The organism is uncultured Thiothrix sp., assembly GCF_937876535.1.
In the GTDB taxonomy this organism is placed as follows: domain Bacteria; phylum Pseudomonadota; class Gammaproteobacteria; order Thiotrichales; family Thiotrichaceae; genus Thiolinea.
On record NZ_CALFHZ010000014.1, the window covers coordinates 1 to 57,671 of the forward strand.

The following is a 57,671-nucleotide window of genomic DNA, read 5'->3' on the forward strand; positions in this document are numbered from 1 at the left end:
TGGAACAACACCAGAAAACCTACTGGTTTCCAGAAGGTGAAACCATGCCCGAAGTCAGTACCATCAACTTTTTAGGCTATAGCAGTGAATTAAACGGCTGGTTGTTCCCTAAACATGCGGTCTTCAATGGGCGTTTATATCGGGTGAATGAAGATGATTTTTTTGATTTGCAGGATGGTCGCAAAGTGAAAACCACTTTCCGCCAAGATTCGGTGATCATTGGCGACCCCAGTGAAGCCCACCGACCTGAACTATGGCTAGACGACTATAAAACCGCCTACGGTGCGAAAGGCTTGGCTATTTTGGCTTATTGGGCAGGCTCATTCTTAGTTCAGCAAATCCGTAAAGATCAAGACTCCTACCCATTTTTAGAGCTATGTGGACAACCGGGAGCTGGTAAAACCAGTATTTTGACCTTTTTATGGAAACTTACAGGGCGTGACGGCTATGAGGGTATAGACCTTGCTAAAGCTAGCCATCCGACACGTTATCGGTCTTTAGCACAGTTGGCAAACATGCCTTTAGTGGCGATTGAAGGCGACCCTAGCAAATCCGAATCAGGTCATCAGCGCCGTACTTTTGACCTAAACGAAATAAAGCCTTTGTACAATGGGCGTGGGATGCGTGGAAGATCACCAAAAAATAATGGCATTGAAACCGAGGAACCTCCGTTCAGAGGGGCGCTTATTCTCGCGCAAAATACTCCAATTGACTCAGAACCCGCAGTGATGGAGCGTATTGTGCAAATTTACTGGGATAAATCTCATTTTAGCACTCAAGGCTATCATGCAGCCCGACGCTTACAGCGCTTGGATATGGCACAAATTAATGGATTTATGACCGCATGTATTACTCAGGAAAAACTCTTATTAGCTAGCTATCAAACTCACTACCAAACTTGTTTAGAGCGCTTGGAAAATGAAGGTGGCTTACTTAACCAACGCTTACGCCACAATCACGCGCAAATCATGGCTGTAGCACACACCTTGCAGGAAACAGGGATTTTAGGCGGCCTACTCACTTCCGATTTAGCAGCCCTAGATGCTTATCTAATTCAATGCTGTGCTGAGCGTCACCAATGTCTTGATGGTGATACACCCTTAGTTGCTGAGTTTTGGGATATGTACCACTACTTAGAGGATGAATTGGGCTGCCGTGTGAATCATTCCAATAACGAGGCACGAATAGCGGTCAGTCTCTTGGATTTTGCACAGCAACTTGCTGAGTACAAACTAAGACCACTTGATTTGACCCAGTTAAGGCGTGAACTCAAACAAAGTAAACGCTACAAGCTACTGGAAGCGAATTACCCAACTTTATCCAAAATCAAAGCTAAAACGGTGAAATGCTTTGTGTTCATCAAGCAAAGCGCGGGCGCAACAGGGCAGTCTATGGCCGCCTAGTTGTCTTAATTCGTTGGCACACTCATAAACCGGACATTGCTCCGGTTTTTTTATGCCTTCCACCCCAAAAGATAGCTAACGGTAAAGATAATTTCTTCTAAAGCATGGGAACAGGGTAATAAAGGTAATATTTTGATTTTTCATATATAAATCAATTATTTAATCAGTATAAGAATTAAGCAAAAAGTTCTATTTCTTAGGTTTGGCTTGTCAAGAGAATTTTGAGAGTCTGAAAAACGCTTGTAAGTCATTGATTCTTGCAAAAAGAAAATACAAGCCTATAGCGTGGGAACTAGGTAATAAAGGTAATATGGTCTTTTTTCCTATATAAATCATATACATATAGGGTAATAAAAAAGGTAATATTAGGGTAATAATATTACCCTCTTAAATTACCCCTAATTACCGTCTTATTACCCTGTTATTACCCTAAAAAGGTAATATTTTTAGCTATGCTATCTTATTGATTTTTAAAGCAATACACTGCACAAAAAAAGTCATATTACCTTTATTACCTAGTTCCCGCAGTTGAGAAAGTTTATTTTTTTTGAAGCCCTCTTTTTACCGTTAACAATCTTTGCAATCGCTCAAAATCAGCTAATCAATCAGAAAAATAGTTAATAAATCCTAGTTACTAATGAACTACTATTGAGGAATCGAACAGAACGGCCAGTACAACAGCTCTACAAACGGATGGAATACAGGAACCAAGGCAAAGCTAGGGAATTGTGCAAAATTGATAGGTAACTTGGAAAATGTTTGTATTATTGTTTGTATCCATATCAAGGCAATGGAAACAATCGCTATAAAATCAACAGGTTATGTATTTTTTCCGAATCCCTCGCTCTCCGCCATTACATAGGTCAACTAAGACCGAAGACACAGAAAGCCCGCATTCTAGCGGGCTTTTTTGTTTCTGCTAGGTTCGATGAATACCACTCAGAACGATAGCAGCCAAGAGAGTTTGGGGGTATATTGGGGGGTATAAATAGCTTTCTGTAATTTTGTACCCCCATGTCACTTTCCGATACTGCTATTAAGAATGCCAAACTTAAAGATAAACCCTATAAGCTTGCTGATAGCAGTGGTTTGTTTTTACTGGTACATTCCAACGGCTCAAAATACTGGCGCTTCAAATATCGCTTTGAGGGTCAGTAGCAGCAACTCATTTTAGGCAAACCTTCTAGGGTTTATTTCTGGCAGAAATACCTAATAACCCTTTATTGAACATTATTCAGACAATTTTTTTACTAAATACGTCTTTACAGTGCTCTAGGGAACAACCTACCGCCATCGCTTATTATAGACAGTAGGGGTTCCAAAATTTAGAGTTAAAAAGTATACAATCAATACAGACACTATTATTACCAGCTTCACTTGTAGAGTGTTTGATTTTTAATCCATCGGTACAATAATACGGCTATCTGAGGTGCGTAATTGAAAACTCCGCGTGCGGGTAATAGTCTTATCATTTTCTGTTAGCGTCGCAACCACCCGATAATCGCCTGCGGGTAAAGTCACATGGGTTGAGTGATACTTAGCTGAAGTCACTTTAGTATCAGTATCTGTACGATAAACAGTCCAAGAAACATCTTTCATAGCAGGTTGATCATCAAAAGTCGCTACTAAGTTTAAACGCAGCTCTTGGGCTTGTGCTGGGTTAAACACAAGTACAGAAATCCATGCTGCTGCTATGTAGCGTAAAAGTTTGCCTCGAATGAACATACGGCCTCCTTGCAATATGAATTTAAACGAATGCTAATAGTTAGATCGATAAATAGACATTCAGCTTATATTCATTTTAGCGCAAACTAAAATTTTTTTTTCATTTATTAGAAAAATATTTGACCAAAATGTGACTAATTATGTTTATTTTTTATTTACAGAATAGCTAATAGCAGGCTTTGGGTGGAGCTTGTAACAAACTTTCACCTAATAAACCCTCAAAATACTGTTGAATGCGGGATTGATGCTCACCAATAATTTGAATGCCTACGCCTTGGGGCAAGCTCCGTACCGCCCCACTAGGCGTAATCCAAACTACGCGCCCAGGTACGGAGGCTTTTTGCTTTTCACTGAGTAACTCGACCTGTACTTGTACCCTATCCCCAAAATTTAGAGTTTCTCGAGTTGGCACAAATAACCCCCCTCCTTTGAGCATAGGTAAATAGTGATTATGCAGAGCGGTACGATCATTTAAACTAAAAGAAATTTTAATTGGTTCCATTGTTATGTTTAATAATTTAATCGAGGTTCGGCAGCTATAGCCACAAACTTAGCATATTTTCCACAAATAAGCGCCCATTCAGTGGATGAGCGGCCAAGGCCTTTAACTCAAGTAAACGCTCATAAAGCAACCAAATGCCTTGTGATTTTACCAAGTCTCTTAACACACTCGCTACATCACCTGTATCTGTACCCCCTACTTCATGTGTAATTAGGCCTTTCACCCACAATAATTGCCAGTCTAATAATTCTTGACGATCATGCTTTTCCCATTGGCTAGCGACTTCAGTGATGCTTAAATGCCCTGTTAAAACTGATTTAAGTTGATTTAAAAATAAGATTTTCTGTTGTAAACGCTCACTAGCATCTTCTGCAAGAGCTACTAAGGGGCGACCACCGGTTAAGGTTAGTAGTTCCACGGCCTGTGTAAGGTTCTGCTTCTCGAACCACGCTAAAGACTCTGCTTGTGTCGGCAGAGGTAAACGCAATTGCTGGCAACGACTACGAATCGTTGGCATTAACGCTGCTATTTTATCTGTGAACAGTAAAATATAGGAATTATCCGCAGGCTCCTCCAAAGACTTTAATAAGCTATTGGCAGCGTTCGTGTTCATCGCCTCTGCATTTAAAATCAGAGCAACCCGATTTGGACTATAACTACGGCTCAGTTCTAAAAAACGCTCTAAACCACGGACCTGCTCTACCGTGATCGCTTGCTTATCTTCTGCTAGTGCTAACAGCATAAAATCGGGGTGTGAATGTGAGGCAAATACCTTACAGCTTCGACAACTGCCACAAGCGTAGCCTTGTTCACTGGTGTCTAGGCATAACAAACTTTGAGCCAAAGCATAGACCATTTGCTCATGCCCACAGCCTGTCGAGCCTGTAAATAGCAGAGCATGGGGTAAATGTTGCTGTTGTCGTGCTAGATGGATTTGTTGCCACATAACTTGATGCCAAGGATAGCTAGCGGCGCTAAGTGGCATCATTTAATGGAAGCCTTCACTAAAATAGCGTCTAAAACATGCTTCAACTGCTGTTGTACTTCAAGTACAGGTTTAGCTGCTTCAATAATTCTATATTGATCAGGATAAAACTTAGCACGCTCTAAATAGCCTGTACGGATACGGTCGAAGAACTCACTTTTCTCTTGCTCAAAGCGATCAGTGTTAAGCGCTAACTGCTCAGATCGCGCCCTTACACGCTGCATGCCAGTTTGTACATCAATATCGAACAATAAGGTATAGTCAGGGCGCAAATCACCTTGTGCCCAAGTTTCTAAAACAGCAATCCGTGCATGGTCTAAACCGCGTCCATAGCCTTGGTAGGCATAAGTTGCATCGGTAAAACGGTCGCAAATGACCCAATGTCCTACGGCTAAAGCGGGCAGGATCTTCTTCTGCAAGTGCTCATTACGGGCTGCAAACATTAAAAGTAACTCAGTGTCAGCGTGCATAGCGGGTAGAGCGCTATCCAGTAAAACGTGGCGAATGGCCTCACTTACCTCAGTTCCGCCCGGCTCACGAGTTTCTAAAACGGTAATCCCACGCTGCTTTAAAAACTCGCTGATATAAGTGCGGCTGGTGGTTTTACCAGCTCCTTCGCCCCCTTCTAGAGTAATAAACAGACCTCGTTGGCTCATTGGCTAGCAGTTCCTTGTTGGCGTTTTTTGTCATTCGCTAAATATTGGTTCACTGCTTTACGGTGCGCTTCATAAGTTTCAGAAAAGAAATGCCGCCCATCACCCGTACCAGTCGCCACAAAATATAAATAATTAGTCTTAGCCGGATGCATCACGGCATCAATAGCCGCTTTACTAGGGGTCGCTATTGGTGTGGGGGGTAAACCAGTACGGGTGTAAGTATTCCAAGGGGTATCGGTTTCTAGATCTTTTTTACGAATATTGCCATCATACGCATCGCCCATCCCATAGATAACCGCTGGATCAGTTTGTAGCAACATATTTCTTTCTAAACGCGTCAAGAACACACGCGCAATCATAGGACGCTCATCAGGCATGCCTGTTTCTTTTTCAACTAAGGATGCCAAAATGAGCGCTTGGTAAGGGGTTTTAATCAAAGGATGTGGTTCACGTTGCTCCCAGGCTTTCATTAAGTAGTCATACATGACTTGATAACTACGCTTAAGCACGTCTACATCCGTCGACCCACGTGGAAAATTGTAAGTATCTGGATAAAACCAACCCTCAGCGGATTCACCACTAGCGCCCCCAAGCTTGGGCATTAAATTCTTATAGTCTTCAGCACTCAGTGTTTGTTTGATATTAGGATGAGTTTGTACTGCTTTAACTAACTCTTTGAATGTATGCCCTTCAATAATGCCTAATTGATATTGCAAAGTTTTACCTGAAGCTAAACGTGCCAGAAGATCTCCAGTAGTCATGTTGGGCTCTAAGGCATATTCCCCTGCTTTTAACTTGGATGCTTGTTCAGTAAACCGTGCTTGCGCTAAAAATAAGTACTCCGCAGGAATTACACTGGTTTTAGGCAAAATCTCCGCAGCAAGCAATTGCTGGGCGACTTGACGAATATTCGTACCCGCTTTGACCTCAAAGCTTGTAGGCTGATTACTAGGAAGCTGGATAGGCTGTTGAATAAATGCTTGGTACTGCTGATAAGCAAGGCCAGCTACTATTCCCACCAGAACGACTAAGAATAGAACGAGCTTTAAAAGAAACCGCATGAACAACTCTCGAAAGGATTGGGCAGAATTAACATAGAACAAAGCCTATGAATTGCCAAGAAAAAGCTTATGAATATTAGTTATTTTAATGCAGAGAAGTAAGCTAAACTCAGCTTACTTCTTAATTCAAAGCGTTTAAATCTTCTTAAAGATCAAGGTGCCGTTAGTACCACCAAAGCCAAAAGAGTTGCTCATAGCTATATTAACAACTGTTTCACGCGCAACATTAGGCACGTAATCGAGATCACATTCTGGATCTTGTTGCTGTAAGTTGATGGTTGGAGGGAGTACTTGCTCATAAAGAGCCATAGCACTAAATACAGCCTCAATGCCACCGGCCGCCCCCAATAGATGACCAGTCATGGATTTAGTAGAGCTGACTGCTGTTTTATACGCATGATCGCCTAACGCTAGTTTAACCGCGAAGGTCTCAGCCTTATCACCCGCCGGTGTAGAAGTTCCATGTGCGTTGATATAGTCGATTTGATCAGGATTTAAACCAGCATCACGCATGGCATTGCGCATACAACGTGCAGCACCCTCACCACCTTCGGAAGGCGAAGTCATGTGATAAGCATCACTGCTCATACCATAACCGACTAATTCACAATAAATTCTCGCACCACGGGCTTTGGCATGTTCATATTCTTCTAAGACTAAGACACCCGCACCATCACCTAGTACGAAACCATCACGATCAACATCCCAAGGACGACTTGCAGCTTCAGGATCATCATTACGAGTGGATAAAGCACGTGCAGCAGCAAAGCCGCCAATACCTAAAGGCGTAGAACCCATTTCAGCACCGCCAGCCACCATGACATCTGCATCACCGTATACAATCATCCGGGCTGCGTCACCAATACTATGGGTCGCGGTTGCGCAAGCAGAAACAATCGACATATTGGGTCCTTTTAAGCCATACATGATCGAGAGATTGCCAGCTACCATATTAATAATACTAGCGGGAACAAAGAACGGAGAGATTTTCCGCGCGCCCCCATTTAGAAAAGCGTTATAGTTGCGCTCAATCGTTTGCAAACCACCAATTCCAGAGCCCATCAAGACACCAATGCGCTCAGCATTCGCTTCTGTGACTTCTAGCCCTGAGTCACGAATTGCATCGACGCCAGCACCAATGCCATAGTGGATAAAGGTATCCATCTTCTTTTGGTCTTTAGGTTTAATATAATCATCAACATTAAAACCTTTGACATTCCCTGCAATTCGCACACTAAACTCGCTAGCATCGAATAGTTCAGGACTGATGGTATTGATACCGCTTTTACCCGCCTTAATATTGCCCCATGCACTTTCTAGGGTAGAACCTACAGGAGAGACAATACCTAGACCAGTTACTACTACACGCCTTTTAGACAAACTTATATACCTTCATGAAATAGAGATACTTCTGACCGGAAACCGTAACCCTCACTAGGCAGGGTTACGTGTTTTAGGTAGCTAATCCTTACACTGAGTGGATTAAGCTGAAGTCAGGTTGGCATTAATATAATCAATGGCTGCTTGCACAGTAGTGATTTTTTCAGCTTCTTCATCAGGGATTTCTGTACCGAACTCTTCTTCCAGTGCCATCACCAGCTCAACGGTATCCAATGAATCCGCACCTAGATCTTCAATAAAAGAAGATGCATTGGTCACTTCAGACTCGTCTACTCCCAACTGCTCGACCACGATAGCTTTGACGCGAGCTTCAATACTCATGTTTTTAGTTCCTCTAGATTAAAATGCTTGGCATCGAAGGCTTATTGTATTGAAAACATTCGATGCTTGCCAGTTATGCAAAGGCAGAAATGCCTATGCCATATACATTCCACCATTCACATGAATGGTCTCACCCGTTACATACGCCCCCATCGGAGACGCTAAATACAATACAGCCCCTGCAATTTCCTCAGGTTGCCCCAAGCGTGCTAAGGGAATATTTTGGAAAATCGCTGCACGTTGATCTTCTGATAACTCACGGGTCATATCGGTGTCAATAAAGCCGGGCGCGACTACGTTCACAGTGATATTTCTTGAGCCTACTTCACGCGCTAGGGATTTAGAAAAACCAACCAAGCCTGCTTTAGCCGCCGCATAATTCGTTTGCCCTGGATTACCACTTGCGCCAACCACTGAAGAAATAGAAATAATCCGTCCCTTTTTAGCCTTCATCATCTGCCGAATGCAAGCTTTACTCATGCGGAAAATAGAAGTGAGATTGGTATTAATAATCGTATCCCACTCTTCATCCTTCATGCGCATCAACAAATTATCGCGGGTAATACCTGCATTATTGACCAGAATACTAATGCCGCCATACTCTTTGCTTAAAGCCGTCAGGAGAGTATCTATCGAGTCGCTATTACTTACATCCAAAACCTTACCTGCGCCCTGAATACCCACTGCAGCTAGATAGTCCGTAATAGCTTGTGCGCCTTTATCACTAGTAGCCGTACCAATGACCGTCGCACCCTGCTGACCTAAAGTTTCTGCAATCGCACGCCCAATCCCACGACTAGCGCCTGTGACTAGAACTACTTCGCCCTTTAAACTAAATAAATCTGACACTTATGCCCCCTGACAAAACTTTAAAGCAGCTTCAAGACTTGGATTATCATTAATACAAATCGCATCCATACGCCGTTCAATACGTCGATTTAAACCAGTTAGTACTTTACCTGGTCCAAACTCAAGCATCACTTTAGCGCCCTGTTGAACCTGCAAATTACGAATCGTAGTTACCCAACGTACTGGAAGATACAGTTGCTCTGCTAAAGCACTACGAATTCCAGCAGCGTCTTCACGCGCTAAGCCATCGACATTTTGGAGAACTGTTAATTGACCTGCACCGAAATTAGTTTGACTTAAAGACTGCTCTAATTGAGCGGCAGCTGGCTTCATTAAACTACAATGCGAAGGCACACTGACAGCTAATTTAACCGTTTTCTTAGCACCCAATTGATTAGCTATTTCAATTGCACGCTCAATCGCTGCAGCATTACCTGCAATCACCACTTGTTCTGGTGAATTAAAATTGACTGCCTCCACAATTTCACCTTGAGCGGCTTGCTCACAAGCAGTCATTACTTGCTCATCGGTTAAACCTAGAATGGCCGCCATGGCACCCGTACCTTCTGGAACAGCGGCTTGCATTAATTGGGCGCGCTTAGAAACTAGGGCTACCGCTTCAGTAAAATCTAAAACCTCAGCGGCTACTAAAGCAGAGTACTCACCTAAGCTGTGACCAGCTACAGCTACTGGTAAGCATCCACCTTGAGTTTGCCAAACACGCCAGACAGCAACACCTGCAGCAAGCATTAAGGGCTGAGTGGTTTCAGTACTATTTAAAGCGCTCTCATCACCCTCTTGAGCTAATTGCCATAAATCACGCCCTAAAACAGTAGATGCTTGTTCAAAGGTTTGCTTAACAATGGGAAAAGAGGCCGCTAATTCAGCAAGCATGCCTAATGACTGAGACCCTTGCCCAGGGAATAGCCCTGCTATTGCCATGACTGACTCCAGAATTAAAAACAGAAATTGTTGTCCAATGCATAAATTGGCGCCTATGCTAATAGAATTTGCTAAGCAAATCACGCAGCTTGACAAAAAGAACTTGTCATCTGGCAGAATGGCAGGATAATACGCGCTTCATTGAAATTTTTGCAGATTAACCCTGTAGCAAAGGAATTATGGCGAGAGAAGATTATATTGAAATGGAAGGAACGGTAATTGACACTTTACCGAATACTACTTTCCGTGTGAAGTTAGATAATGAACATATTGTAATGGCTCATATCTCTGGTCGGATGCGTAAAAACTATATCCGTATTTTGACGGGTGACCGTGTCACCGTACAGTTAACGCCTTATGATTTAACCAAAGGCCGGATTAGTTATCGTAGCAGATAAGGCTAGGAGTTAAGACTCCCAGCCCTATACGGTTTAGATAGCGGCTGCTTCAGCACCTTCGTAGTTCAAAGCTAAGGTATCATTCTCAACCGATACCTCAACCCGTCCACCGTTTGCCAATTCGCCGAACAATAAAGCATCCGCTAGTGGGCGCTTGATATGCTCTTGAATCACCCGTTCCATGGGGCGCGCACCCATGAGTGGGTCATAGCCTTTCTTTGCTAACCAATCGCGAGCCGCTTCATCGACGATGAGGCTGACACCTTTTTGTTGTAACTGCACTTCAAGCTTAATCACAAACTTATCAACCACTGAGCGAATTACTGTATCAGTCAAGGCATTGAACTGGATAATCCCATCTAAACGATTGCGGAATTCGGGTGTAAAGATGCGTTTTACCGCTTCCATCGAATCACTTGTATGATTTTGTTTAGTGAAGCCTAAGGATTTACGGCTAATATCTTCCGCGCCTGCATTACTGGTCATGACCAAAATCACATTCCGAAAATCAATTTTACGCCCATTGGTATCTGTCAAAGTGCCATGATCCATTACTTGCAATAACAAGTTGAACACGTCCGGATGGGCTTTCTCGATTTCATCCAGTAACAAGACTGCATGAGGGTGTTTATTCACAGCATCTGTGAGCAAACCACCTTCGTCATAGCCGACATAGCCTGGAGGGGCACCAATCAAACGCGAAACAGTATGCCGCTCCATGTATTCAGACATATCGAAACGCAGCATCTCGACACCCATACGTAGGGCTAATTGCTTAGTAACTTCGGTTTTACCCACCCCAGTGGGACCTGCAAATAGGAAGGAACCAATAGGCTTAGTATCATCACGTAAACCCGAGCGCGCCATTTTGATTGCTGAGGTGAGCTGCTCGATTGCAGCATCTTGACCAAAGATGACCATTTTGAGATCACGCTCTAAATTCTTCAGCATATCCATATCTGAATTAGAGACTGTTTTCGGTGGAATACGCGCGATTTTCGCAACGATTTCTTCAATATCACCCACTGAAATAGTTTTCTTGCGAGTAGCTGAAGGTTTCAAGCGACGATTTGCCCCAGCCTCATCGATCACGTCAATCGCTTTATCGGGTAAGTGTCGGTCATTGATATAGCGTGCCGCTAATTCAGCGGCTGCTTTCAGCGCTGACATGGTGTACTTCACCTGATGATGATCTTCAAAGCGTGAACGCAAACCTTTGAGAATTTCATAGGTTTCCTCCACACTAGGCTCATTCACATCAATCTTTTGGAAACGACGTGCCAGAGCACGGTCTTTCTCAAAAACACTATGGTATTCTTGGAAAGTTGTTGAACCAATACACTTCAGTTCGCCTGATGACAGCACGGGCTTAATTAGATTTGAGGCATCCATCGTCCCGCCTGAGGTTGCACCTGCACCAATAATCGTGTGGATCTCATCAATGAACAGCACTGCATTCGGCTCGTCTTTAATTTGCTGAATCACTGCTTTTAAGCGTTTTTCAAAATCACCGCGATATTTAGTGCCAGCTAATAGCGATCCCATATCTAAGGAATAGATCACGGCATCTGCTAAAATCTCAGGAACTTCACCATCAACAATCCGTTTAGCCAAGCCTTCAGCGATGGCTGTTTTACCAACCCCTGCTTCACCCACTAACAGCGGATTATTTTTGCGTCGACGACACAAGACTTGAACAGTCCTTTCAATTTCATTGTCACGGCCGATTAAAGGGTCAATACGCCCCTCTAACGCTAACTGATTGAGGTTGCTGGCAAATTGATCTAAAGGCTTTTGTTTGCCATCGCTTAATTCGGTATCTTGTTGCTCGCCATTATTCCCTGAGGAATCCATATTGCTGCCCTCATCATTATCATGCCGACCACTGATATGCTCATCTTTGCGAATCCCGTGAGATAGGAAATTCACAATATCCAGTCGCGCCACATCACGTTGCGACAAGAAAAATACTGCGTGCGATTCAGGCTCACCAAAAATGGCGACTAAAATAGCGTCACCTGTGACTTCACCCTTGCGTGAAGATTGTGCACTATAGACCGCCCGATGAATGACTCGCTGAAAACCTAAAGTCGGTTGTACATCGCGTTGATCACTTGCAGGGAGTACCGGCGTATTATCATCAATAAAGGTTTCCAGCTCTCGTTTTAAACTGGAAATATCGACCCCACAAGCACGCAGTGCAATCGAGGCACTTGGGTTATCCAACATGGCTAATAATAAGTGCTCAACCGTGACAAATTCGTGGTGGCGCTCCCGAGCATTGCGGAATAGCGTGTTGATTGATTCTTCCACTTCAGCGCTTAACATAATTTTCGTCCCTTATGCCTCTTCCATCGTACAGAGTAGCGGATGCTGATTTTCACGTGCATAACGATTCACCTGTGCGACCTTAGTCTCGGCGATATCACGTGTATACACTCCACACACTCCCTTGCCCCGGGTATGAACATGTAACATCACGCGAGTTGCGGTTTCATGATCTAATCGGAAAAAAATCTGCAACACGTCTATTACAAAATCCATCGGTGTGAAGTCATCGTTTAAAAGTATAACTTTAAAACGTGCCGGTTCCTTCACCTTCGGACGGCTGTCCTGTACCGCTACACCAGAATCATGATCACCAGAGTCTTGTTTATCTTTGCCTGCCATTAAAAATACAACTCCAACTTAAGTTAGTGCATGGCTAACTTAACTAGTTAACTGAATCCATCAGCCCTTGTCATTATTCCTGACTTGGACTTGGGTATTTATTCATTATTGGGATGAAACTGAGAAAGTAAAGTGGAGAGGGGTAAATAGCGCATTAACTAATAAGGCTTACAGCTGCTAGGAAACGAACAGTGCTTAAGGCAAGCACTGTTCTAGAGAAAAACTTACATATGTTCGATGATATTATCACCAAATTCTGAGCAACTAATCTCTTCCGCAGTATCAATTAAACGCGCAAAGTCAAAGGTAACCCGCCCTGAAGCAATCGCACCCTCAACCCCTTTTACCACTAAATCTGCAGCTTCAACCCACCCCATATGGCGGAGCATCATTTCTGCAGACAGAATAATGGAGCTTGGGTTCACTTTATCTTGGCCAGCAAAAGTAGGTGCCGTGCCATGAGTCGCTTCAAACATGGCGATGGTATCCGACATATTTGCACCAGGCGCAATACCAATACCACCCACTTGGGCTGCTAAAGCATCAGAAATATAGTCACCATTTAAGTTTAGGGTCGCAACTACCGAATAATCTTCTGGGCGGAGTAGAATCTGCTGTAAGAAGTTATCTGCAATCACATCTTTAATGATGATTTCTTTGCCGGTTTTGGGATTTTTAAAGGAACACCAAGGGCCACCTTTAATCTCTACTGCACCAAACTCTTGTTTAGCCAGCTCATAGCCCCAAGTTTTAAAGCCACCCTCGGTAAATTTCATGATATTACCTTTATGCACAATCGTCATAGAGGGCAAATCATTATCGATAGTGTATTGAATTGCTTTACGGACTAAACGCTTAGTCCCTTCAGAAGAAACGGGCTTCACCCCAATCCCTGAAGTTTCTGGGAAGCGAATTTTCGTTACACCCATTTCTTTAATTAAGAAATTGATAACTTTTTTTGCTTCAGCCGAATCGGCACTCCATTCAATGCCCGCATAAATGTCTTCAGCGTTTTCACGGAAGATCACCATATTAGTTTTTTGTGGCTCACGTACCGGGCTAGGCGTACCTTCATAATAGCGAACCGGGCGTAAGCAAATATACAGATCTAAATCTTGGCGCAATTTCACATTCAGGGAGCGAATACCGCCACCGACTGGAGTCGTCAAAGGCCCTTTAATAGACACCACAAAATCTTTAACCGCACGGACAGTTTCCTCAGGCAACCAAACGTCTTCACCATAGACGGTATTGGCTTTTTCGCCTGCGTAAATTTCCATCCATTGAATTTGACGCTTGCCACCATAAGCGCGCTCAACCGCCGTATCGATGACCTTGATCATGACAGGGGTAATATCCATCCCAATACCATCCCCTTCAACGAAAGGAATGATCGGCTTGTCGGGAACATTGAGCGAAAAGTCGGGATTAGTAGTAATTTTCTGACCGCTAGTTGGCACCTTAACGTGTTTATACATTGGCTTAAAGTTCTCCTGAATTTATTTGATTTCTCAAGCGCGCGGACATTATAGAACAATCTCTGCGTGAAGGTGCAGCATTTCTCTGTGCCTAAGCGACTCAAAGCAGCTAGAATAAGCCTATTCAAAAGATTAGGAACCTAAAGCGATGGTCTGGAAGCCACGGGTAGTTGTCGCGAGTGTTATTGAGCAAGCAGGGCGATTTTTACTGGTTGAAGAGGTCATTAATGGCGTACAAGTCATTAACCAACCAGCTGGGCATCTTGAGCATGGCGAAAGCTTAATTGAGGCTGTCAAGCGCGAAACGCTAGAAGAAACGGGCTACCGTTTTGAACCAACCGCACTACTAGGCATTTTAATGCTGAACTCTGATGATCCGGAACGGGTCTATTTACGTTTCACCTTTACGGGGGATTTATTGGAGAAAGTGCCTGGCTATCAGATTGACCCTGATATTATTGCAACTCATTGGCTCAACCCTACAGAAATTCAGTCACATCCACGTTTAAGTCCACGTAGTGATTTAGTCTTCCAAGCAATCAATCTCTATAACAGTGGTCAACGTTTGCCTTTAGAAAGTTTAGTCTTCACTCGATGAAACCGCGCGTTATTGTTGGCTTATCAGGGGGCGTTGACTCCTCAGTTGCAGCTTTATTGCTTTTAGAACAAGGCTATCAAGTAGAAGGCTTGTTTATGAAAAACTGGGAAGAAGACGATACCGCTGAATACTGCTCAGCCACAGTAGACTTAGCCGATGCACAATCCGTTGCCGATCAACTGGGTATTCGCCTGCATACCGTCAATTTCGCTAGTGAGTATTGGGATTATGTATTTACTTATTTTTTAAATGAATACCAAGCGGGGCGTACCCCCAATCCCGATATTATGTGCAATAAAGAAATCAAGTTTAAAGCCTTCCTCGATTTTGCTTTAAGTATGGGCGCAGATTTCATCGCCACTGGGCATTATGCGCGCATTCACCATTTAGAGGATGGCTCAAGGCAAATGCTCAAAGGAGTGGACGATAATAAGGATCAAACTTATTTTTTGTATACTCTGCAACAAGAACAGCTCAAGCACAGTTTATTTCCGATTGGACATCTGCCTAAAACTCAAGTAAGGAAACTTGCTGAACAACAAGGTTTCAGTACTGCCCGTAAGAAAGATAGCACTGGTATTTGCTTTATTGGCGAGCGGAAATTTCGTGATTTTCTCCAACGCTTCCTTCCGGCTCAGCCGGGCGCGATTGTTAGTATTGAAGGGACTGTTTTAGGTGAGCATCATGGCTTGATGTATTACACCTTGGGACAACGTCAAGGTTTAGGCATTGGTGGGCGTAAAGATACCCCTGAAGCGCCTTGGTTTGTGATTGCGAAAAACTTAGAGAAGAACGAATTAGTTGTTGCCCAAGGTAATCAAAATGACTTTTTGCTGAAATCCTTTTTAGTAGCCTCCCAACTACATTGGGTAGCCTGCTCTGCACCAGCTCAAAGCTTTGAGTGTACGGCTAGAATCCGGCATCGGCAGCCTGTACAAGAATGTTTCGTTGAACTTAGCTCACAGGGCGTTGCTAAAGTCTGTTTTAAGCAAACACAGCGTGCAATCACTCCAGGGCAATCAATCGTCTTTTATCATAATGATACTTGTCTAGGGGGTGGAATAATTGACGATATGCAAACGCATTGTGCCTAGGTCTACTTGATCTTTTCCAGATTTAATTATATCTATCCTTTTTCATAGCAAACTCCAGATAAGAACTGTGCAAGCCAATAATAGAAATCGAACTTTCGCTCTCGCTGCTTTGTTTCAAAATGTTGAGGGTGTCAATCAAATCGCCACGTCAGGCCAAGTGAATAATGAGTTGCTGACCCAAGCGGTTAATAGCTTATTGATGGAAAGCTCCGATGAAATCCAAGATTTGTATGGTGGAGTCGTCGGTTTAAAGACAGGTTTAGAAGTTTTATTGTATCAATTAGGTGCAGGACGGCTCACTCCTGAAGGTAAGCCCAAAAATCTTGAAGCCACACGCTATGCAGTCAACTTACTTTATCTTGAAAAGAAATTAAGCAATGACCAGACTACCTTTCGTACTGTATTACAAGGCATTGAATCCGCTCAACAGCAATTAGAATTTTTCTCCCTTACCCACCCTAATATGATCGCACGTTTAGCAGAGCTGTATACGCAAACGATTAGTAAGATAGGGCCACGCATTATCATTAAAGGCGAACAACAACATCTGTCTAACCCAGACAATGCTGCCAAAATTCGTGTTTTGTTGTTTGCAGGGATTCGAGCTGCTTTGTTGTGGCGGCAAGCAGGTGGTGATCGGTGGAAGCTATTATTTTCACGTGGCAAATTGCAGGCTGAAGCTCAGCAATTGTTGAAATCTGCTAAAGCTTGGTGATTTCCTAGTTTTATCGAGGGATACGCCAATCTAGCAGGCCACCCAAAAGTGTAAACAAGCGAACAATGTTTCTAGCTTCAAGCTTAAGCCGGAAACACCCCCGTCGAGATATACCGATCTCCCCGATCACAGATAATTGTGACAATAGTAGCATTCTCTAGCACTTGGGATAAACGTAAAGCTGCAGCCATTGCTCCACCGGAAGACACACCGCAGAAAATTCCCTCTTCCGTAGCTAAGTGTCGCATCATAGTTTCAGCTTCACTTTGAGTCACATCTATTTCCAGATCAACCCGTTGAGCTTCAAAGATGCCAGGTAAGTACTCGGGTGACCAACGCCGGATTCCCGGTATCGCATCTTGTTGCGTGGCAGGACGCACCCCAACAATTTGAATCTTAGGATTTTGCGCTTTTAAATAAGCGCTAGTACCCATGATCGTCCCAGTTGTCCCCATTGCACTCACAAAATGAGTAATCTGGCCTTGGGTATCCTGCCAAATTTCTGGGCCGGTACTGAGGATATGTGCAGCTGGATTGTCAGGATTTGCAAATTGATTTAGGACTTTGCCTTTGCCCTCACGCTCTAATTGTAAAGCGAGATCGCGTGCGCCCTCCATCCCACCTTGTTCTTTACTCACTAATAGCAATTCTGCGCCATAAGCTTTCATGGAGGCACGCCGCTCCATACTTAAACTATCGGGCATAATCAAGATCATTTTATAGCCCTTAATCGCTGCTACCATCGCAAGGGCAATGCCGGTATTACCACTAGTGGCTTCAATTAAAGTATCACCTGGTTGAATTTCACCCCGCAATTCAGCTTGACGAATCATGTTTAAAGCAGGGCGATCTTTGACTGAGCCAGCCGGATTATTACCCTCTAATTTAGCCAAAATGCTGTTGGTAGTATTGCCAGGTAAACGTTGCAAACGCACGAGCGGGGTTTTGCCGATAAAGTCTTCAATCGTTGGGTAATGCATTCTTGTTATCCTATTAAAATCACGAAAGCAACCGCATACTCACGCTCATCCGCGAGCGAAACTTGGATTTCTTTTACACCTAAGCGCTCTGCCATTGCTAAAGCTGTACCGTGTAAATGAATCTGCGGCTGACCTAAATCGGTGTGGCTGGTTTCGATTTCAAAAAAGCTCGCATCTTTGCCAATCCCCGTGCCTAAGGCTTTTGCCACTGCTTCTTTAGTCGCAAAACGTTTGGCTAACCACGCAGCTTTCTGGCTACTTTCTTTAAACTTCACTAACTCTTGAGGATGTAAAATACGTTCACTAAAACGCTCAGCTTGGCGCTCAAGCAAATGCTCAATGCGTATAATTTCGACAATATCCGTACCAATTCCAATGACACGCATTAGCTTAACTCACCAAGTAGCTGGCGAGCATATAAGGTTTTGCCTTTAAGTAAGACACGCCATAAGCGATCTAAGACGAATCGCAGCTCACGCCAAGCGGCGAGTGGCATATGTTCCGGAGTACGCAGAGCCAATAATAAACCACCTGAAATCAATGTATCGTTTGGCTCTGCTAATACGGTATCGGCAATGACTAGACCAAATTCAGGGCGGAACCGATAGCCTAATTCTGCACGCAGTTCAAAACCTGCTTGATCTTCTTGCCAAAGATTAAGGCTATAACCACAAGCCTCTAATAATCCTAGCTCTAAACGCATTACAGCCTGAAGATTTTCACCCGCTTGCAGGGTATAAAGTACTTCTCGATAACCTTGAAATAGTTCAGGAACTGGCTCGTGGGTTTGAAAAGCGCGTAAGAAAAGTTCGTTTAGATAAAGCCCTTGCACTAAAGCGCCTTGTTGCAAACGATAGCGACCTTTTTCTTCGGTTTGCGTGAGAGTGAAAACCTCGCCACGTCCAACCCAACTCGCATCCAATAAACGAAACGGCTCTAACATACCTTTGATACGCGCCGCCTGCTTTTTAGAATAGCGGGCGACCACACTGATGCGCCCTTCATCTTGAGTGAATAAATCCAACAATAAGCTATTATCGCGAAAATTATTGCGCCGCAAGACGAAAGCAGGCTTCACATCCCGACTCCCACTAAAGCGAGTACCCCTAAGATCGCGAAAATCCCTGCTGCAACCGCATGAATCAGCTTGAGGGGTAGTTTATGTGCTAACTTATCACCGATAAAAACCGCAGGCACATTCGCCAGCATCATCCCTAACGTCGTACCTGCCACTACTGCAACCAAGGCTTGATATTGCGCAGCTAAAGCCACGGTAGCTACTTGTGTTTTATCGCCCATTTCGGCAAAAAAGAACGCAATCAAAGTAGTCGCAAACACCCCAAAACGCGAAGCTTTGACGTTTGCATCCTCTTCGTCCAACTTATCTGGAATCAGCATCCATACGGCCATTGCTAAAAAACCAAGACCTAAAATCCAACGTAAAGCATTGGGGCCTAAGACTGAGGTCAACCAAGTACCGACAGCACCAGCCAGTGCATGGTTAAGCAAAGTAGCAACTAGAATACCGAGGATAATCGGTAAAGGTTTACGAAATTTAGCTGCTAAAACTAAAGATAAAAGCTGGGTTTTGTCGCCCATTTCTGCAAGTGCGACAATCCCCGTTGAAATTAAAAAAGCTTCCAAAAATACGACTCCTATTCAATCAGCGCAGGAGTGTACTGAGTAGCAAGTCGAATGCCAATCTTGTTTTACTACAAAGCTTTGCATGAACCTAGACCTTTACCTCAGCTTGAACTACTGTTTTTGAGGACTCTTCTTGAATTTTTTCAGGGAAGATTTTCTTCACCACCAAGAAGAATAAAGGTGCAAAAAAGATCCCTAAAATGGTAGCAGCCATCATACCCCCTAACACACCCGTACCAACTGCATGCCGACTTCCAGCCCCTGCTCCAGTGCTCAAAACCAACGGCAATACGCCTAAAATAAAAGCAAAAGAAGTCATGAGAATCGGACGCAAACGAATGCGTACCGCCTCCAAAGTAGCTGGAATTAAGGCATAGCCTTGTTTAAGCAGATTGCGTGCAAATTCGACAATCATAATTGCATTCTTAGCAGCTAAACCAATGGTGGTGAGTAAACCAACTTGGAAATACACATCATTATTTAAACCACGAATATCGGTGGCTAGTACCGCACCTAACACCCCTAGTGGAACGACTAAAATCACTGCAAACGGAATCGACCAGCTTTCGTATAAGGCTGCGAGTGCTAAAAACACCACTAAGACGGATAAAGCATAGAGCAAAGGAGCCTGAGCACCTGATTTAGCCTCCTGATAAGATAAGCCAGTCCACTCATAACCAATCCCTTCCGGTAATTTACCGACTAGATCAGCCACAATCTGCATAGCAGTGCCGGAACTGATGCCATCCGCAGGTGCACCATTCACCTCTACCGAACTCACGCCATTAAAACGTTCTAAGAGGGGTGGCCCCTTGGTCCAACTGCCTTTTGAGAAACTCGAAAACGGCACCATATCGCCCGCTGTATTTTTAACGAACCAACGATCTAAATCTTCCGGCATCATCCGGCTAGTCGCTTCACCTTGCAGATAGACTTTCTTAACTCGCCCACGATCAATAAAATTGCTCACATACGAGCCACCCCAAGCGGTTGAAAGGGTATCATTGATCGTATTGATGGAAATCCCCATTGCACTCGCTTGAAGCACATCAATATCGACTTGATATTGGCTACTGTCGTCCATGCCATTCGCCCTTACCGCCGTTAAACGTGGATCTTGCGAAGTAGCTTTGATGAACTCATCCCGTGCTTTCATTAAAGCCTCATGGCCTAAACCCGCACGATCTTGAATCTCGACCGAAAAACCTGCGGAATTCCCCAAACCGCGCACGGCAGGTGGAGCATTTACCACTACCCGCGCCTCTTGAATGGCACGCAACTTACCAGAAGCACGTTTGGCAATCGCTTGTGCGGTCTGATCCGGCCGCTTACGCTGATCCCAATCGACTAAGCGCACAAATAAGCGCGCCACATTTTGCGCATTCCCTGCGGTACCAACTCCACCCACTGCCATCACCGCACTGAGAGTTTCTTTTTCATTCTCTAAAAAATACTTTTCGACTTTAGCAACCACCTTTAAAGTGTTTTCTTGCGTCGCTCCAGCAGGTAAACGTACTTGGACAAATAAAGTGCCTTGGTCTTCATCCGGTAAGAAAGAAGTCGGTAAACGCACAAATAAATAGCTCATCAGCCCAATAATTAGAAAATACACCAGCACATAACGTGTTGGCTTATTGAGCATTCCACCAACCATTGCTTGATAGCGCTGACTAGAACGATTGAAACCTCGATTAAACCAACCAGCCCAGCCTGTTTTATCTTTTACATCGCTCGCTTTTAGAAGGCTGGCACATAAAGCGGGCGTCAGAATGAGTGCTACCCCCACCGACAGAGTAATCGCCGAAACCAAGGTAATAGAGAACTGTCGATAGATCACGCCAGTTGAGCCACCAAAGAAAGCCATCGGCACAAATACTGCAGCCAAAACTAAGGCAATCCCAATCAGAGCGCCAGTGATTTGCCGCATGGATTTACGCGTCGCTTCGCGGGGCGATAACCCTTCGTCATGCATTAAGCGTTCGACGTTCTCCACTACCACAATTGCATCATCTACCAACAGACCAATCGCCAAGACCATTGCAAACATGGTGAGGGTATTAATCGAATAACCAAACATATTCAAAATGGCCAAAGTGCCCAGTAAAACAATCGGCACGGTAATTGCTGGAATTAAAGTCGCGCGGAAGCTTTGTAAGAACACAAACATGACGATAAAAACTAAGACCATCGCCTCAGCCAAAGTCACTAATACGCCTTCAATTGAGATTTTAATAAAAGGCGAGGCATCATAGGTAATGATGGCAGTAAGACCTTTTGGGAAATAAGCCTCTAATTCTTTCAGTTTGTCTTTAACGGCTTCTGCGGTAGTTAAAGCATTCGCACCACTGGCTAAAGTAACAGATAAACCACCTGAAGGTTTGCCACCAATCCGTGATACCACATCATAGCTTTCACTCCCAAGCTCTACACGGGCAATATCTGCTAAGCGCACTACCCCACCGGTGGAATTAGCCTTTACCGTAATCGCATTAAATTGCTCAGGGGTTTGTAGCGTAGATTGAGCGGTGACTGTGACATTGAGGGGTTGATTCGGTACGGCTGGCGTACCACCAAGCTGCCCTGCTGAAACTTGCGTATTCTGCGACTGAATAGCGTTTTTTACTTCAGTCGTGGTGATTTTATACGTACTCATTTTCAGTGGATCGAGCCAAATCCGCATCGCATAAGGTGAGCCGAAAATTTGCGTACTACCGACCCCTTCCACACGGCTAAGAGGGTCTTGAATATTAGTGGCAATATAATCAGCAATATCGGTCTGGCTCATACTGCCATCTTCAGAGATAAAGCCAATAATCTGCAAGAAGCCACTCGAACTCTTACTCACTCGTGTACCTTGTTGCTGTACCGCAGCCGGTAACTGCGGGAGCGCTAGCTGGAGCTTATTTTGCACTTCAACCTGAGCTAAATCAGGATCGGTATCCGCAGAAAAGCTCAAATCAACCCTAGAGCTACCTGCCGAGCTACTCGTGGAAGCAATATATTGCAAACCATCTAAGCCAGTCATTTTCTGCTCAATGATTTGTGTCACCGAATCCTCGACGGTCTTAGCAGAAGCACCAGGGTAAGAGGCAGAGACAGAAATCGTGGGTGGAGCAATATCGGGATATTGTGCAATCGGAAGTTTGGAGATAGATAAAACACCCGCTAACATCACTATAATAGCAATGACCCAAGCGAATATCGGTCGGTCAATAAAAAATAAGGACATGCTCGCCATCCACGCAAAACCTAGGTAATGCGTGGCAGTTTAAAGCTTTCAGCGGGTACGAACAAACCTTAGCTATTTTCCTAGGGTATACAGTGCTGCGGATAAAGCATGTTGAGTGAAATCAATCCGCAGCGTGCTATTCGTGGTACTTTGGCGTAAACCGCCCTCAGCCCAGGCTAAATTGGGTAATACACTGGCATCACGCGCCTGTACGGTTTGTTTATCTAAGAAAGCAAAGCCTAATTCACAGGCCTGTTGATAGCGTTCAGTACGGAGCTGATCCTTGGTTTGTCGAGCGATATTTAGAGCCACAGCTACGGCCTCTAAATAAACTGCTGTCATATAATCAGCACGCCCCTGTTGTTGGCGGGTCGTGAAACCACCATCGAGTTGTGATTGATACTCCAACACCCAATCCACTAAAGCAAAAATATTCACCGCTAATTCACGTTTAGGCTCGAGCTGCCAACAAGCACCTAGACCTTGTACCATCCAACTGACTAAATCAGCGCGGCGCTTGTATTGGCTACGATGTTGATAATAGCTTAGTGCTTTCATCCATTTGGTGCGTTCGATAGGCGTGATACCTGCCTTTGCAGCTAAAGCTAAAGCCATTAATACTTGCCCACCAATATAATCTTGATAAGGCTCATCATTAACTGCCCGGCTATCAGTCGCGTGGATAAAACAAAGCACACGCCCATGTGGATCAATTGCCTGCCATAAGACTTGCGCTAAATTTTGTGCCAGTTGATTGTCTTCTAAGCTCAGTGACTGCTGAGCACTTAAAGCCATTAATAGCAAAGCACTGCCTGCAACTGTGTCATTTTTAACTTCCTCGCTAGAACTTGCTTCTGAAAGCCAAAGTTTCTCAGGCGTTTTGCGCAGACCACTTTTGAGGAAGTTTAAACAGGCTATAAGTTGAGCGTCCTCAATGGTACTTAATTGAGCTTGTTGCGCACGTGTGAGCACCCACAAGGTATGCGCTGTACGTACCTTATCTTGAACCTGCTGCAGCTTATTGCTAAACGGGAAATAGTAGAAATAGAACGAACCATCTTCTAAGCGTTGACGCTGAATATAACTGGCCCACAAACCTGCTAAAGCTGGAACTTGCTGCGATTCAATCTGCTTAAGCTCGGTGCGTGGGAAAGCCTTCTGCATACGATAGACTTGATGACCATCATCGAGCCAAGAGCTGCAATCATACCGTAGCCAAGCATAAGGCGGGCGCGTAATTCCGGCTTTATCCAAGACCTCAGCTACATAAGCCTTTTCATCGTAATTAAATAGCACCGGTACATCGGGCAGTAAAATCCCAGTTTTATCTCCTTGATGTACCATCAAAGCTTGTTCGCAGAAGCGGACTGGATTCATAACCTCTTCTGGGCTATACGCACCTAACTCCAAAGGTGCATGCAATAAATAAATTTTTATAACGAATTGATCGACATTCTCAGCATTCAATTGTTTAGCAAAGCGCTGATCCGCTAACACCGCTTCTGCCAAAATTTGCACATCTTGATCTAAGTTTTTAATGCTTTTACCCATACAGCCTTGGAGCTGGCCTTTGAACAGCACTGAAATATACAAAGCATCTAATGATAGGCATAAATCAGCCGGTAATTCAGTCGTATCTGTAGGTATCGTTTGGGTAATCTGTGCTTTTATTAGAGTACGCGCGCGCTGGGTGATTAAACGGGCAATGGCAACTGACTCGAACCATTGAATTTTATTAGGATCAAGCGCAACCCCAGTCGGTTGCCATTTCACTTCCTCTTCTACATATTTGAACACATCATGACGATAGAGTGTGTAAGGCTCAAACGAGACCAATTGCGCATTTTTATAGAAGGCATGATTAAACTGTTGGCCTGCAGTCGCTAAACCCGGCATCCGTGGTAAAGCACCGCCCATTTTAGTAGGGCGCTCTTGACTACGGACTACAATCCCATAGCGATCATTATCTAACTCACCTACGGTACAAGCCTCTAATTTAGAAAAGAAAGTGACTGCAATGGCACTCTCGGCTAAGAGTTTTAAACCTTGCTCACCGCGTGGCAAACGACGTGCAGTTTGCCAACAGGCATGTACAATATCTTGGCTTGGGCTAAAGCAACGCTCCCCCGGGAAATGCCAAAAACCATCACGGGCATGGCGCAAATGAATCTGATCCTTCTGCCGTAAACTAATAAAGCAACCACCTTGATGTACATAAGTTTGGTCAAGTTGCTCAGGCGCTTGCAAAAGCTGCCCAGTGCTTAAATATTCAGTTAGCACAGTACGGGCTAATACCGTAGGGCTTAAACCTTCAGGTGCTTTGTTACTATGCCAAGGCAACTGGTGTTCTAAATAATATTTGGTGGGGTTTTGTAGAACTTTAGGCTCAGAATCCATCCGTGGACTGACATCGTGATCAATATCAAACACGGTTTCCATGTGGTAGCCCTGCTCTTGCATTAAGCCAAAGCCACCATACCAACCAAAGCGCACTAAACAAATGCCACCCTCTACCCGAAAGCCATCAGCCTCTAGAGTATCTCGGCATTTTTGCATTGAAATCCCTGAACTGACCGAATCGTCAATAATAATCACTGGCTCATCACGATTAATGCGCCCTTCGATCAATTTCAGTGAGCCGTGTGGCTTACGCTCTTTACGCACTAATAAAGCTTCATAACGCCCACCACCTTGCAGCACACAAGCTGTCACTAAGGGGATTGCAGTAGTGCCATAAGTGGCTATTTGTCGACCTTCAAATTTACTTAATAAATCGAGTAAACAAGCTGCAGCTAGTTGGATACCTTCGTGAGTTAGTGAAACCGCTAAGGAATTAAGCATCCAGCGCCCAAAGGTACCGTCACGCGATAAAATCGGTTGGGTGGGGGTACGAAATAAAATGCCATCTTGCAGAATGAGGGTAAGTAAGCGCTCTTTTTTTTCAGCTAGGGTCAGCATGCCAAAGATCTCTTATTGTTATTCATTGAAAACTGGCTAGTAACCTGTTGTTACTAGCCAATGTCTACTAGATCGATTTAAAAATTAATCGAGCGGCATCATTTCAGCGGGAACAATATCACAGAGAATTTCAAATTTAATCTCTGGACGAATTTCCCATTTAGTTTCACCTTTAACCTCGTGCTTAATTTCAGGCTTGATCTCTGGCTTCACTTCCTTAATTACTTCATATTTAATTTCTGCCTTGATCTCGTGCTTAATTTCAGGTTTCACTTCAAGCACAACTTCGTACATTATTTCCTGTTTAACCTCTGGGCGAATATCACAAACCACTTCTGGTCTGACTTCTGGTTTCACCTCAGGTTTAACTTCTGGCTTAACTTCAATAATGATTTCGGGTTTAATTTCTGGTTTTACTTCAGGACGTACTTCGGGTTTAACCTCTGGCTTAATCTCAACAATAATCTCTGGCTTGATTTCCGGTTTTACTTCAGGACGTACTTCGGGCTTAACCTCAGGCTTAATCTCAACAATAATCTCTGGCTTGATTTCCGGTTTTACTTCAGGACATACGTCAGGATTTACTTCAGGCCTAATCTCAGGTTGAACTTCAATGATAATTTCGGGCTTGATCTCCGGTTTTACCTCGGGTTTAACCTCCGGCTTAATCTCAACAATAATCTCTGGCTTGATTTCCGGTTTTACTTCAGGCTTAACCTCGGGTTTGACTTCCGGACGAATATCACAAGCAACTTCCGGTTTAATCTCTGGGCGAATTTCACAACCACCTTTGCCAGAACCTCCTGTGCCCTTCCCAGAGCCATCGGTAGAACCACCCTTACCAGAGCCGCTGTTATCGCCGCATAAGGAAGACAAGAGTTGTTGTAAGATATTGAAAAACTGTGGTAATTGCCCACCAAGATTGAAGCAATTCAAACTACTAGAGAATTGACTGGCGCCACTTGCACTGGCAGATAAACTCGAATTTTGGGAAGCGTAGGAGCTTCCAACATTATTATTGCTTATTCTGTTAATCATAAAAACTCCGTGGTATTAAGCTACCTTTATTCACGATTTGAGTAACTGAGCTTTCATTTAGGGCAACTCAGCTTGTGTAGGATTTGCTGTTTAATGGCCATCCTTGAAATAAGATTTATTTCAGCACAGGCTCAAGCAAAACTGGTAAGTTTCACGCCAAGAGGTAGCTTGCAAGCAGACATATGGCGGTTCACAGAGAAATACTTAGCTTATCAAGCAGTTGCCCATAAAAACCTCAGCACGAGCTACTTATCTGTATTTATCAGGCGTACATTGCTCTATGTGCGGTTTGTGCATACTATTCTGTCTAGTCTCTAATCAAACAGGATAATCATAATGACAACTAACACACCCAGCCTGCGCGAGCGTTGGGCTTGGGCTTTTTATGACTGGGCGAATTCAGCATTTGTAACTACAGTGGTAGTGGCCTTTTTCCCAATTTTTTTCCGTAGCTATTGGGCAAAAGAACTACCTTCTGAAGAAGTCACTTTGCATTTAGGGACAGCGAATGCCTTAGCTAGTTTATCGGTAATGCTCTTAGCTCCATTTTTAGGGGCAATTGCTGATCGAGGCGGCTTAAAAAAACCACTGTTGGCAAGCTTTGTCGCCATTGGTGTGAGCGCTACCTTATTACTGACAGTGATTGGTGCGAATCAATGGCAAATAGCCATGTTTGCTTTTGTATTGGCTGTTATCGGTTTTTTAGGCGCGAATATTTTTTATGACTCTTTACTGGTGGATGTTGCTGAAGAAAAAGATTTTAACCGTGTATCCGCCTTAGGTTATAGCATGGGTTATCTTGGAGGTGGTTTGCTTTTTTTACTGTGTGTACTGATGACCCTTCATCCTGAATGGTTCAATTTAGGGACAGATAAACTTAGCGCAGTCCGTTGGGCTTTTGGGATTACTGCGGTCTGGTGGGCGGTATTTTCGATTCCGATGTGGCTATTCGTACATCAACGCCGCTCAACTACAGCCAAGCGCCCCCCTTTATTGACCTTAATAGCTGAAGGGGGTCGTGATTTACTTGATACCTTCCGGCATATTCGCCAACTAAAATCGGTTGGTTTATTTTTATTAGCTTATTGGTTTTATATTGATGGCGTTGATACCGTGATCGTCATGGCCGTTGATTACGGTCAAACTTTAGGTTTTCCACAAGATAGTCTAATTACTGCCTTATTGATTACCCAATTCGTAGCCTTCCCTGCCGCTTTAGCCTTTGGTTATTTGGGGAATAAATTTGGTGCCAAACAAGGCATTTTGCTTGGTTTAGCAGCATATATCGCGATCACCATTTTCGCCTCACAAATGCAGTCAGTGAACGGTTTCTATGCACTTGCAATTTGTGTTGGTCTTGTCCAAGGCGGTGTGCAAGCCCTAAGTCGCTCTTTATACGCAAGTTTAATTCCTGCGGATCAAGCAGCTAAGTTCTTTGGTTTTTATAATATGCTAGGTAAATTTGCCGCCGTTTTAGGGCCATTATTAGTTGGCTGGTTTGGGATTTTAACCGGCTCCTCACGCATGGGTTTACTAGCAATTTTGATTTTATTTATTGCAGGTGGCTTGTTATTGTGGCGGGTTCCTAACCGTGTCTAACCCGATCATCTGAATGATCCAATCATTGGAAAGACCTACTTAGATGAAACAAACCATTCAACGCTTTCTAGCGCTAGAATCAGCCAGTGGAATTTTATTGGTCATCGCGGCGATTCTAGCCATGCTCGCCGTCAACTCGCCCTTACAAGATTGGTATAAAGCCTTACTGCATACGCCGGTTATTGTTCAAGTCGGTGCTTTAGAAATTGCTAAGCCTTTGTTACTTTGGGTCAATGATGGCTTAATGGCGCTATTTTTCCTCACGGTTGGCTTAGAAATTAAGCGTGAAGTCTTACAGGGTGAACTAGCTGATCTGTCTAAAGCTGCACTTCCAGTGATTGCAGCTTTAGGAGGAATGATTGCTCCTGCTTTGGTCTATAGCTTAGTTAATTACCATGAACCTTATGCAATGCGTGGCTGGGCAATTCCCACAGCTACCGATATTGCCTTTGCTTTAGGCGTGTTATCTTTATTAGGCAAACGCGTTCCCACTAGCTTAAAGCTGTTCCTTTTAACCTTAGCGATTGTCGATGACTTAGGGGCAATTGTCATTATCGCTATTTTCTATACCGTTAAATTATCAGCCATTTCTTTAAGTATTGCAGGTGCTGCCTTAGTAGTTTTATTTATCTTGAACCGGCGGGGTGTTTTGTCTCTGTCCCCTTATTTGCTAGTTGGTTTTGTTATGTGGGTTGCCGTTTTAAAGTCTGGTGTGCATGCGACCTTAGCGGGCGTATTGCTCGCACTTTTCATTCCCCTACGTGTACCTGCAGGCAGTGCTCACAGTTTAGCTGAAGGGTTAGAGCATGACTTACATAGCTCAGTGGCTTATTTCATTTTGCCGATCTTTGCCTTTATGAATACGGGCGTTTCTTTAGCCGGTTTATCGATAAACTCTATTTTCGAGCCGATTCCTTTAGGCATTGCTTTAGGTTTATTTTTAGGTAAGCAACTGGGTATTTTTGGCGCTTGCTGGTTAGCAATTCAATTAAAAATTGCGCAATTACCTTCAGGAGTTGGTTGGTGGGAACTCTATGGCGTAGCGTTGTTAGGTGGAATTGGCTTCACAATGAGTTTATTTATTAGCTCACTAGCTTTTGAAGGTACAAATATAGTGACTCATGATCGTTTAGGAATTTTAACCGGTTCAATGGTTTCAGCCCTATTCGGTTATCTACTCTTGAAGTGGCGACTGGCTAAAAATAATACTGCTCATACTCTTTGATCATCCTAAGTGAAACGCAGCTAATAGGTTTGGCTGCGTTTTTTAAAGTAGTTTAGGCTTGATTAAAAGTACGTACTAAAGATTGGAACTCTTGTTCAGCCCGAGCATTATATTCTTGGAACTGCCGATACTTCTTATAAGCTTCATTCAAGTTTTCTAAAGCTGTTAAGCGCAGGGCTTGTAGAATCACTAGATCTAATTCACCACGCATGGCTCTTAATAACTCGGGTAGATTTTGGCGATCATGCTTTACTGCAGCTTGCATTTGATTGAGCTTGCTGAGTAAGGACTCATGATGTGAACCCTTCAAGATTTCTTTTAGTTGTGCTAATTCTGCAGCAATTTCCGCCTCATTTGCAGGCACAGCGCTTGGACTGGCTTGATGCTCAGCTAGTTGCCCTAAAACCTCTTGTAGTTCTTGCTGACGTATATCAATCGCAATTTTATAAGTATTTAATTTTCCGCGTAATTCTTGCTGCGCTTGCTTAGCCTTTACAATTGAAGAGGCCAATACCTGATAGGAATACCCCAACCGCTTTAATAGTTGCAACTCATCCTCAGCAATAGGTGCTTCAGTCGGGACAGGTGCCTCGGCCTCGAAACCTTGATTAACTTGAGTATTAGTAGGATTTTGTAAAGCAGGAATAGTAGGTGCTTCGGTTGTATCACTCACCCAGCCCGGATTTACCTCTGGATATGGTTCAAATGGAGTCATTTGCTAGCCCTTTATATAATAATTATGAAATGACATGTTATAAGCTGTTTTTATAGTAGTGGTTTTTTCAGCAAGGCGCAATTCTTACTGTTAAAATCTAGCACATCTTTTACCCAGCCGAGTGCCGTAATGAAAAAGTTTTGTTTAACTGCGTCACTAGCCTTACTTTTATTTTTGCTAAGCGCTTGTGTTTCGATACCTGAAGGTGTCAAACCTATTGATGACTTCCAGTTAGAGCGTTACTTAGGTAAATGGTACGAAATAGCTCGTCTTGACCACAGCTTTGAGCGTGGTTTAGAACAAGTCACCGCGACCTACAGCTTAAACCCAGATGGCTCAGTACGCGTCCTTAACCGTGGCTTCAATACTACCAAGCAACAATGGCAAGAAGCAGAAGGTCGTGCACAATTCGTAGACTCACCACAAGTTGGTCGCCTGAAAGTTTCGTTCTTTGGCCCTTTCTACGGCGGCTACAATATTGTTGAGCTGGACGCACACTATCAGTACGCCCTCATCGTTGGGAATGACCGCAGCTATCTCTGGATACTCGCACGCACCCCACGTTTAGATTCAACTACTCAACAAGGTTTGATCCAACGGGCGCAAGCACTCGGTTTTGCTACCGATCAACTTATTCTAGTTAAGCAACCTTAGACTTAACTGATTTTAAACCGCACTGGCAATTGCACAATGGAAGGAATTGTTTTGCCATCACGTTGTGCAGGCAGAAATGCCCAACTGCGCACTGCTTTAAGTGCAGCTGCGTCTAAGCTTGCATTACCGGAAGATTGATGCACCAGGGCAGCCATAATCCTACCTTCAGCACTAATAGTCACACGAACGAGTACCGTACCTTCAATCCCTGCCTCCAAGGCGCGTCGTGGGTATTCAGGGGGCGAAGGCGGATTGCGATAGCGTGGGTTACTAATCAAAGGCATAGCACTACTGGAGTTATGGGCAGCTTGTGCTAGCACTGGCTTAGACTGTACAGCCGCCGTATGTGCAAATTTTTCCTGCTGCTCTGCTTTGGCTTTAGTTTCTGCTTGTCGTTTTTTGGCTGCCTCGCGTTGTTGAGCTTGTCCCCATTCAGCACGACGTTTGGCTTGTTCTTGTTGCTTCTGCTGTGCTAATCGCTGGCGCTCTTGCTCTTGTTGCTGTTTCTCAACAAATTCATGCTGACGTTGTTCACGCAAAGCAGCAAGGCGTTGTCTTTCCTGTTCTTGTTGCTGCAGTAAGGCAGGATCAGGTTCGGGCTTGGGTAAAGGTTGCTCCACAGCAGTTTTCAGCTCTGGTGGTGGTTCCGGTTTGTTTTCCTCTACTGGTTTGGGAGCAGCTTTCGGTGGCTTGACTGGTTTTTCTTTTTTAGGCGGTGGTGGTTCGAACGTTGGCTCTGCAACGATAGGCTCAGGCGGTGGTGGCTCTGAAGTAATAGGTGTTTCAGCCACAGGTTCTGGAATAACTACAGGCGGTGGCGGTGGTGGCTCAAAAGTACTCAACTCTAATAAAATAGGTTCTGGTTCTGCTGGTTTTTGCTCATTAGCCCATAATAGAGGTAATAAAACGAGCGCTAAACCTGTATGCAGCACCGTTGATACGATAAACCCAGTCATTTGATTAGCTTTCATAAGGTTTGTTGAGCTTGAATAGAAAGGTTTTTAAATTGATGTTGTTTCAATAAATCAATCAGCTTCACAAACGATTCAAATACCGCCGCTTTATCTATCCGTAATACGATCAAAGTATCAGTGCTTAAACTAGTCAAGCGTTGGGCTAAATCCTCATGGTTGAGCTTTTCGCCAGCAAAAAACAACTCATTTTGGGCATTAATCGCAATTTCTAAAGGCTCTTTATCCCCCGGGGCTTCACTGACTTGTTGTGCATTTGGCAAGTTCACTTCAATCAACCCTTGTGAGACAAAAGTTGCGGTAGTCAGCACAATAGCGAGTAAAACCAACATGATATCAATGAAGGGAATCATATTGATCTGATCAAAACGCTTCATGCTTTCCCATCCTGTAAAGCCGCCCAGCGCGAAATCAACACTTCTACTTTGCGTAAGAGGCCGTTGTAAAAAAGAATCGCAGGAATTGCCACCAATAAGCCTGCCGCTGTTGCTTTTAAAGCCATCGCTAAGCCTAACATGATGGTATTCACATCAATCTTGCCACCCTGCCCCATATCATTGAAAGTCACTAAGATGCCAAGGACAGTACCCAAGAGACCAATATAAGGAGCATTCGAACCGACGCTAGAAATCGTGGTGAGATTACGGGTCAATGCTATTTTGAGTAATTCTAAATGCTCAAATGTCGTTAAGTTGACCCGCCAATAGTACAAATACCGCTCAACTGCCAAGGCAATCATCACAAAGCTCATGAACCCCAAGGTTCCCAATACCAGCTGATCTAGATGCAGCTTCAGAAAATCCATACCCAAGGTAATATCCTATAAATAACTGATTTATTAAGATTAAAACCTGCCGTTGGCTATGAAATTAACTGGATTCAATGGCTAGGGGCAGTAGCGAAGTTAAGAAAATGATAATTATTCTTATTTTTGATTGCAAGCGCTTGACAGCCTTAATTGAGAATGATTATCGTATGCACCCTTAATGCATCGTATAGCCAGATTAGCCACGGATGCCCAACATTTACCCTAATGCTTGTGTATTCTTGAAGGAGAATCTGGTGAGCCAGCTCAAACAACCTCTTACCCTCAGAAGCTCGACTAAGCCTTTAGCCGATAGTATGTTAACTAGTTCAGCGCTCTTAATGCTGGCTTTACCTTATCTTGCTCAGGCTGATAGCACTAGCAGCACAACAGAGGCTCAAGCAATTACTTCGTTAGAAGGGGTTTCTGTTGCAGGGCAAAAAGTGGAAAAAGGTTCCAATCCCAATGCAGCTAAAGATGCACCCTACAAGATTAATAAATCGGCTAATAATAAATTCACCGAGCCGCTCTTGAATGTGTCTAAAACGATTACCGTAGTAGGTAAGGAACAGTTAGAAGATGCCAATACCACTGCTTTACGCGACCTTATGCGCACTCAACCCGGGATTACCTTAGGTACAGGTGAAGGCGGTAATGCACAAGGTGACCGTTTTATTATTCGCGGCTTTGATGCACGCGGTGATATGTTTGTAGATGGAATGCGTGATCCGGGTGTCACCACTCGTGAAGTATTCGCCACCGAACAGGTTGAAATCGCCAAAGGTCCAAGCTCTACCTTTGCAGGACGAGGAACTACAGGTGGTGCAGTCAATAGCGTTTCAAAGAAACCCCAAGCTACTAACTTCACTAAAGCAGGCATCACCTTAGGTGATGATCAACGGATAACCTTAGATGCTAATCGTGCGCTCAATGAAAAACTAAATGTTCGGGCTAACTTAATGGCTCAAGACTCCGCTGTGGCTGGACGTGATGAAGTGTTTGACCAGCGTTACGGTGCAGCTTTAGCCGCTGATTACCAAGTCAATGACCAAGTAGCTGTTTTAGTAGACTATTACCATTTACGTACTGATGGTATGCCGGATCGCGGAATTCCTTGGGATACCTATACTAACCAACCCGCTAAAGTTGATCGCAATAATTTCTATGGGATTGTAGGACGTGATTTCCAAGAAACCAGCGCTGATGTATTCACTGGGACGGTGGACGCCAAACTTTCTGAAAATACGAGCCTTAATAGTAAAACCCGTGCAGGCAAAACAACCAATGATTATGTCGTCTCGACTCCATCCAACTGGACAGCTCGGGATGCTACCGCTCCAGCCCCCTTAACTGGCTCTAGCACGATGACGAATCGCGCATCAACTGCGGGCTTCACCAATAAATTTATTGGCAACACCACACAGATCACTCACGAATTCCATACAGGTGACGTGGAGCACAACCTAGCAGCAGGCTTTGAAATCAGCCAAGAAAAAGTCACTAATCAGGGTTATGTGCTCAATACTTATGATGCAAACACTAACCCCAATGGGGTACCAGCACCGAACTTAAATGTGCTCAATCCTGACAATCATGCGACTGCCCCAGGGATTAAAGGCCGTAGTGAGAGCACCTCAAAAGTTAAAGCGGATGTACAGTCTTTCTATGTCATGGATACCGCTAAGCTAACGAAAAAGTGGGAAGTCTTCGGGGGCTTGCGCCATGATACTTTCAAAATTAAACGTCAAGCCCGCGAAGGCACTTATGACCGCAATAGTGACTCACAAGATAACACCAGCTTTGTGAATGGTCATGCTGGTATTGTCTATAAGCCTGCGGAAAATGGCAGCATTTATGCGTCGATTAGCACCTCGTCTAATTTACCGGGTGAAATGTTTGATGCAGGTGGGGTGGATTACGGTGGCATCACTCCAGCCTCAGCAGCTTTGAAAAAACCAGAAAAAAATCAGAGCTTAGAATTTGGCACTAAATGGGATTTAGTCAATGGCAATTTAGGTCTGAGCGCAGCTACGTTCCAAACCACTAAGAAAAATAAAATTGAGGTCACCGGCTCACGTGAAAGCCAAGTGATTAGCCAAACCGGTGCGGTTAAATTGCGCGGTGTGGAGTTCGGTGTCTCTGGAAATGTGCATCCTAAGCTAAGCGTGTCGGGTGGAGCGGTCTTCATGAATACCAAAATTACCGACTCGGCTGATCCGAATGCGATTGGTAAAGACTTAGCGAATGTGGCAGAGAAAAGTGCCAGTCTTCAAGCTAAATACCAAGCAACCCCCCAATTATCTTTTGGCGGTAGTGTGATTCATACCGGAGAAATTAAAGGGGGTACTTTTGCTGCAACTGCAGTGAACGCCTACACCGGTGAAGGTTTAAAACTGCAGGCTAGCAACCGCTTAGATTTGATGGCTGAATACAAAATCAATAAGCAGCTTACCGCTCAATTAAATGTCAAAAATGCAACGGATAAGACTATTTATGAAGCACTCTACCGCAGCAGCTCACCGTTTGTGTATGTCGCCCCCGGACGCACTACCAATGTGAGTTTAACTTACGACTTCTGAAGGCTTCTTCCCATTCCATCGAAGGTGCTCTGCCCTGCCACTTGGTGGGGTCGAGTTCTAGCATGAGGACAACAAGGCAATGCTGATTTGTATACCCAAGGTTCTTAGTAAGGCTCAAGTTACTGCTTGCCGCGAGCGGATGGATGCAGTTGAATGGGTTGACGGAAAAATTACTGCAGGCGAGCAATCTGCAGCGGTGAAATGCAATAGTCAGCTCCCTGAAAATTCACCCTTAGCTAATGAAATTGGCAATCTCATTCTGGATGCTTTGGCACAAACTCCGCAATTTATCTCCGCTGCGCTCCCTTTAAAGATTTTCCCACCCTTATTTAATCGTTATGAAAAGGGTGGGCAGTTTGGCCTACATGTCGACAACTCGATTCGCCATGTACCTAGAACGATTGTGCGGATTAGGACGGATCTTTCTTGCACGCTTTTCTTGAGTGAACCTGAAGAATACAGCGGTGGTGAATTAATTATTGAAGACAATTACGGCGCACAAGCAGTGAAGCTTGCAGCGGGTGATTTAGTACTCTACCCCTCGACCAGTTTACATCGAGTTGAAGCAGTGACGGCAGGGGCGCGAGTCTGCTCCTTTTTCTGGCTACAAAGCATGGTACGCGATGCTGGTGAACGTACCCTCCTCTATGATCTTGATCAAAATATTCAAAACCTAGCCAGTTCATTTGGCTTGAATCATCCGCAAGTCGTACAGCTATCCAGTATTTATCACAATCTCATTCGCCGTTGGGCTGATGTGTAAAGGAAACTCAGTATGTTAAAACGCTTTACTCTAAGCCTAATTAGCCTAGTCAGCCTGAATACCGCTGTGGCTAGTGAGACCGTAAATGTTTATTCCGCGCGCGAAGAACAACTAATTAAGCCGCTCTTAGATGCTTTTACTAAAGACACTGGGATTCAAGTCAATCTAATTACTGCTGATGATGATCCTTTACTGGAGCGACTCAAGCGTGAGGGTGCAAACTCACCCGCTGATCTACTGATTACCGCGGATGCAGGACGGCTGTATCGGGCGACTGAGCAAGGCAGTTTACAAGCGATTCAATCCTCCAAGCTCCAGCAAGCCATCCCTGCTCATTTACGTGATCCTCAAAATCGCTGGTTTGGCTTAACTTATCGGGCGCGGGTGATTTTCTATAATAAAGCTACGGTCAATCCTCAAGAGCTGTCCAGCTATGAAAATCTCGCTGACCCCAAATGGACAGGACGCATTTGTGTGCGTTCCTCGACGAGCATTTATAATCAATCGCTACTCGCTTCAATGATTGCAAGTAAGGGGGCTGCTGCTACGGAAGCATGGGCAAAAAGCCTAGTCAGCAATTTGGCTAAACCGCCGAGTGGGGGCGATAGAGATCAAATCAAAGCAGTCGCTGCAGGTCAATGCGATCTAGCTTTAGCCAATACCTATTACTATGCACAGATGTTATATGGGGGCGATGCGACTCAAAAAACAGCGGCTCAAAAAGTTGGTATTTTCTTCCCAAACCAGGGGGATCGCGGTACGCATATCAATATTAGCGGCGCAGGTGTAACGGCTTCAGCACCGAATAAAGCGAATGCGGTGAAACTTTTAGAATATATGGTTTTGGATGATGCCCAGCGCTGGTATTCGACTACGAATGGGGAATATCCAGTGAAAATGAATATTCCAGCGGCGGATCAACTTCAAGCTTGGGGAAAATTTAAAACGGATGCTTTGAATCTCAGTTTACTAGGGCGTTATAACCAAGCAGCTCTAATCATGATGGACAAAGTCGGTTGGAAATAACTTACAAATCCAGCATTAACTTCAACGGTTTGCGCATGCCAGCCACTTTACAGGCTTGCTGCGCATAACCGCGAGGGAAGAGTGTATATAAATATTTGCGGGTGGCTTTTTCCACACCCCATTGTTCTTTCATAAACTTCAAAACTTTACGTGCTTCTGGCACACTCGCATGCTGCTCAAAGTACTCACGCACAAACCAAACCACTTCACGCTGCTCACCGACTAATTCAAACTCTGCTTCTAAGGCTAAAGCTTGCGCCAGTTCTTCCGACCAATCTTCAGGGTTGAGCAGATAACCTTCATTATCGCGAGGAATTAAGCTTTGTATAGTGTTGGGCTGCATGATCGACTCCTATCACACTTATTTGCCTCCAGCATACTGAGCTATGGATATAAGCTATATGCTCCTAAAGAGATAGATTCAAGTTGGTTTTAGATTGATTGCATCAAAAGTGCTGAACTTGCTCAGCACTTTTAGAGAGAAGTTTTTGCTATTTAAACAGTTAACTTTAGAAGCCGCTTCTAAATATTTCAGAGTTGAGCCCACTTTAAAAAGAAGTTTACTTAAAAAATCTGTAACTTTACTCTGAAGTTCAGATTCATCTTAAGATTTTACTTGAGATAATATTAGGGAGCTGACACTCTAACCTACATCTAAATCATAAGTTAATTTTATAGTTTAAGTTAGAATTAGAGTCAATTAAAACTAAATATACGGTCAATCCCTAGCAAAAATAAGTTTTCTTTAGTGGCTGTAAGCATCAACTCTTCTGTTACTAAACCAGAAAGATCTGAACTTGACCCCAAGCTCTGAACGTACTTGGCCTAATTTTTGCTTGAGATTCAACTTGAACTGGTAATGAGACTACTTTGAATGTACAAACTCATGCTCGTTGATAGCGATGCCGAACGCGCCACGAGTTTAGAACAGGCGCTACAAACGGCGGGCTATCAGCAGATTATTCGTCTTGCCACCAGCCAACATTTATTGGCAGCAGTACGCACCCATCAGCCCGATATTATCCTGATTGACATGCAAAGCCCCGATCGTGACACGCTGGAATCCTTAAATAACGTCAATCGCGAAACGCCTAAACCTATCGTGTTTTTTGCTCAGCAAAGTGACTTAGAAACCACGCGTGCGGCGATTAATGCAGGTGTCAGTGCTTACATTGTCGATGATTTGCCAAGTAAACGCCTGCAGTCGGTGTTGGAAGTGGCGATTGCGCGTTTCCAAGAACATCAAAAACTTAAAAATGAGCTGGAAGAGTACAAAACTCGCCTATCGGATCGCAAAGATGTGGATAAAGCCAAAGGCATTCTCATGCAGCATCGGCAATTAAGCGAGGAAGAGGCTTATCAATTACTGCGTAAAATGGCGATGGATCGCAATATGAAAATCGGTGAAGCTGCGCGCAATTTCATTGCCGCAATGGCGTTACTGGGAGGGAGTTTGCCATGAAAACCGCTCTACGCATTGGCTTTTTACCTCTCACCGATTGCGCTATTTTAATTGCTGCTCAAGAACGTGGTTTTTTTGAAAAGCAAGGTTTGCAAGTTGAGCTACAGCGTGAAGTGTCGTGGGCGAATATTCGGGATCGCGTGGCATTTGGAGAATTAGACGCGGCGCACATGCTCGCCCCCATGCCGTTGGCAGCGACTTTGGGTATTGATGGTTTAGGTATCCCCATGCAAACCGCCGTCAGTTTGGGCTTGAATGGTAGTGCGATTACCCTCTCTAATAACTTGATGGCTAGCATCCACAAGCAGTTTCCTGAGTATTTACAGAGTACTCCGCTACGTGCCACCGGCTTAAAAGCACTACAAACTCAAACCTTAAAACGGCGCTTGGTCTTGGGTTGTGTCTATCCGTTTTCGCAGCATTATTATTTATTACGTGCGTGGTTGCAGGATGGCGGTTTTGATTTAGCTACTGAAATTGATATTCGCATTATGCCGCCTTCGCATATGGTACAAGCTTTGGAGGCGGGACACATTGACGGGTTTTGTGCGGGCGAGCCGTGGAATCAAATCGCGGTGCAAACTGGGATGGGCTGTGTGGCGGCGACTAGTTATGACCTGATCCACAATGGCCCTGATAAAGTATTGGGGGTGACTAATACGTGGGCGGCGGCGCATCCTGACACGCATTTAGCTTTGGTGAGTGCTGTATTAGAAGCGGCGATTTGGCTGGATGATGCACGTAATCGCCTATTATTTGCCGAGACCTTGGCGAAACCACAGTATCTCGATGTCCCCCTTTTGAGTCTGTGTGCACCATTACAAGGATATTATCGCTATGCGCTGGAGGAGCCGGAGCGTTATGTGCCGGATTTTCATGTGTTTGCGCGTTATGCGGCGAATGTGCCTTGGCAGTCACATGGCGAGTATTTTTTGCAATGTATGCAGGCGGCGGGACAATGGCACGTACCGATTGAGCAAGCGCGTGAGGCTTTAGCGCCAGTGTATCGGGTGGATTTATATCGCGAGGCCGCGCAGAGTTTGGGCTTGGCTTATCCGCTTAAAGATGCTTTGCCTGCGGGTGAATACAACGCGCCTTGGGTGTTGCAGGAAGCCAGCCAAAAGATAGCCATGGGGGCGCTTACTCAAGTCTTAAAGTAGTGCACCTGCCCTATTCAGCAGATGCACCTGAAACTAGTTAGATGGGGCAACCTTTGCTACGTAATAAGGCATCAAAACGCCCTTTCGGTAAGGTGCCATCCGCGATTTGCGTCATAATGGTTTTTTCCCGATCTAATAAATGGCGGCATTGCACTAATAGTTTGTCTAAATTACTAGGGCATACCGCGACCACGCCATCCGCATCGCCAATAATCAAGTCACCCGGATTCACCACCAAACCTGCACACGCCACAGGCACATTAATCTCGCCGGTCGCATCGGTACTAGGGCCACGATGTACGCAGGCTAACGCATAAACCGGTAAACCACCTTGCGCCCAATCTTCGCGGTCACGAATCGCGCCATTAATGACCATGCCCGCTAATCCAGTTTTCATGGCCATCGCACGCATAATCCCACCCACAATCGCACGACTGGTATCGCCACCGCCATCCACTACCAACACATCATTGGGGCGCGCCATTTCCAAGGCTTTGAGGAGCATGAGATTATCGCCCGGACGCACGCGCACGGTGACTGCGGTTCCGCACATATGCTTGAAACCATGATAAGGCTTCACGCCCAACGCCCCCACATTACGCCCCAAGCAATCGCTCACAATGGAGGACGGCACATTATCGAAATCTTGCAAATAACGATCGGCAATGGGTTCAGGCATAGGGTTGATTAAATAGCCGGTCGGCCAAATGGAGTTGGAATCAATTTCAAACATTTTTACTTCTCTAACGGTCATTCAACTGTGGTGGTGTTCATACGATTCGATAGAACTACGAATCTTTATGGGCTAATCATAACGGTCAATGACTAGCACTTTCTTTGCATCTGACTGAACTATTTTCAATATTTAACGGTGCAAGTCCTATAGTAGCGAGATTTGCAGTCTACCGTAAGCAATGAACGCAATTATTAAGGGAAATGCACGACTGAGTTGCGTTGGATATAGCATGAGATGGGCGATTAACGTATTTTCAAGCGCTTTGGTTTGATTACTAAAAAATCTTGAAGCGCTGTGAGCAATGTATACAGTTCAAAGCCTTGCTATAATCAACCTATGGACAATACGCTAATCAGTACCCTGCCCGCTGCTTCGCTACAAAGCGTTATCGCTTATTATTGGCTGGGTTATCAGAATACCGATTCCCACTACACGATCTGGCCAGATAGCAGTGTGGATATTGTATTGGAATTGGGTCATGCCCCCCCGCAAATCACCGCCTTTGGTACGACTAATCGTAAAACCGAATTGAGCCTCACGCTGGGCAACCACTATTTAGGTATTCGTTTTAAGCCGGGGAAAATTCATTATTTATTAGATTTACCTGCGCATGAACTTACCAATCAGCAACCAGCGATACAGGATTTAGTTGAACTTGATCTAGCCTTGATTGCTGAAGCTATCGAAAACCAAACTGTTTTTCAGACCCTTAATCAATGTTTAGCTAAGTCCTGCTCACATCACTCTGCACTTAATGCGCTTGATGCAGCGATTGTTAAGATAGAAACCTGCTTTGGTGCGTGCTCCATCAACACCGTTGCCGCAGAGGTAAATAAGAGCCTGCGTCAGTTTGAACGCCAATTCCAACAGTATGTTGGCTTATCCGCTAAACAATTTGCAGCTATCACCCGCTTTCGGCGGGCGGCTCAGTTAATCCAGCAAGGCCGCTTATCGCTAGCAGAAATCGCAGCAGAACTTCATTACAGCGACCAAAGCCATTTGCATCATGAGTTTAAGCGTTTTACTGGTTTAACACCGACCCAATTTCACCTGAATTAAGTCGTTTTTTTACAATACGACCCACCCTACTGACGCCCATAATAAAGGCTCAAACCCATCCTTTCAGGAGTTAGCCATGAAATTCTGGACCGGTGTCATCACTGATAAAGTGCAAGAATCAAAAAGTTTTTATGTAGACTTATTTGGCTGTGAAATCTTATATGAAGACGAGGGGGGCTGGTTTGTACTCTTGGGTTTAGCTGAGAGTGAGTTAGGTTTTATGCAACCAGAACTGACTACTCAAGCCCCGATTTTTCGTGCCGCCTTTCAGGGGCAAGGCATGTGGATTGCCATTGATGTAGTAGATGCAGAGGCTGAATATGCCCGCCTAACAGCATTAGGTGCGCCGATTGAAGTGGCATTGCGCGAAGAGCCTTGGGGCGATCGTCATTTTGTCCTACGCGACCCGAATGGGATTGGGGTTGATGTAGTGCAGCGGGTTGCTGCTTAAAGACAATAAACTAATAAACCGATAATGAGGAGCAACTCCAACCCCGCTAACCATTTCCAAAACTTCAAAGGATTACGTTCTAGTAGCGGGCGTTGGCGTTGATTAGCCAGTAAGCCCTCATTCGGGCGGGTTAAATCGGCAATAAACTCGGACAACACCTCATAACGCTTATCGGGATTCGGCTGAGTGGCTTTTTCCAAGGCCGCATCCACCCATTCCGGCACTTTGGGGTTATGCCAAGCGGCAGGCGTGTAATTAAATTTATGCTTGCTGGCCTTTTCCGGTTCAATTTCGCCAAAGGGCAATTGTTCGGTCAGCATTTCGTAGGCAATCACGCCCAAGGAAAAAATATCCGAGCGATTGGTACCGCGTGCGCCCTGAAAATATTCAGGTGCGGAATAACTCGCCGTGCCGACAATATGGTTATGCTGCAACACGGTTTGCACCTCCATTAAACCCGCTATGCATGTCGAACCAAAGTCGATGATTTTTAAAGTATTATGCTGATCAATCAACACATTATCCGGCTTTAAATCCTGATGAATCATCTCCAAGCGATGCATAGCCCGCAAACCCCGCGCCATCTGATCCACCGTCGCCCGCACCTGTGCAATGCTGGGGTCGGGATGATCGAGCATCCATTGGCGTAAGGTCTGCCCTGCCACATATTCAACCACACTATACAAGCAAGTACGTGCCCGAGCATCGCGGGTTTGCAGCTTAATCAAATGCGGCGAATTAAGGCGTTGTGCTACCCATTCTTCATGCAAAAACAGGTCAATATAAGCCAGATCATCATTAAAATTTTGCGAAGGGGTTTTCAGTACTACTTGCTGATTTTGGTTGAACGTGTCTTCGGCTAAATAAACTTGGCTGCGAGACGTGGCGTTCAATTCGCGTAGAATTTTATAGCCATCTAGCACCTGCCCCGCTTTTAAATCGGGCGGAAACGGTAATTGGCTGAGCTGCTGATAAAACAACTCACGATTCACCTCCGGTAAGGAGTCAATGCGCACAATTTGGCAGGTAATATTATCTTGGCTATTGGCTTCTAGTGCGGCTTGGACAATCTGCTCGGCGCAAGTTTGTAGATCAGGATAAGCAGTTAATTGTTGTGCTAAAGCGCTATCACTCAATACATCATGCACCCCATCGGTGGTGAGCACGAACACATCGCCTTGGCTCAATTCGAGGGTGCGAAAATCAATTTCTAAATGCGGCTCAATCCCCAAGGCGCGGGCTAAATAACTTTGTTGATTTTTAAATGGAATACGGTGATCGGTGGTCAGACACTCCAGAGCGCCCTTTTGCCAGCGGTAAATGCGACTATCACCAATATGCAACACATAAGCGCTGTGGGATTTTAAAATCAAGGCGCTAAAGGTGGTGGCGAGGCTGCCTGTTTCGCCGTATTGGCGTTGACCTTGGCTATAGAGCCAGAGATTTAACGCACTTAAAACTTTTTGTGCGGCGTGTTTCACCGTCCACGAATCGGGCGTGCTGGCGTAATCCTCTAGAAATTGCCGAACCGCGACTTCGCTGGCTTGTTTGCCGCCTGTACTGGCGCTCACGCCATCAGCAATAGCAAGAGCCATACCCTTGCTATCTAAACTTACACCCGACGGTAGCCAAGCACTGTAAAAATCCTCATTGACCGATTTCACACCTGCGATTGAGGCTTGTCCGAGACTGACCGTGAGGGTGGCTTTCAAGTTATTTCACCTCGATCATTTGTACGGTACCATCGGGCAACACTTCTGCAATCGCGCCTTGGGGTTCCTTCAAAAACAGCATAATGAATAGCAATACGATAAGCGCCATGCCGCCGATGGTCATGAAGAAAATTGGTGTATTAAAGGTGGCAAGCACCGTTAAAAACACCACACCACCTACATTGCCATACGCGCCCACCATACCTGCGATTTGTCCGGTTAAACGCCGTTGAATCAAGGGCACCATGGCATACACCGCGCCCGATCCGGCTTTGGAGAAAATCCCGCCCAAAGTCGCAGCAATAATCACCATCAACACCGTCCACGACGAATCGACTTGACCCAAGAATAAGAAGCTCGCGGCGATACCGATAAATACCACGATCAAAGTCATCTTGCGCCCAAAACGATCACTAATAAAACCACCTGCCGGACGCGCCACCAGATTAATAAAGGCATAAGAGCCAGCTAACATGCCCGCTGTCACTTTATCCAAGCCAAAATTATCCACGTAAAATAGTGCCAGCATCGACACGACCGCGAGTTCTGTACCAAAGGTCACCATATAGGCCAAATCTAAAATCGCGACTTGAGTAAAGGAATAACGTTGTAATTCGGGTACCTGCTCTTTTAAGACGTGCTTATTCAATTGCCAGATTTTCCACACTTGGAATAAATAAGTGGCGAGTAACACCGCATATAAAATCACCGTAGTAGTTTCGGACAGCATTTTCATTTTGGCTGGCGATAAACTATGCACCACTAAAGCCAAGGCCGCGTACATGGGGATATTCATGATTATGTAGAGCACTAAATCAAAGCCGTTGCTCACTTCCAGTGCGCCGGTTTTCTTAGGCTTGAAATAGGTGGAGCCTTTGGGCGTATTGCGTACGCGCCAGTAGTAAAATAAGCCGTAAGCTATCGAGATTAAACCGACTAAAGCCACTGCATAACGCCAACCATATTCGCCGCCAATTAACACCGCAATCGAAGGCAATAAAAACGCCGCGCCCGCTGAGCCAAAATTACCCCAGCCACCGTAAATCCCTTGGGCAATCCCGGTTTGACGTGCCGGAAACCATTCGGCAATTAAGCGAATCCCGACCACAAAACCCGCGCCCACGAATCCAGCTAGAAAGCGCGTTAAGGCCAGTTGTTGGTAATCTTGGGCTAAGGCAAACGCTAAGGTAATCAAACCGCCAATAATCAAAATCGCGGTATACATAATGCGCGGGCCATAACGATCCACTAGCATCCCGACCACAATGCGCGCCGGAATAGTCAAAGCCACATTTAAGGTGAGCAGGGTTTTGACCTGAATATCCGTGAGTTGCAAGGATTCCCGAATAAAGGGCATGAGTGGGGCGTGGACAAACCACACCATGAAACTGACGAAAAACGCCAGCCAGCCTAAATGCAAGGTGCGAATATTCGCCTTGGAGAAATCGAACAGATTAAATCGTTCAGGGTTATTGTTTGCCATATCAAAACCTCAGAGCCTATAAAAACAAAAAGCCCTGACCCAAGTTGGCGGAGGAGGTTACCAACTCAGATCAGGGCTACATTACCCGCTTGTTAAGCACGCACATGGTACTTAGGGAGTGTGCTTCGACGTTGAAACTGCACTTTAATGTTTGCACTGCAATATCAATGCCAACTTAAAGTGAGTAACAGACTGCATTCCTTAGCATTTATTAGGAAAACTGGGCGCTAAGGCGTTTTTGCATTACATTGTTGAGTCTAATTTTTAACTTGTGTGCCTACTCTATGACTCATGCCAATCTTCGCCCACCACTTTGGACGCTCATTGCGCCCGCCCTAACCTTGTGCTTATTAGCCCTACAATTCACGGGCTTTGAATTCAACGGTTGGTATAGTGCAGCCCTTGCGATTGGTTTAATGGCGAGTGTGTTAGCGGCGGTGCATCATGCTGAAGTCATAGCCTATGGGATTGGTGAACCCTTTGGGACTTTAGTCTTAGCACTTGCGGTCACAGTGATTGAGGTGTCCTTGATTGTGTCGATTATGATGAGTGCGGAGTCGGGGGCAACCGTATTAGCGCGTGACACGGTCTTTGCCACCGTCATGATCATTTTAAATTTAATCGTGGGTTTGAGCTTTTTAATTGGCGGAATTCGCTTTGGAGAACAGCGCTTTATTTTAACCGGCAGCTACACCGCCCTCACCACCCTAGCCGCGATTATAGTCTTGACTTTAATCCTACCTAATTACACCACCAGCATGTCGGGGCCGCGTTACACCGATAGCCAATTGGTATTTGTCGCGATTGTGTCCTTGGTGTTGTACATCCTATTCGTGTTTGTGCAAGCGGTGCGCCATCGCGATTACTTCCTCAATACCCAAATGCGCGAAGAAGCCGAACAGCAAGCCGCAGTACCCATTAAACTACTGATCATCAGTGGTTTATTTTTATTATTAAGTTTGGTCAGCGTGGTGTTAGCAGCCAAACTACTCTCGCCCGAAGTGAAAACCTTTGTGCACGCGATTGGTGCACCGGAAGTATTAGTTGGGGTCATTATCGCTACGATTGTGCTATTGCCCGAAGGTGTTGCCGCGCTACGTGCTGCTGCCAATAATCAACTCCAAACCAGTCTCAACCTCGCCTTTGGTTCTGCCCTCGCTACGATTGGTTTAACCATTCCGGTAGTAGCCATAGTTGCGATTGCAATGGATATGACTTTGGTCTTGGGCTTAGATAGTAAATCAATTGTGCTCTTGGTGTTATCGCTATTTGTGACCTCGCTTTCGATGAGTACCGGGCGCGTGACCGTGATGCAGGGGGCGGTGCATTTGGTGATTTTCGCGACTTATTTGTTTATGACGATTGTGCCTTAGGCTAAGGAGCAGGCAATGAAAAAGGTAACTATTGAAGAAGCAGAAAATGATTTGGTCAATCTAATTGATGTTGTTGAGAGAGGTGAAGATGTTCATTTAACTAAAAATGGCGAATCTGTAGCTGTGTTGATTGCTGAGGAACGCTATCAAGAGCTACTTGACGGCAATAAACAGATCTTTAATGCGATTATGCGGTGGCGTGCTCAACATCAATATATCGAAGTAAGTGATGAAGAAATTGCAAGTTGGCGCACTGGTTCAATTAATCATCAAACACAGAATATTGTTGAGTTACTTGCTATGGAACAGGATATTGAATTTGAGCCACCAAAATTTTTAAATTAATTTTTTGAAATAACTATCTTGCTATTTGAAACCTCAGATCAATTACAGTTTCATTTTTAGTTTTTACCTCTGGAAGCAAGAGATATCGTTTTGGTATAATTTTTATCAAACCCCAAAGGATAAAAGTATCATGACTACTAAGCTCTTGCGTTTTAAAGTAGAAAATTTTCGCTCGGTAGAGAACTCGTGTTGGATAGAAATATCTGATGTTAATTGCTTGGTAGGAACAAACGAGTCTGGTAAAACAAATTTACTATTGGCTCTTTGGAAAATGAAGCCTGCTAATAAAGAGCTAATCACCCCCTTAGAGGATTATCCGAGAAAAAAATATGCTGACTACAAAGATACCTTAGGAGATGAGATTTTTATAACATGTGAGTTTGAGTTATCACACTCCACAACACATAAACTAGAAAAGCTAACAGGCTGGAATCAGAGCTTTTTTAAAAAGATGCTTTTAGCGAGATCTTATAAAGGCAGCTATAGCTATAACTATTTAAGCGATTCAGCTCCATCCTTTTCAAAGGAAAAACTAATTTCTTTATTAGATAGCATTGATGAAAAGGAATCTGAGGAAGAAGATAGTTTGACATCTGTTAGAGCTACTCTAGCCAGTTACCATGATTATCTGAATGAAAAAGACTTAAGCGCAATATATAATAATTTAAAGGAAAAATTCGATGAAGGTGAAATAAGTAAAATAATCAATCCTCTATTAAAAACAATTGATAAAAAATATATAAGTCTAGACAAAGAAACTTTTTTTGCATTATACCAAGCTCTCCCAACTTTTGTTTACTACTCTGACTACGGAAATTTAGATTCCGAGATATACTTACCCCATGTCATAAAAAACTTTGAACGTACTGATTTAGGAGAAAAAGAGCGGTCAAAAGCTCGAAGCTTAAAAGTACTCTTTGAATTTGTTAATTTATCCCCAGAAGAAATTCTGGAGTTAGGCAAAGAAGCGTTACCTATTAGAGTTATTACGAATACTGTTTACCATCATAATCAAACTCAAAAAACCTCAGAGACGCTGGAGGAACCACAAGAAGATGATATCGAAACTGTAAAAGCTAATAAAAAAGAGCGTGAGGTACTTTTACAATCAGCATCCACAAAGCTAACTAGCAAATTTAAAGAGTGGTGGAAACAGGGAAATTATCGCTTTAGATTTCAAGCTGATGGTAATCACTTTAGAATCTGGGTTAGTGATGAAATCCGTACTGAAGAAGTAGAGTTAGAAGGAAGAAGTCGTGGTTTACAATGGTTTTTTAGCTTCTTTCTTGTATTTTTAGTAGAAAGCAAAGATAGTCATGAAAATTGCATTTTACTCTTAGATGAACCAGGAATATCTTTACATCCTATTGCACAAAGCGATTTATTAACATTTTTCCAATCATTATCCGAGAGTAACCAACTTATTTATACTACCCACTCACCATTTCTAGTTGATTCGGATAATCTAGGCGATGTTCATGCAGTGTACGTCAGTAAAGAGGGTAAAACACTAGTCTCATCTGATCTCAGGGCTAACAAAGCCATTGCTGAAAAGTCTATCTATCCAATTCATGCGGCAATTGGACTAACTGTTTCTGAAACTATGTTAATAGGTTGTCAGCCAGTTTTAGTAGAAGGTCCTTCAGATCAAATTTACTTTTCTCTAATTAAACTTTATATGATCAAAAACGGTTTTTATAAAAATAGTAAGGAGCTGGTTTTTATTCCAACTGGTGGAATTAGAGGTATGTCGCCTATCATTAGTATTTTAAGTGGGCGCGAAAATGACCTACCTTTTGTTATATTAGATTCCGATAAGTCAGGAAAAGACAAGTATAACAATCTAAAAGGTGATTTGTATGCGGACTCTCAGAAAAAGCTCATTGCAGTTGACAAATACTTAAATGCAGGTAATTGGGAAATTGAGGATTTAATGCCCACTGCTGAGTTAGCACGACTATTTTCTAGAACATATCGTATGAAAGAAACAGAAGATGAGTTTGAGGATATTTTTGACTCTAAGCTTCCTATACTTCCCCAAATGGAAAAATATGCTCAAGACAATCAATATGCTCTAGCTCAAGGCTGGAAAGTTGAATTAGCAAAAGATCTTCGTAGTAGCTTTAAAAAGCTTTCTGATAAAGGAATTGATGACAATATAGTAAAAATTTGGCGAGCAATATTTGATCAGCTCACCGGCAATCAACCAAGCAATCTAACCTAAATAGAACTGGCACAACCCTTGCATCATCTCTCCTAAACCAGCTGCCCAAGTCAACGGCGACTCTCGCAGCATCTTCACGCACTGAAGCGTGATTTCAACCACATTCGGGTAATGAAGCCCTGAACCTCTCTGTCCTTGGATAGCAGCGGTTCAGGGCTTTTTTGTTTTCAGGAGAAGCGACATGCTCAAACAACAATTGGTGTTAATCGGCAATGGGATGGCAGGCGTGCGTACCCTTGAGGAGTTACTCAAACTCGCGCCCGAGCATTACCAGATCACGGTTTTCGGCGAGGAACCCTACGGCAATTACAATCGCATTATGCTCTCGCCCGTACTCGCCAGCGAAAAGACCATTGAGCAGATTATGCTGAATGATGATGACTGGTACGCTGCGAATCACATCACCCTGCACAAAGGCAAACGTGTCGAGCAAATCAATCGGGCACGCCGCCAAGTGATTGCCACCGACGGCACGATTGCCCACTACGACCGCCTGATTATTGCCACGGGTTCTAACCCCTTCATGCTGCCCGTTCCTGGTGCAAATAAGCGCGGCGTGCTCGGTTTTAGGGATATTCACCATGTGCACCAAATGCTGCAAGCCTCCAGTCAGTATAAAAAAGCGATTGTGATTGGCGGCGGTTTATTGGGTTTAGAAGCCGCGAATGGTTTATTAAAACAAGGCATGGACGTGAGCGTGGTGCATATCAATGACACCTTGATGGAGCGCCAACTCGACAAACCCGCTGCCAAGTTGTTGCAACAATCCCTCGAAGCCCGCGGCATGAAATTCCTCCTGCAAGCCAATACCGCTGAAATTCTAGGTGATGAACGGGTCACAGGTGTGCGTTTTAAAGATGGTTTAGAAGTCGAAGCGGATTTAGTAGTAATGGCGGTGGGGATTAAACCGAATATTGCTTTGGCACAATCGACGGGTTTACATTGCGAGCGCGGCATTGTGGTCAACGACACCATGCAGACCATTACCGACCCGAAAATTTATGCGATTGGCGAGTGCGTGCAGCATCGCGGCATTGCTTATGGTTTAGTTGCACCCTTATTTGAGCAGGCCAAAGTGGCTGCCAATCATTTAGCCCAGTTTGGCATTGCACGTTATCAAGGAACCGTCACCTCCACCAAACTCAAAGTCACGGGGATTGAACTATTCTCGGCGGGCGATTTCATTGGCAATGACAAAACCGAAGAAATCGTATTCAAGGATGCGGGCGTGGGCACTTATAAAAAAATCGTCTTGCAAGACAATCAAATCAAAGGTGCGGTGTTATACGGCGACACGGTGGATGGTTCGTGGTATTTCCAATTGATGAAAGACGGCACGGATATTTCCGCCTTTCGCGACACACTTTTATTCGGGCAAGCGCATTTAGGCGACTCAGGCCACAATCCTGAAACACGCGTTGCAACTCTAGCGGATAGCGCCGAAATCTGCGGCTGCAATGGGGTGTGCAAAGGCGATATCGCCAAGGCCATCACCGAAAAAAAACTGTTTACGCTAGATGAAGTGCGCGCTCATACCAAAGCGTCCGCCTCCTGTGGTTCGTGCACGGGCTTAGTCGAATCCTTACTCGCGCATACCGTGGGCGGCGAATATTCTGCCACGCCGAAAACCAAACCCTTATGCAAATGCACCGATTTCACCCACGACGAAATCCGCCAAGGCATTGTTAAATATGAACTAAAAACCATGCCCGCCGTGCGTAATCACTTCGAGTGGAAAACGCCGGATGGCTGTGCACCCTGCCGCAATGCCTTGAATTACTACCTGCTTTGCGCCTTCCCCAACGAATACGAGGACGACCCGCAATCACGCTTCATTAATGAACGCGCCCACGGCAATATTCAAAAAGATGGTACTTACTCAGTCGTGCCGCGTATGTTCGGGGGCTTATGTACCTCGCAACAATTGCGCGATATTGCCGACATTGCTGACAAATACCATGTGCCCGAAATAAAAGTCACAGGCGGGCAGCGCATTGACATGTTTGGTATTCCCAAGGAAAGACTCCCCTCGATGTGGAAGGATTTATCCGAGGCAGGGTTTGTATCAGGGCATGCTTATGGCAAAGCCTTACGTACCGTCAAAACCTGTGTCGGCAGCAAATGGTGTCGGTTTGGCACGCAAGATTCCACCGGATTAGGCGTGCAACTCGAGGAACTAACATGGGGTTCGTGGATGCCGCATAAATTCAAAATCGCCGTGTCCGGTTGCCCGCGCAATTGTGCCGAAGCCACGATTAAAGATTTTGGCGTGGTGTGTGTCGATTCCGGTTATGAGCTGCATGTGGGCGGCAATGGCGGGATTAAAGTGCGTGTTACTGACCTTTTGTGCAAAGTCGAAACCGAGGAGCAAGTCAAAGAATACTGCGGCGCGTTTACCCAGTTTTATCGTGAGGATGCGCATTATTTGGAGCGTACTGCCCCTTGGATTGAGCGCGTCGGTTTAGAAAAAATCAAACAAGCGATTGTGGAAAATGCGCCCAATCGTCAAGCCCTATACGATCGCTTTTTAGTCTCGCAAGTGCCTGCTCAAGTCGATCCGTGGAAACAGATTGCCGATGGTGCACACGCTGACGAATTTGCCCCGATTGCCATTGAAGCTTAATGAGGAAAATAACCATGACTAAATGGACAGAAGTAGTAGAGCTGGAAAAAATTCCGGTATTGGGTTCGCGCTTAATCAAAACTCGCACCCAAATTATTGCGGTATTTCGCGGCAGTGACGATCAGGTGTATGCGATTAATGACGCTTGCCCGCATAAAAAGGGCCCACTCTCGCAAGGCATTATGCACGGCTCGACCATTACTTGCCCCTTGCATAATTGGAAAATTGACCTCAAAACGGGTAGCGCTTTAGCTCCCGATGTGGGTTGCAGCAATGTGTTTCCAGTCAAAGTCGAAGGCAGCAAAGTCTATCTGCAATTACAACCCGAACTTGCCGAGGTCAGCGCCTAATGAGAAGCACCCGTACTACCTGCCCTTATTGCGGCGTTGGCTGCGGGGTGATAATTGAGCAACACGCGGGCGTGATTAGCGTCAAAGGCGACCCCGAGCATCCCGCTAATTTCGGTAAACTCTGCTCCAAAGGCACTGCACTTGCCGATACCTTGGTGCATCCTGATCGCTTGCTCTACCCCGAAATCAACGGGCAGCGCGTGAGTTGGGACATGGCTACCCAAACCGTTGCAGACCAATTCCAAGCGATTATTCGCGAACATGGTGCGGATGCGGTGGCATTTTATGTGTCGGGGCAATTGCTCACGGAAGATTATTACGTCGCCAATAAACTCATGAAAGGCTTTATCGGCTCGGCAAATATCGACACCAATTCGCGCCTGTGTATGTCTTCAGCGGTGGCGGCACACAAACGCGCTTTTGGTGAAGATTTAGTGCCGTGCAATTATGAAGATTTGGATGCGGCGGAGTTAATTGTGCTAGTGGGTAGCAATACCGCATGGTGTCATCCGGTGTTATATCAGCGCATCGTCAAAGCCAAGCAAACTAATCTTAAACTCAAAGTCGTCACCATCGATCCGCGGCGCACCCAAACCGCTGATATTGCCGATCTGCATTTAGGCTTAGCACCAGGGAGCGACGCGGTATTATTTAATGGCTTATTCGTGCATTTGGTGCAGCAGGGCTGTGTCGATGAAAGTTTCGTTGCTCAAGCGACTGAAGGTTTAGAGTCTGCACTAGCCGCTGCGATTACCAGCTCACCCAATCCCCATGCGATTGCCGAACAATGTCGTTTAAGTGAGCTGGAGGTCGAGCAGTTTTTTGAGTGGTACGCGCAAACTGAAAAAGTCGTTACGGTATTTTCCCAAGGCATTAATCAATCCTCGAGCGGGGTGGATAAAGGCAATGCCATTATTAATTGCCACTTGATTACGGGGCGGATGGGGCGCGCAGGTATGGGGCCGTTTTCCTTTACTGGACAACCGAATGCAATGGGTGGGCGCGAAGTCGGCGGGCTAGCTAATCAACTGGCTGCACATATGGAGATTGAAAAGCCATTGCATCGCGAACGGGTACAACGCTTCTGGCAATCGCCCAAAATCCCCTCAAAGGCAGGCTTAAAAGCGGTAGATTTATTTCAAGCAATTGAAGCGGGCAAAGTTAAAGCCGTATGGATTATGGCGACTAATCCGGTAGTGAGTTTGCCCGACACCGAGCAAGTTAAGCGTGCTCTGGCTCAATGTGAGTTGGTGGTAGTATCCGATTGTGTACGTCACACCGATACAACAGCGTTTGCGCATGTGCTTTTGCCAGCTCTCACTTGGGGCGAACGTAATGGTACAGTCACGAATAGCGAGCGCCGCATTTCACGCCAACATCCGTTTTTACCTGCGCCCGCTGAAGCTAAACAAGATTGGCAAATACTCTGTGGCGTGGCGCAAAAGATGGGTTTTGCAAATAGCTTTAACCACCAACACCCCCACGAGATTTTCCGTGAGCACGCTGCGTTATCAGCGTTTGAAAATGACGGCGAGCGTTGCTTTGATTTAAGTGCGTGGGAAAATCTGAGTTTGCAAGACTACGATCAGTTGCAACCTACCCAATGGCCTGTTACCAACGATCAGCCACAGGGCACGCCGTGTTTGTTTGCCGATCAGCAATTTTTCACGAAATCCGGTAAAGCCCAATTTTTAGCAATTACCCCACGCCCACCACAAAGTGAACGCATTAAAGACTATCCCTTTGTCTTCAATACCGGACGGGTGCGCGATCATTGGCACACTTTGACACGCACCGGAATGAGCGCGCGTTTATCCGCCCATATGAGCGAGCCTTATGTAGAAATTCACCCTTGCGATGCACGTGATCAGGGTTTGACTGAGGGAGGCTTAGCGTGTGTTACTAATCAATTCGGCGAACTGATTTTACGTGTTAAAACCAGTAAGGGTCAGCAACGTGGTAGCCTATTTGTGCCGATGCATTGGAATGAGCGATTTGCTAATAAGGCGAATGTAGGCCAATTGATTCCTGCTGCGACTGATCCGATTTCGGGCCAGCCTGAAAGCAAACATGCCTGTGTGGCGATTCGACCTTACGCCGCGAAATGGCAAGGATTTTTGTTGACGAGGAACCCCACCCAACCTCCCCTTATCAGGGGAGGCTTTCCTATTCCCTCCCTTGATAAGGGGAGGGTTAGGGTGGGGTTCTGGACTTGCAGCAAAATCGATCAAGCTTGGTGCTATGAATTAGCGTCTATACAACCACTAGAAGCTTGGAGCGCTTTTGCCCAAAACCTATTAACTAGCACAGGCGAATTTGCCGATTATGCAGATGTCAATCGGCACACTTACCGCGCTGCCAGTTTTGAGCGAGGTCAATTGCAAAGCTGTTTATTTATTAGCGCGAATAGCCGTCAATTACCCGCGCGCGATTGGCTCATGAGTTTATTTGCCAAATCTAGTTTGACCGCTTTAGAGCGTGCTGGTGTATTGGCGGGTAAATCTTTGAATGCAGATGAAGATAAAGGCCGAACCGTTTGTGCTTGTTTTAATGTGGGAGAGAAAACCATTCGTAAGGCCATTAGTGAGCAGGGGTTGAAAACGGTGGAAGAAATTGGGCAATGTTTGCAAGCAGGAACGAATTGTGGGTCTTGTATACCGGAGTTACGAAGCTTTCTATAAATAAAAAAGGCACTTCATAGAAGTGCTTTTTTTAAATTAATAATGGATGGATTAAAACTTATTAATTTTACACCATTCGCGTTGAACGATTTCACTGAAAGCTACCAATATAGCAAATAACACAACTAAACTAGCCACTAACTCAGCATGGAAAAGCTAGCAGTTTACTGTGACAACCATTGTCTGCCTTCTACCGTATATACTTATGGAATATTGAACTATATGAGCGCCTATTGCCTCAGGATAAGCACCTGATCACCCAACGCATTGATCGCCAGAACTTAAACTGCAGAACTCATCTCAAGCGCCTAGCGCGACGCACGATTTGCTTTTCTAAGTCCGTCGAGGTGCATGATAAAGTCATCGGTGAGTCTATTTCCAGACACTTCTTCAACTGATTAAATACATGACCAATTTTATTACCAAGTGCCAAGTGCTATGCTCAAAGCATTGGGCGAAGAAATTTGACTTTACGCATACGTATTAAACGCCTTATGCGCCGAACCCCCTACTTTTCTAAAATTATTGTGCTACACGATAAAGTCATTGGCAAGTTTATTAATCAAGCCCACTTTCAAATCTAATGAGGCATGACTCTTTATTATATGTATGCCAATATTTTATATCAGATATCATACAGTTGAAAAAACTGTTTCTACAATTTAAAACACAAACCACGCCAATACCATGAAATACTTTCCACTAATATTGGGGCGTTCGATTTTATTATTTATTGGATTAATAATCGATATTTATATTGCGCACATAACTAGCATTGAAGCCAGAGGTGAGTTTCATCTAATTCTAACCAGCACAACACTTTTAAGCAGTATATTTTTATTTGGACTACATAACTCAATAGTTGTAAAAGTTGCAAATACTAAAAACCTTTATTATTTATTTGCGCATATTATTATTATTACACCACTTATTATTGCAATGCCATTTTTTATTTATCTTATTCCACAAAAATTTCTGGGTGCCAGATACGACATTATTTCAATAATATGTTTTTTATTAACAATGATAATTCTATTTAGATCTTTTTTTCTAGGAATTAGTAATGATATTTATTATATTTTCCTGATGCTTTCCGATAAAATATTATTATTATTTTTTTTGGCCTTTTACTCGAGTGAAATTTATCAAGAAGAAATATTTATTGATAAACTTTACTTATACTCTCTAATAATCAGCTTAACTATGGGGTTCCTATTAATAATCAAGTTAAAAATAAACAATTTAATAATTATAAGGAAAGAAAAGATAAATTTTACTGAGATAACAAGCTTCTCTGCAAAAAACTTCTTTGGCGATCTTTTTTTTCAGCTAAACTATAGAGTTGGAGTTTACTTTATAGCTTATTCAGAAGGAAATGAATCAATATCGCTATACATGGCAGTTTTCTTGATTTCTCAACTACCTCAACAAATTCCTCTTTTTTTAAGTACCTTGCTATTCAGAGATTCAGCTCAAGATTTTAACTCATCACGAACAATAAAAATTGCCAGCTATTCATTTTTGATTGCACTTATATTATCTGCCATACTGTATGTTTTTATAGATAAAATAACGTTGTTATTTTATGGCAATCAATACGCACATTCAACAAAGTATATTTCTTACTTTTTATTATCCAGTATACTACTATCTCCAACCTTAGTCATAGCAAACTCCCTCCTTGGCAAGAAATGCTCTTTTGAATATATGTTAATCTTTGGATTGGGTTTTTTTGTGACTATTGTTTCAATATCTTTAAGTAAACTCACATCCTCAATAGAAATCGCAGCCTCTGCATTAGCAGTTAGTGCATTTTCCTCATTAACTTTTTCCATACTATTTTTGCGAAAGAATGCTTAAATCTATCCATAATAATTTTTTTATTCATTTATTTTTCTATATAAACATAATATATAGCTTTTTATGGTTCACACTTGACCGAATCGCAGGCTTGCCAATAACTTATATTCCATATATATTATTACTATTAGTATCTATTTTTTTTTCTATTACTTTTAAAAAAAAAAGAATCACATATATTAAAAAGTCTGATTTAATGATTATCTTTCTTTTTTTATATCTAACGTTTCAACCTTTATTAATTTTAGCAAGTGGTAATTTCTTCTACTTAAATGAATTTTTTAAAGATTATATATTGATAACATACTATATTATGGGGTACTTTTGTATAGTGCATATATTATCATCAATACATCAAAAAAAAGAAATTATCGAAAAAATCATCTATTTCACAATGTTAATATGTATTATTGGAACTCTCCGATTTTTCATAATTGATAATTACCTCCTAGAGTCTCCACCATCTTACTTTTTTAATATTATACCTGTAATGGAATATCGTTTTATTGAGGTGTTAATTTTTTTATTCGGATTTTCCTTTTCAATTAATTCATACTTCTCAAAAAAAGATAGAAAAAGTTTAGCTCAAGCGATGTTCTTTTTAATTTTGATGCTTTACTGTGGTAGCAGAACAGGTTTACTCGCCATAGTAGTAGCTCTATCTTTCAATATTTTTAAAGAAAAACAAATGAATTTAACTCTATTTATAACAGTTTTTTTTGCGTCTATCTTATTAATAGATAGCATTACATCACAAGTAATAGTCAATAGATTAGAAAGGCTAAGCGAAATATCCTTATTTACTCAATTAAATCTTGATCTAGCCATCGAAGAAGATAGAGATGTTAGAAGAATACTTTACATTAAGGGTGGAATCGAAATGTTTTTGAATGATTTTTGGTTTGGCACTGGATTAGGTTCTTTTCAAGAAGCATTTCCTACATACTTAATGGCACAAGTAGGAGTTGAAGAAGTGGCGAGGCCACATAATATGTATGTCAGCATAGCAGCAACATCAGGTGTTTTTGGAGTATTTTTCTTATTCGGATGGATACTTGTTTTAATAAAAGGCAGCTTTAATAAAAATTCTTTAATCGATAAATCACTAGTAACCTTTGGCATTTCCATACTTGTGCTATCGTCTGGATATGATTTAGAAACCAGTCCA

Annotated in this window: 51 protein-coding genes and 2 pseudogenes (1 of these 53 running past the window's edge); 26 read left to right on the top strand and 27 right to left on the bottom strand. The window is 44.0% G+C overall.

Going from position 1 to position 57,671, the window contains the following annotated elements; all coding sequences use genetic code 11:
* Together Q0230_RS07825 and Q0230_RS07830 are read left to right on the top strand one after the other, a co-directional pair.
* The coding region (locus Q0230_RS07825) for a hypothetical protein (RefSeq protein WP_298609340.1) at nucleotides 1-1,403 on the top strand (1,403 nt) is incomplete at its 5' end.
* 1,014 nt (nucleotides 1,404-2,417) lie between these two features.
* Nucleotides 2,418-2,561, top strand: coding sequence for an Arm DNA-binding domain-containing protein (locus tag Q0230_RS07830; protein ID WP_298609342.1), 144 nt, complete (start codon nucleotides 2,418-2,420; stop codon nucleotides 2,559-2,561).
* A gap of 237 nt (nucleotides 2,562-2,798) precedes the next feature.
* Here Q0230_RS07830 and Q0230_RS07835 read toward each other — a convergent pair whose 3' ends face one another.
* From Q0230_RS07835 to fabD, 9 genes are all read right to left on the bottom strand, one after another.
* The gene (locus Q0230_RS07835) at nucleotides 2,799-3,128 is read right to left on the bottom strand and encodes a hypothetical protein (RefSeq protein ID WP_298609343.1); all 330 of its coding nucleotides are present in this window, start codon (nucleotides 3,126-3,128) and stop codon (nucleotides 2,799-2,801) included.
* A gap of 166 nt (nucleotides 3,129-3,294) precedes the next feature.
* Entirely contained in the window at nucleotides 3,295-3,630 is a 336-nt protein-coding gene (locus Q0230_RS07840) for a PilZ domain-containing protein (protein ID WP_298609344.1), read from the bottom strand.
* Between the two features lie 34 nt (nucleotides 3,631-3,664).
* Entirely contained in the window at nucleotides 3,665-4,618 is a 954-nt protein-coding gene (gene holB / locus Q0230_RS07845; RefSeq protein ID WP_298609345.1) for a DNA polymerase III subunit delta', read from the bottom strand.
* The gene (gene tmk, locus Q0230_RS07850) at nucleotides 4,615-5,271 is read right to left on the bottom strand and encodes a dTMP kinase (RefSeq protein ID WP_298609346.1); all 657 of its coding nucleotides are present in this window, start codon (nucleotides 5,269-5,271) and stop codon (nucleotides 4,615-4,617) included. Before tmk ends, holB begins: the two co-directional genes overlap by 4 nt.
* Entirely contained in the window at nucleotides 5,268-6,332 is a 1,065-nt protein-coding gene (gene mltG, locus Q0230_RS07855; RefSeq protein ID WP_298609347.1) for an endolytic transglycosylase MltG, read from the bottom strand. The genes tmk and mltG overlap by 4 nt, the downstream gene beginning before the upstream one ends.
* A 135-nt stretch (nucleotides 6,333-6,467) precedes the next feature.
* Entirely contained in the window at nucleotides 6,468-7,712 is a 1,245-nt protein-coding gene (fabF, locus tag Q0230_RS07860) for a beta-ketoacyl-ACP synthase II (RefSeq protein WP_298609348.1), read from the bottom strand.
* A gap of 102 nt (nucleotides 7,713-7,814) precedes the next feature.
* Nucleotides 7,815-8,054, bottom strand: coding sequence for an acyl carrier protein (gene acpP, locus Q0230_RS07865; protein ID WP_298609349.1), 240 nt, complete (start codon nucleotides 8,052-8,054; stop codon nucleotides 7,815-7,817).
* Between the two features lie 93 nt (nucleotides 8,055-8,147).
* Nucleotides 8,148-8,903: a 3-oxoacyl-ACP reductase FabG gene (gene fabG / locus Q0230_RS07870; RefSeq protein ID WP_298609351.1), complete on the bottom strand. Its 756-nt coding sequence runs from the start codon at nucleotides 8,901-8,903 to the stop codon at nucleotides 8,148-8,150.
* Nucleotides 8,904-9,845 (bottom strand): ACP S-malonyltransferase, encoded by a 942-nt coding sequence (gene fabD, locus Q0230_RS07875; RefSeq protein WP_298609353.1) that lies wholly within the window; start codon nucleotides 9,843-9,845, stop codon nucleotides 8,904-8,906.
* Nucleotides 9,846-10,024: 179 nt separating this feature from the next.
* Here fabD and infA point away from each other — a divergent pair, with 179 nt between their 5' ends.
* Complete coding sequence (infA, locus tag Q0230_RS07880; RefSeq protein WP_298609354.1) at nucleotides 10,025-10,243, top strand: translation initiation factor IF-1; 219 nt, start codon at nucleotides 10,025-10,027, stop codon at nucleotides 10,241-10,243.
* A 33-nt stretch (nucleotides 10,244-10,276) separates the two neighbouring features.
* Here the strand turns inward: infA and clpA are convergent, their stop codons facing one another.
* The 3 genes from clpA to icd all read right to left on the bottom strand — a co-directional run bounded on the left by clpA (nucleotide 10,277) and on the right by icd (nucleotide 14,391).
* On the bottom strand, nucleotides 10,277-12,571 hold the full coding sequence (gene clpA, locus Q0230_RS07885; RefSeq protein WP_298609355.1) for an ATP-dependent Clp protease ATP-binding subunit ClpA: 2,295 nt from the start codon (nucleotides 12,569-12,571) through the stop codon (nucleotides 10,277-10,279).
* Between the two features lie 12 nt (nucleotides 12,572-12,583).
* Nucleotides 12,584-12,913, bottom strand: a complete 330-nt coding sequence (gene clpS / locus Q0230_RS07890) for an ATP-dependent Clp protease adapter ClpS (protein WP_298609356.1) — start codon at nucleotides 12,911-12,913, stop codon at nucleotides 12,584-12,586.
* Nucleotides 12,914-13,137: 224 nt separating this feature from the next.
* Nucleotides 13,138-14,391, bottom strand: a complete 1,254-nt coding sequence (gene icd / locus Q0230_RS07895; protein ID WP_298609357.1) for an NADP-dependent isocitrate dehydrogenase — start codon at nucleotides 14,389-14,391, stop codon at nucleotides 13,138-13,140.
* 148 nt (nucleotides 14,392-14,539) lie between these two features.
* Between icd and Q0230_RS07900 the strand changes: the two genes are divergently transcribed.
* The 3 genes from Q0230_RS07900 (at nucleotide 14,540) to hflD (ending at nucleotide 16,798) form a co-directional block, all read left to right on the top strand.
* A complete protein-coding gene (locus Q0230_RS07900) occupies nucleotides 14,540-14,989 on the top strand; it encodes an NUDIX hydrolase (protein ID WP_298609358.1) in 450 nt (149 codons plus the stop codon).
* On the top strand, nucleotides 14,986-16,083 hold the full coding sequence (gene mnmA, locus Q0230_RS07905; protein ID WP_298609359.1) for a tRNA 2-thiouridine(34) synthase MnmA: 1,098 nt from the start codon (nucleotides 14,986-14,988) through the stop codon (nucleotides 16,081-16,083). Before Q0230_RS07900 ends, mnmA begins: the two co-directional genes overlap by 4 nt.
* 67 nt (nucleotides 16,084-16,150) lie before the next feature.
* A complete protein-coding gene (gene hflD / locus Q0230_RS07910; protein WP_298609360.1) occupies nucleotides 16,151-16,798 on the top strand; it encodes a high frequency lysogenization protein HflD in 648 nt (215 codons plus the stop codon).
* 83 nt (nucleotides 16,799-16,881) lie between these two features.
* On the opposite strand, the gene cysM is transcribed toward hflD, so the two are convergent.
* From cysM to Q0230_RS07945, 7 genes are all read right to left on the bottom strand, one after another.
* Nucleotides 16,882-17,778: a cysteine synthase CysM gene (gene cysM, locus Q0230_RS07915; RefSeq protein WP_298609361.1), complete on the bottom strand. Its 897-nt coding sequence runs from the start codon at nucleotides 17,776-17,778 to the stop codon at nucleotides 16,882-16,884.
* Nucleotides 17,779-17,783: 5 nt separating this feature from the next.
* Entirely contained in the window at nucleotides 17,784-18,164 is a 381-nt protein-coding gene (gene acpS, locus Q0230_RS07920) for a holo-ACP synthase (protein WP_298609362.1), read from the bottom strand.
* Nucleotides 18,164-18,856, bottom strand: a complete 693-nt coding sequence (recO, locus tag Q0230_RS07925; protein WP_298609364.1) for a DNA repair protein RecO — start codon at nucleotides 18,854-18,856, stop codon at nucleotides 18,164-18,166. The genes acpS and recO overlap by 1 nt, the downstream gene beginning before the upstream one ends.
* Nucleotides 18,853-19,422, bottom strand: a complete 570-nt coding sequence (locus Q0230_RS07930) for a TMEM165/GDT1 family protein (protein WP_298609365.1) — start codon at nucleotides 19,420-19,422, stop codon at nucleotides 18,853-18,855. The genes recO and Q0230_RS07930 overlap by 4 nt, the downstream gene beginning before the upstream one ends.
* A gap of 88 nt (nucleotides 19,423-19,510) precedes the next feature.
* Nucleotides 19,511-22,651: an efflux RND transporter permease subunit gene (locus tag Q0230_RS07935; RefSeq protein WP_298609366.1), complete on the bottom strand. Its 3,141-nt coding sequence runs from the start codon at nucleotides 22,649-22,651 to the stop codon at nucleotides 19,511-19,513.
* Nucleotides 22,652-22,723: 72 nt separating this feature from the next.
* Entirely contained in the window at nucleotides 22,724-25,609 is a 2,886-nt protein-coding gene (locus tag Q0230_RS07940; RefSeq protein WP_298609367.1) for an AMMECR1 domain-containing protein, read from the bottom strand.
* An 84-nt stretch (nucleotides 25,610-25,693) separates the two neighbouring features.
* Nucleotides 25,694-26,647: a hypothetical protein gene (locus Q0230_RS07945; RefSeq protein WP_298609368.1), complete on the bottom strand. Its 954-nt coding sequence runs from the start codon at nucleotides 26,645-26,647 to the stop codon at nucleotides 25,694-25,696.
* A 336-nt stretch (nucleotides 26,648-26,983) separates the two neighbouring features.
* Here Q0230_RS07945 and Q0230_RS07950 point away from each other — a divergent pair, with 336 nt between their 5' ends.
* Nucleotides 26,984-28,246 (top strand): MFS transporter, encoded by a 1,263-nt coding sequence (locus tag Q0230_RS07950; protein ID WP_298609369.1) that lies wholly within the window; start codon nucleotides 26,984-26,986, stop codon nucleotides 28,244-28,246.
* 43 nt (nucleotides 28,247-28,289) lie between these two features.
* Nucleotides 28,290-29,471 carry a Na+/H+ antiporter NhaA gene (gene nhaA / locus Q0230_RS07955; RefSeq protein WP_298609370.1) on the top strand — a complete coding sequence of 394 codons (1,182 nt, stop codon included), beginning with the start codon at nucleotides 28,290-28,292 and terminating at the stop codon, nucleotides 29,469-29,471.
* A gap of 52 nt (nucleotides 29,472-29,523) precedes the next feature.
* On the opposite strand, the gene Q0230_RS07960 is transcribed toward nhaA, so the two are convergent.
* Nucleotides 29,524-30,186 (bottom strand): hypothetical protein, encoded by a 663-nt coding sequence (locus Q0230_RS07960; protein ID WP_298609371.1) that lies wholly within the window; start codon nucleotides 30,184-30,186, stop codon nucleotides 29,524-29,526.
* 129 nt (nucleotides 30,187-30,315) lie between these two features.
* Between Q0230_RS07960 and Q0230_RS07965 the strand changes: the two genes are divergently transcribed.
* Nucleotides 30,316-30,840 carry a lipocalin family protein gene (locus tag Q0230_RS07965; protein WP_298609372.1) on the top strand — a complete coding sequence of 175 codons (525 nt, stop codon included), beginning with the start codon at nucleotides 30,316-30,318 and terminating at the stop codon, nucleotides 30,838-30,840.
* A gap of 2 nt (nucleotides 30,841-30,842) precedes the next feature.
* On the opposite strand, the gene Q0230_RS07970 is transcribed toward Q0230_RS07965, so the two are convergent.
* Genes Q0230_RS07970 through exbB form a run of 3 tightly spaced genes read right to left on the bottom strand, consistent with a single transcriptional unit; the run spans nucleotide 30,843 to nucleotide 32,616 of the window.
* Complete coding sequence (locus Q0230_RS07970) at nucleotides 30,843-31,811, bottom strand: energy transducer TonB (protein WP_298609373.1); 969 nt, start codon at nucleotides 31,809-31,811, stop codon at nucleotides 30,843-30,845.
* Nucleotides 31,808-32,188 (bottom strand): TonB system transport protein ExbD, encoded by a 381-nt coding sequence (gene exbD, locus Q0230_RS07975; protein ID WP_298609374.1) that lies wholly within the window; start codon nucleotides 32,186-32,188, stop codon nucleotides 31,808-31,810. Before exbD ends, Q0230_RS07970 begins: the two co-directional genes overlap by 4 nt.
* Nucleotides 32,185-32,616, bottom strand: a complete 432-nt coding sequence (gene exbB / locus Q0230_RS07980; RefSeq protein WP_298609375.1) for a TonB-system energizer ExbB — start codon at nucleotides 32,614-32,616, stop codon at nucleotides 32,185-32,187. Before exbB ends, exbD begins: the two co-directional genes overlap by 4 nt.
* A gap of 257 nt (nucleotides 32,617-32,873) precedes the next feature.
* Here exbB and Q0230_RS07985 point away from each other — a divergent pair, with 257 nt between their 5' ends.
* From Q0230_RS07985 to Q0230_RS07995, 3 genes are all read left to right on the top strand, one after another.
* Entirely contained in the window at nucleotides 32,874-35,195 is a 2,322-nt protein-coding gene (locus tag Q0230_RS07985; protein ID WP_298609376.1) for a TonB-dependent siderophore receptor, read from the top strand.
* A gap of 79 nt (nucleotides 35,196-35,274) precedes the next feature.
* Nucleotides 35,275-35,958, top strand: a complete 684-nt coding sequence (locus Q0230_RS07990; RefSeq protein ID WP_298609377.1) for a Fe2+-dependent dioxygenase — start codon at nucleotides 35,275-35,277, stop codon at nucleotides 35,956-35,958.
* A gap of 12 nt (nucleotides 35,959-35,970) precedes the next feature.
* On the top strand, nucleotides 35,971-36,984 hold the full coding sequence (locus tag Q0230_RS07995) for a Fe(3+) ABC transporter substrate-binding protein (RefSeq protein ID WP_298609378.1): 1,014 nt from the start codon (nucleotides 35,971-35,973) through the stop codon (nucleotides 36,982-36,984).
* 1 nt (nucleotide 36,985) lies between these two features.
* Here the strand turns inward: Q0230_RS07995 and Q0230_RS08000 are convergent, their stop codons facing one another.
* Nucleotides 36,986-37,327, bottom strand: a complete 342-nt coding sequence (locus tag Q0230_RS08000; RefSeq protein WP_298609379.1) for a TusE/DsrC/DsvC family sulfur relay protein — start codon at nucleotides 37,325-37,327, stop codon at nucleotides 36,986-36,988.
* 531 nt (nucleotides 37,328-37,858) lie between these two features.
* Between Q0230_RS08000 and Q0230_RS08005 the strand changes: the two genes are divergently transcribed.
* Together Q0230_RS08005 and Q0230_RS08010 are read left to right on the top strand one after the other, a co-directional pair.
* Nucleotides 37,859-38,446, top strand: a complete 588-nt coding sequence (locus Q0230_RS08005) for an ANTAR domain-containing response regulator (protein WP_298609380.1) — start codon at nucleotides 37,859-37,861, stop codon at nucleotides 38,444-38,446.
* A complete protein-coding gene (locus Q0230_RS08010) occupies nucleotides 38,443-39,606 on the top strand; it encodes a CmpA/NrtA family ABC transporter substrate-binding protein (protein WP_298609381.1) in 1,164 nt (387 codons plus the stop codon). The genes Q0230_RS08005 and Q0230_RS08010 overlap by 4 nt, the downstream gene beginning before the upstream one ends.
* A gap of 37 nt (nucleotides 39,607-39,643) precedes the next feature.
* On the opposite strand, the gene Q0230_RS08015 is transcribed toward Q0230_RS08010, so the two are convergent.
* The gene (locus tag Q0230_RS08015; RefSeq protein ID WP_298609382.1) at nucleotides 39,644-40,339 is read right to left on the bottom strand and encodes an RraA family protein; all 696 of its coding nucleotides are present in this window, start codon (nucleotides 40,337-40,339) and stop codon (nucleotides 39,644-39,646) included.
* Between the two features lie 339 nt (nucleotides 40,340-40,678).
* Between Q0230_RS08015 and Q0230_RS08020 the strand changes: the two genes are divergently transcribed.
* A complete protein-coding gene (locus Q0230_RS08020; RefSeq protein WP_298609383.1) occupies nucleotides 40,679-41,401 on the top strand; it encodes an AraC family transcriptional regulator in 723 nt (240 codons plus the stop codon).
* Between the two features lie 76 nt (nucleotides 41,402-41,477).
* Entirely contained in the window at nucleotides 41,478-41,852 is a 375-nt protein-coding gene (locus Q0230_RS08025) for a VOC family protein (RefSeq protein ID WP_298609385.1), read from the top strand.
* Here the strand turns inward: Q0230_RS08025 and Q0230_RS08030 are convergent.
* Together Q0230_RS08030 and Q0230_RS08035 are read right to left on the bottom strand one after the other, a co-directional pair.
* Nucleotides 41,849-43,564, bottom strand: a complete 1,716-nt coding sequence (locus tag Q0230_RS08030; RefSeq protein ID WP_298609386.1) for a bifunctional protein-serine/threonine kinase/phosphatase — start codon at nucleotides 43,562-43,564, stop codon at nucleotides 41,849-41,851. The genes Q0230_RS08025 and Q0230_RS08030 overlap by 4 nt on opposite strands.
* A 1-nt stretch (nucleotide 43,565) precedes the next feature.
* Entirely contained in the window at nucleotides 43,566-45,047 is a 1,482-nt protein-coding gene (locus Q0230_RS08035; RefSeq protein WP_298609387.1) for a NarK family nitrate/nitrite MFS transporter, read from the bottom strand.
* Between the two features lie 284 nt (nucleotides 45,048-45,331).
* On the opposite strand from Q0230_RS08035, the gene Q0230_RS08040 reads away from it, so the two are divergent.
* The 10 genes and pseudogenes from Q0230_RS08040 to Q0230_RS08085 form a co-directional block, all read left to right on the top strand.
* Nucleotides 45,332-46,420, top strand: a complete 1,089-nt coding sequence (locus Q0230_RS08040) for an ionic transporter y4hA (protein ID WP_298609389.1) — start codon at nucleotides 45,332-45,334, stop codon at nucleotides 46,418-46,420.
* A 15-nt stretch (nucleotides 46,421-46,435) separates the two neighbouring features.
* Nucleotides 46,436-46,765, top strand: coding sequence for a type II toxin-antitoxin system Phd/YefM family antitoxin (locus tag Q0230_RS08045; protein WP_298609390.1), 330 nt, complete (start codon nucleotides 46,436-46,438; stop codon nucleotides 46,763-46,765).
* A 130-nt stretch (nucleotides 46,766-46,895) separates the two neighbouring features.
* Nucleotides 46,896-48,989 carry an AAA family ATPase gene (locus Q0230_RS08050; RefSeq protein WP_298609392.1) on the top strand — a complete coding sequence of 698 codons (2,094 nt, stop codon included), beginning with the start codon at nucleotides 46,896-46,898 and terminating at the stop codon, nucleotides 48,987-48,989.
* A gap of 181 nt (nucleotides 48,990-49,170) precedes the next feature.
* Nucleotides 49,171-51,612, top strand: coding sequence for a nitrite reductase large subunit NirB (gene nirB / locus Q0230_RS08055; protein WP_298609394.1), 2,442 nt, complete (start codon nucleotides 49,171-49,173; stop codon nucleotides 51,610-51,612).
* Between the two features lie 14 nt (nucleotides 51,613-51,626).
* Nucleotides 51,627-51,962: a nitrite reductase small subunit NirD gene (nirD, locus tag Q0230_RS08060; RefSeq protein ID WP_298609395.1), complete on the top strand. Its 336-nt coding sequence runs from the start codon at nucleotides 51,627-51,629 to the stop codon at nucleotides 51,960-51,962.
* Nucleotides 51,962-54,643 (top strand): nitrate reductase, encoded by a 2,682-nt coding sequence (locus Q0230_RS08065; RefSeq protein WP_298609396.1) that lies wholly within the window; start codon nucleotides 51,962-51,964, stop codon nucleotides 54,641-54,643. The genes nirD and Q0230_RS08065 overlap by 1 nt, the downstream gene beginning before the upstream one ends.
* Before the next feature lie 221 nt (nucleotides 54,644-54,864).
* Nucleotides 54,865-55,041: pseudogene (locus Q0230_RS08070) on the top strand (IS1 family transposase); the annotation flags it as partial.
* Between the two features lie 33 nt (nucleotides 55,042-55,074).
* Nucleotides 55,075-55,227 (top strand): annotated as a pseudogene (locus Q0230_RS08075) (IS1 family transposase); the annotation flags it as partial.
* Nucleotides 55,228-55,330: 103 nt separating this feature from the next.
* Complete coding sequence (locus Q0230_RS08080; RefSeq protein WP_298609397.1) at nucleotides 55,331-56,503, top strand: hypothetical protein; 1,173 nt, start codon at nucleotides 55,331-55,333, stop codon at nucleotides 56,501-56,503.
* A gap of 490 nt (nucleotides 56,504-56,993) precedes the next feature.
* Nucleotides 56,994-57,671, top strand: partial view of an O-antigen ligase gene (locus Q0230_RS08085; protein WP_298609398.1) — the 5' portion only. 87 nt of this gene lie beyond the right edge of the window; 678 of the gene's 765 nt are visible here — the first part of the coding sequence; it begins with the start codon at nucleotides 56,994-56,996; its stop codon lies off the right edge, out of view.

Bases quoted from the DNA above. Each gene is read 5' to 3' on its own strand.
- fabD (WP_298609353.1), bottom strand. From the start codon at position 9,845: ATGGCAATAGCAGGGCTATTCCCTGGGCAAGGGTCTCAGTCATTAGGC.
- nirB (WP_298609394.1), top strand. From the start codon at position 49,171: ATGCTCAAACAACAATTGGTGTTAATCGGCAATGGGATGGCAGGCGTG.
- Q0230_RS08010 (WP_298609381.1), top strand. From the start codon at position 38,443: ATGAAAACCGCTCTACGCATTGGCTTTTTACCTCTCACCGATTGCGCT.
- Q0230_RS07840 (WP_298609344.1), bottom strand. From the start codon at position 3,630: ATGGAACCAATTAAAATTTCTTTTAGTTTAAATGATCGTACCGCTCTG.
- Q0230_RS07900 (WP_298609358.1), top strand. From the start codon at position 14,540: ATGGTCTGGAAGCCACGGGTAGTTGTCGCGAGTGTTATTGAGCAAGCA.
- Q0230_RS08040 (WP_298609389.1), top strand. From the start codon at position 45,332: ATGACTCATGCCAATCTTCGCCCACCACTTTGGACGCTCATTGCGCCC.
- nirD (WP_298609395.1), top strand. From the start codon at position 51,627: ATGACTAAATGGACAGAAGTAGTAGAGCTGGAAAAAATTCCGGTATTG.
- cysM (WP_298609361.1), bottom strand. From the start codon at position 17,778: ATGCATTACCCAACGATTGAAGACTTTATCGGCAAAACCCCGCTCGTG.
- Q0230_RS08045 (WP_298609390.1), top strand. From the start codon at position 46,436: ATGAAAAAGGTAACTATTGAAGAAGCAGAAAATGATTTGGTCAATCTA.
- Q0230_RS08015 (WP_298609382.1), bottom strand. From the start codon at position 40,339: ATGTTTGAAATTGATTCCAACTCCATTTGGCCGACCGGCTATTTAATC.
- infA (WP_298609354.1), top strand. From the start codon at position 10,025: ATGGCGAGAGAAGATTATATTGAAATGGAAGGAACGGTAATTGACACT.
- Q0230_RS08065 (WP_298609396.1), top strand. From the start codon at position 51,962: ATGAGAAGCACCCGTACTACCTGCCCTTATTGCGGCGTTGGCTGCGGG.
- Q0230_RS08020 (WP_298609383.1), top strand. From the start codon at position 40,679: ATGGACAATACGCTAATCAGTACCCTGCCCGCTGCTTCGCTACAAAGC.
- Q0230_RS07950 (WP_298609369.1), top strand. From the start codon at position 26,984: ATGACAACTAACACACCCAGCCTGCGCGAGCGTTGGGCTTGGGCTTTT.
- tmk (WP_298609346.1), bottom strand. From the start codon at position 5,271: ATGAGCCAACGAGGTCTGTTTATTACTCTAGAAGGGGGCGAAGGAGCT.
- Q0230_RS07835 (WP_298609343.1), bottom strand. From the start codon at position 3,128: ATGTTCATTCGAGGCAAACTTTTACGCTACATAGCAGCAGCATGGATT.
- Q0230_RS07935 (WP_298609366.1), bottom strand. From the start codon at position 22,651: ATGTCCTTATTTTTTATTGACCGACCGATATTCGCTTGGGTCATTGCT.
- holB (WP_298609345.1), bottom strand. From the start codon at position 4,618: ATGATGCCACTTAGCGCCGCTAGCTATCCTTGGCATCAAGTTATGTGG.
- icd (WP_298609357.1), bottom strand. From the start codon at position 14,391: ATGTATAAACACGTTAAGGTGCCAACTAGCGGTCAGAAAATTACTACT.
- Q0230_RS08080 (WP_298609397.1), top strand. From the start codon at position 55,331: ATGAAATACTTTCCACTAATATTGGGGCGTTCGATTTTATTATTTATT.
- Q0230_RS07940 (WP_298609367.1), bottom strand. From the start codon at position 25,609: ATGCTGACCCTAGCTGAAAAAAAAGAGCGCTTACTTACCCTCATTCTG.
- Q0230_RS08035 (WP_298609387.1), bottom strand. From the start codon at position 45,047: ATGGCAAACAATAACCCTGAACGATTTAATCTGTTCGATTTCTCCAAG.
- exbD (WP_298609374.1), bottom strand. From the start codon at position 32,188: ATGAAGCGTTTTGATCAGATCAATATGATTCCCTTCATTGATATCATG.
- Q0230_RS07945 (WP_298609368.1), bottom strand. From the start codon at position 26,647: ATGATTAACAGAATAAGCAATAATAATGTTGGAAGCTCCTACGCTTCC.
- Q0230_RS07970 (WP_298609373.1), bottom strand. From the start codon at position 31,811: ATGAAAGCTAATCAAATGACTGGGTTTATCGTATCAACGGTGCTGCAT.
- exbB (WP_298609375.1), bottom strand. From the start codon at position 32,616: ATGGATTTTCTGAAGCTGCATCTAGATCAGCTGGTATTGGGAACCTTG.
- Q0230_RS08025 (WP_298609385.1), top strand. From the start codon at position 41,478: ATGAAATTCTGGACCGGTGTCATCACTGATAAAGTGCAAGAATCAAAA.
- Q0230_RS08050 (WP_298609392.1), top strand. From the start codon at position 46,896: ATGACTACTAAGCTCTTGCGTTTTAAAGTAGAAAATTTTCGCTCGGTA.
- clpS (WP_298609356.1), bottom strand. From the start codon at position 12,913: ATGGCAGGCAAAGATAAACAAGACTCTGGTGATCATGATTCTGGTGTA.
- Q0230_RS07965 (WP_298609372.1), top strand. From the start codon at position 30,316: ATGAAAAAGTTTTGTTTAACTGCGTCACTAGCCTTACTTTTATTTTTG.
- Q0230_RS07960 (WP_298609371.1), bottom strand. From the start codon at position 30,186: ATGACTCCATTTGAACCATATCCAGAGGTAAATCCGGGCTGGGTGAGT.
- Q0230_RS08000 (WP_298609379.1), bottom strand. From the start codon at position 37,327: ATGCAGCCCAACACTATACAAAGCTTAATTCCTCGCGATAATGAAGGT.
- Q0230_RS07830 (WP_298609342.1), top strand. From the start codon at position 2,418: ATGTCACTTTCCGATACTGCTATTAAGAATGCCAAACTTAAAGATAAA.
- acpS (WP_298609362.1), bottom strand. From the start codon at position 18,164: ATGCGTGTCATTGGAATTGGTACGGATATTGTCGAAATTATACGCATT.
- nhaA (WP_298609370.1), top strand. From the start codon at position 28,290: ATGAAACAAACCATTCAACGCTTTCTAGCGCTAGAATCAGCCAGTGGA.
- mltG (WP_298609347.1), bottom strand. From the start codon at position 6,332: ATGCGGTTTCTTTTAAAGCTCGTTCTATTCTTAGTCGTTCTGGTGGGA.
- Q0230_RS08005 (WP_298609380.1), top strand. From the start codon at position 37,859: ATGTACAAACTCATGCTCGTTGATAGCGATGCCGAACGCGCCACGAGT.
- acpP (WP_298609349.1), bottom strand. From the start codon at position 8,054: ATGAGTATTGAAGCTCGCGTCAAAGCTATCGTGGTCGAGCAGTTGGGA.
- clpA (WP_298609355.1), bottom strand. From the start codon at position 12,571: ATGTTAAGCGCTGAAGTGGAAGAATCAATCAACACGCTATTCCGCAAT.
- Q0230_RS07995 (WP_298609378.1), top strand. From the start codon at position 35,971: ATGTTAAAACGCTTTACTCTAAGCCTAATTAGCCTAGTCAGCCTGAAT.
- Q0230_RS07990 (WP_298609377.1), top strand. From the start codon at position 35,275: ATGCTGATTTGTATACCCAAGGTTCTTAGTAAGGCTCAAGTTACTGCT.
- mnmA (WP_298609359.1), top strand. From the start codon at position 14,986: ATGAAACCGCGCGTTATTGTTGGCTTATCAGGGGGCGTTGACTCCTCA.